Annotated in this window: 52 protein-coding genes (1 of these 52 cut by a window edge); 21 read left to right on the forward strand and 31 right to left on the reverse strand. The window is 68.7% G+C overall.

The genetic code is table 11. The features are described from left to right. Positions 1–578 precede the first annotated feature (578 nt). The gene (locus FGL98_RS18150; protein WP_146319092.1) at positions 579–965 is read right to left on the reverse strand and encodes an ankyrin repeat domain-containing protein; all 387 of its coding nucleotides are present in this window, start codon (positions 963–965) and stop codon (positions 579–581) included. Continuing rightward, the gene (locus tag FGL98_RS18155; protein WP_146319094.1) at positions 962–1,498 is read right to left on the reverse strand and encodes an Lrp/AsnC family transcriptional regulator; all 537 of its coding nucleotides are present in this window, start codon (positions 1,496–1,498) and stop codon (positions 962–964) included. The genes FGL98_RS18150 and FGL98_RS18155 overlap by 4 nt, the downstream gene beginning before the upstream one ends. A gap of 78 nt (positions 1,499–1,576) precedes the next feature. Between FGL98_RS18155 and FGL98_RS18160 the strand changes: the two genes are divergently transcribed. The 5 genes from FGL98_RS18160 (at position 1,577) to FGL98_RS18180 (ending at position 7,488) form a co-directional block, all read left to right on the forward strand. Then, positions 1,577–2,710, forward strand: coding sequence for a thiamine pyrophosphate-dependent dehydrogenase E1 component subunit alpha (locus FGL98_RS18160; RefSeq protein ID WP_246136629.1), 1,134 nt, complete (start codon positions 1,577–1,579; stop codon positions 2,708–2,710). After that, on the forward strand, positions 2,707–3,723 hold the full coding sequence (locus tag FGL98_RS18165) for an alpha-ketoacid dehydrogenase subunit beta (protein WP_146319098.1): 1,017 nt from the start codon (positions 2,707–2,709) through the stop codon (positions 3,721–3,723). Before FGL98_RS18160 ends, FGL98_RS18165 begins: the two co-directional genes overlap by 4 nt. After that, positions 3,720–5,054 (forward strand): dihydrolipoamide acetyltransferase family protein, encoded by a 1,335-nt coding sequence (locus FGL98_RS18170; protein WP_146319100.1) that lies wholly within the window; start codon positions 3,720–3,722, stop codon positions 5,052–5,054. The genes FGL98_RS18165 and FGL98_RS18170 overlap by 4 nt, the downstream gene beginning before the upstream one ends. Positions 5,055–5,303: 249 nt before the next feature. Continuing rightward, complete coding sequence (locus tag FGL98_RS18175) at positions 5,304–5,747, forward strand: OsmC family peroxiredoxin (RefSeq protein ID WP_146319101.1); 444 nt, start codon at positions 5,304–5,306, stop codon at positions 5,745–5,747. A 190-nt stretch (positions 5,748–5,937) separates the two neighbouring features. After that, the gene (locus FGL98_RS18180; protein WP_146319103.1) at positions 5,938–7,488 is read left to right on the forward strand and encodes a class I adenylate-forming enzyme family protein; all 1,551 of its coding nucleotides are present in this window, start codon (positions 5,938–5,940) and stop codon (positions 7,486–7,488) included. 13 nt (positions 7,489–7,501) lie between these two features. Here FGL98_RS18180 and FGL98_RS18185 read toward each other — a convergent pair whose 3' ends face one another. Next, a complete protein-coding gene (locus tag FGL98_RS18185; RefSeq protein WP_186526243.1) occupies positions 7,502–8,668 on the reverse strand; it encodes an SIS domain-containing protein in 1,167 nt (388 codons plus the stop codon). Positions 8,669–8,775: 107 nt separating this feature from the next. Between FGL98_RS18185 and FGL98_RS18190 the strand changes: the two genes are divergently transcribed. Together FGL98_RS18190 and FGL98_RS18195 are read left to right on the forward strand one after the other, a co-directional pair. Continuing rightward, positions 8,776–10,218, forward strand: a complete 1,443-nt coding sequence (locus FGL98_RS18190) for an APC family permease (RefSeq protein WP_146319107.1) — start codon at positions 8,776–8,778, stop codon at positions 10,216–10,218. Between the two features lie 628 nt (positions 10,219–10,846). After that, positions 10,847–11,155, forward strand: coding sequence for a DUF4333 domain-containing protein (locus FGL98_RS18195; protein ID WP_186526244.1), 309 nt, complete (start codon positions 10,847–10,849; stop codon positions 11,153–11,155). Here FGL98_RS18195 and FGL98_RS18200 read toward each other — a convergent pair. The 7 genes from FGL98_RS18200 to hutH are packed head-to-tail and all read right to left on the reverse strand — an operon-like array spanning position 11,136 to position 19,899. Then, the gene (locus FGL98_RS18200; RefSeq protein WP_222432247.1) at positions 11,136–11,996 is read right to left on the reverse strand and encodes a hypothetical protein; all 861 of its coding nucleotides are present in this window, start codon (positions 11,994–11,996) and stop codon (positions 11,136–11,138) included. The genes FGL98_RS18195 and FGL98_RS18200 overlap by 20 nt on opposite strands. A gap of 5 nt (positions 11,997–12,001) precedes the next feature. Beyond that, positions 12,002–12,916: a hypothetical protein gene (locus tag FGL98_RS18205; protein WP_146319113.1), complete on the reverse strand. Its 915-nt coding sequence runs from the start codon at positions 12,914–12,916 to the stop codon at positions 12,002–12,004. Positions 12,917–12,923: 7 nt separating this feature from the next. Next, positions 12,924–14,108 carry an imidazolonepropionase gene (hutI, locus tag FGL98_RS18210; RefSeq protein ID WP_146319115.1) on the reverse strand — a complete coding sequence of 395 codons (1,185 nt, stop codon included), beginning with the start codon at positions 14,106–14,108 and terminating at the stop codon, positions 12,924–12,926. Continuing rightward, positions 14,105–15,424, reverse strand: coding sequence for a formimidoylglutamate deiminase (locus FGL98_RS18215; protein WP_146319117.1), 1,320 nt, complete (start codon positions 15,422–15,424; stop codon positions 14,105–14,107). Before FGL98_RS18215 ends, hutI begins: the two co-directional genes overlap by 4 nt. Then, a complete protein-coding gene (locus FGL98_RS18220; RefSeq protein WP_246136630.1) occupies positions 15,421–16,647 on the reverse strand; it encodes an allantoate amidohydrolase in 1,227 nt (408 codons plus the stop codon). The genes FGL98_RS18215 and FGL98_RS18220 overlap by 4 nt, the downstream gene beginning before the upstream one ends. A gap of 5 nt (positions 16,648–16,652) precedes the next feature. Next, the gene (gene hutU / locus FGL98_RS18225; protein WP_146319119.1) at positions 16,653–18,308 is read right to left on the reverse strand and encodes a urocanate hydratase; all 1,656 of its coding nucleotides are present in this window, start codon (positions 18,306–18,308) and stop codon (positions 16,653–16,655) included. A gap of 37 nt (positions 18,309–18,345) precedes the next feature. Next, positions 18,346–19,899, reverse strand: a complete 1,554-nt coding sequence (gene hutH / locus FGL98_RS18230; RefSeq protein ID WP_146319121.1) for a histidine ammonia-lyase — start codon at positions 19,897–19,899, stop codon at positions 18,346–18,348. A 110-nt stretch (positions 19,900–20,009) separates the two neighbouring features. Here hutH and FGL98_RS18235 point away from each other — a divergent pair, with 110 nt between their 5' ends. The 4 genes from FGL98_RS18235 (at position 20,010) to FGL98_RS18250 (ending at position 23,004) form a co-directional block, all read left to right on the forward strand. Further along, on the forward strand, positions 20,010–20,771 hold the full coding sequence (locus tag FGL98_RS18235) for an IclR family transcriptional regulator (RefSeq protein ID WP_146319123.1): 762 nt from the start codon (positions 20,010–20,012) through the stop codon (positions 20,769–20,771). Positions 20,772–20,795: 24 nt separating this feature from the next. Then, on the forward strand, positions 20,796–21,368 hold the full coding sequence (gene mobA / locus FGL98_RS18240) for a molybdenum cofactor guanylyltransferase (protein WP_146319125.1): 573 nt from the start codon (positions 20,796–20,798) through the stop codon (positions 21,366–21,368). Next, positions 21,365–22,342 carry an NAD(P)H-quinone oxidoreductase gene (locus FGL98_RS18245; protein ID WP_146319127.1) on the forward strand — a complete coding sequence of 326 codons (978 nt, stop codon included), beginning with the start codon at positions 21,365–21,367 and terminating at the stop codon, positions 22,340–22,342. Before mobA ends, FGL98_RS18245 begins: the two co-directional genes overlap by 4 nt. Positions 22,343–22,446: 104 nt before the next feature. Beyond that, positions 22,447–23,004 (forward strand): bacterial proteasome activator family protein, encoded by a 558-nt coding sequence (locus FGL98_RS18250; protein WP_146319129.1) that lies wholly within the window; start codon positions 22,447–22,449, stop codon positions 23,002–23,004. Here the strand turns inward: FGL98_RS18250 and FGL98_RS18255 are convergent, their stop codons facing one another. From FGL98_RS18255 to FGL98_RS18270, 4 genes are all read right to left on the reverse strand, one after another. Further along, the gene (locus FGL98_RS18255) at positions 23,005–23,979 is read right to left on the reverse strand and encodes an oxidoreductase (protein WP_146319131.1); all 975 of its coding nucleotides are present in this window, start codon (positions 23,977–23,979) and stop codon (positions 23,005–23,007) included. A gap of 54 nt (positions 23,980–24,033) precedes the next feature. Next, entirely contained in the window at positions 24,034–24,702 is a 669-nt protein-coding gene (locus tag FGL98_RS18260) for a hypothetical protein (protein ID WP_222432248.1), read from the reverse strand. 268 nt (positions 24,703–24,970) lie between these two features. Further along, the gene (locus tag FGL98_RS18265) at positions 24,971–25,669 is read right to left on the reverse strand and encodes an ABC transporter ATP-binding protein (protein ID WP_146319135.1); all 699 of its coding nucleotides are present in this window, start codon (positions 25,667–25,669) and stop codon (positions 24,971–24,973) included. Continuing rightward, entirely contained in the window at positions 25,666–26,730 is a 1,065-nt protein-coding gene (locus FGL98_RS18270) for an ABC transporter permease (protein ID WP_146319137.1), read from the reverse strand. The genes FGL98_RS18265 and FGL98_RS18270 overlap by 4 nt, the downstream gene beginning before the upstream one ends. Positions 26,731–26,909: 179 nt before the next feature. On the opposite strand from FGL98_RS18270, the gene FGL98_RS18275 reads away from it, so the two are divergent. Further along, positions 26,910–28,124 carry a sensor histidine kinase gene (locus FGL98_RS18275; protein ID WP_146319139.1) on the forward strand — a complete coding sequence of 405 codons (1,215 nt, stop codon included), beginning with the start codon at positions 26,910–26,912 and terminating at the stop codon, positions 28,122–28,124. After that, positions 28,121–28,738 carry a response regulator gene (locus FGL98_RS18280; RefSeq protein ID WP_146319141.1) on the forward strand — a complete coding sequence of 206 codons (618 nt, stop codon included), beginning with the start codon at positions 28,121–28,123 and terminating at the stop codon, positions 28,736–28,738. Before FGL98_RS18275 ends, FGL98_RS18280 begins: the two co-directional genes overlap by 4 nt. Positions 28,739–28,837: 99 nt before the next feature. Here FGL98_RS18280 and FGL98_RS18285 read toward each other — a convergent pair whose 3' ends face one another. From FGL98_RS18285 to FGL98_RS18305, 5 genes are all read right to left on the reverse strand, one after another. Further along, the gene (locus tag FGL98_RS18285) at positions 28,838–29,530 is read right to left on the reverse strand and encodes a type 1 glutamine amidotransferase (RefSeq protein WP_146319143.1); all 693 of its coding nucleotides are present in this window, start codon (positions 29,528–29,530) and stop codon (positions 28,838–28,840) included. A gap of 85 nt (positions 29,531–29,615) precedes the next feature. Continuing rightward, a complete protein-coding gene (locus FGL98_RS18290; RefSeq protein WP_146319144.1) occupies positions 29,616–30,116 on the reverse strand; it encodes an NUDIX hydrolase in 501 nt (166 codons plus the stop codon). Then, positions 30,116–31,249: an AI-2E family transporter gene (locus FGL98_RS18295; protein ID WP_146319146.1), complete on the reverse strand. Its 1,134-nt coding sequence runs from the start codon at positions 31,247–31,249 to the stop codon at positions 30,116–30,118. Before FGL98_RS18295 ends, FGL98_RS18290 begins: the two co-directional genes overlap by 1 nt. A gap of 96 nt (positions 31,250–31,345) precedes the next feature. Further along, the gene (locus FGL98_RS18300; RefSeq protein WP_146319148.1) at positions 31,346–33,013 is read right to left on the reverse strand and encodes an FAD-binding dehydrogenase; all 1,668 of its coding nucleotides are present in this window, start codon (positions 33,011–33,013) and stop codon (positions 31,346–31,348) included. Positions 33,014–33,144: 131 nt separating this feature from the next. Continuing rightward, entirely contained in the window at positions 33,145–33,723 is a 579-nt protein-coding gene (locus FGL98_RS18305; protein WP_146319150.1) for a TetR/AcrR family transcriptional regulator, read from the reverse strand. A 152-nt stretch (positions 33,724–33,875) separates the two neighbouring features. Here FGL98_RS18305 and FGL98_RS18310 point away from each other — a divergent pair, with 152 nt between their 5' ends. Beyond that, positions 33,876–35,738, forward strand: coding sequence for an MFS transporter (locus FGL98_RS18310; protein WP_186526245.1), 1,863 nt, complete (start codon positions 33,876–33,878; stop codon positions 35,736–35,738). Positions 35,739–35,790: 52 nt separating this feature from the next. Here the strand turns inward: FGL98_RS18310 and FGL98_RS18315 are convergent, their stop codons facing one another. From FGL98_RS18315 to mftA, 8 genes are all read right to left on the reverse strand, one after another. Beyond that, the gene (locus FGL98_RS18315; RefSeq protein ID WP_186526246.1) at positions 35,791–36,720 is read right to left on the reverse strand and encodes an alpha/beta fold hydrolase; all 930 of its coding nucleotides are present in this window, start codon (positions 36,718–36,720) and stop codon (positions 35,791–35,793) included. 124 nt (positions 36,721–36,844) lie between these two features. Next, positions 36,845–37,468 (reverse strand): histidine phosphatase family protein, encoded by a 624-nt coding sequence (locus tag FGL98_RS18320; RefSeq protein ID WP_146319154.1) that lies wholly within the window; start codon positions 37,466–37,468, stop codon positions 36,845–36,847. Between the two features lie 83 nt (positions 37,469–37,551). Further along, positions 37,552–38,934, reverse strand: a complete 1,383-nt coding sequence (gene mftF, locus FGL98_RS18325) for a mycofactocin biosynthesis glycosyltransferase MftF (RefSeq protein ID WP_146319156.1) — start codon at positions 38,932–38,934, stop codon at positions 37,552–37,554. Next, a complete protein-coding gene (locus FGL98_RS18330) occupies positions 38,931–39,734 on the reverse strand; it encodes a mycofactocin-coupled SDR family oxidoreductase (RefSeq protein WP_146319158.1) in 804 nt (267 codons plus the stop codon). The genes mftF and FGL98_RS18330 overlap by 4 nt, the downstream gene beginning before the upstream one ends. Then, positions 39,731–40,942 carry a pre-mycofactocin synthase MftD gene (gene mftD, locus FGL98_RS18335; RefSeq protein WP_222432249.1) on the reverse strand — a complete coding sequence of 404 codons (1,212 nt, stop codon included), beginning with the start codon at positions 40,940–40,942 and terminating at the stop codon, positions 39,731–39,733. The genes FGL98_RS18330 and mftD overlap by 4 nt, the downstream gene beginning before the upstream one ends. Further along, positions 40,939–42,180 carry a mycofactocin radical SAM maturase gene (gene mftC, locus FGL98_RS18340; protein WP_146319160.1) on the reverse strand — a complete coding sequence of 414 codons (1,242 nt, stop codon included), beginning with the start codon at positions 42,178–42,180 and terminating at the stop codon, positions 40,939–40,941. The genes mftD and mftC overlap by 4 nt, the downstream gene beginning before the upstream one ends. Continuing rightward, a complete protein-coding gene (gene mftB, locus FGL98_RS18345) occupies positions 42,177–42,467 on the reverse strand; it encodes a mycofactocin biosynthesis chaperone MftB (protein ID WP_146319162.1) in 291 nt (96 codons plus the stop codon). The genes mftC and mftB overlap by 4 nt, the downstream gene beginning before the upstream one ends. An 18-nt stretch (positions 42,468–42,485) precedes the next feature. Continuing rightward, positions 42,486–42,647 (reverse strand): mycofactocin precursor MftA, encoded by a 162-nt coding sequence (gene mftA, locus FGL98_RS18350; protein ID WP_146319164.1) that lies wholly within the window; start codon positions 42,645–42,647, stop codon positions 42,486–42,488. Between the two features lie 205 nt (positions 42,648–42,852). On the opposite strand from mftA, the gene FGL98_RS18355 reads away from it, so the two are divergent. Beyond that, positions 42,853–43,965: an NDMA-dependent alcohol dehydrogenase gene (locus FGL98_RS18355; protein WP_146319166.1), complete on the forward strand. Its 1,113-nt coding sequence runs from the start codon at positions 42,853–42,855 to the stop codon at positions 43,963–43,965. A 64-nt stretch (positions 43,966–44,029) separates the two neighbouring features. Next, a complete protein-coding gene (locus FGL98_RS18360; RefSeq protein WP_146319168.1) occupies positions 44,030–45,883 on the forward strand; it encodes an AAA family ATPase in 1,854 nt (617 codons plus the stop codon). A gap of 12 nt (positions 45,884–45,895) precedes the next feature. Here FGL98_RS18360 and FGL98_RS18365 read toward each other — a convergent pair whose 3' ends face one another. Next, a complete protein-coding gene (locus tag FGL98_RS18365) occupies positions 45,896–46,843 on the reverse strand; it encodes an SGNH/GDSL hydrolase family protein (protein WP_146319170.1) in 948 nt (315 codons plus the stop codon). 18 nt (positions 46,844–46,861) lie between these two features. Then, positions 46,862–48,091 (reverse strand): PucR family transcriptional regulator, encoded by a 1,230-nt coding sequence (locus FGL98_RS18370; protein WP_146319172.1) that lies wholly within the window; start codon positions 48,089–48,091, stop codon positions 46,862–46,864. 98 nt (positions 48,092–48,189) lie between these two features. Here FGL98_RS18370 and FGL98_RS18375 point away from each other — a divergent pair, with 98 nt between their 5' ends. Further along, a complete protein-coding gene (locus tag FGL98_RS18375) occupies positions 48,190–49,245 on the forward strand; it encodes a ferredoxin reductase (protein ID WP_146319174.1) in 1,056 nt (351 codons plus the stop codon). A gap of 31 nt (positions 49,246–49,276) precedes the next feature. After that, complete coding sequence (locus tag FGL98_RS18380; RefSeq protein WP_146319176.1) at positions 49,277–50,506, forward strand: fatty acid desaturase family protein; 1,230 nt, start codon at positions 49,277–49,279, stop codon at positions 50,504–50,506. A 30-nt stretch (positions 50,507–50,536) separates the two neighbouring features. Here FGL98_RS18380 and FGL98_RS18385 read toward each other — a convergent pair whose 3' ends face one another. Further along, positions 50,537–51,325, reverse strand: coding sequence for a DUF1206 domain-containing protein (locus tag FGL98_RS18385; protein ID WP_146319178.1), 789 nt, complete (start codon positions 51,323–51,325; stop codon positions 50,537–50,539). A 58-nt stretch (positions 51,326–51,383) separates the two neighbouring features. Here FGL98_RS18385 and FGL98_RS18390 point away from each other — a divergent pair, with 58 nt between their 5' ends. Both FGL98_RS18390 and FGL98_RS18395 read left to right on the forward strand, forming a co-directional pair. After that, complete coding sequence (locus FGL98_RS18390) at positions 51,384–52,331, forward strand: diacylglycerol/lipid kinase family protein (RefSeq protein ID WP_146319180.1); 948 nt, start codon at positions 51,384–51,386, stop codon at positions 52,329–52,331. A 214-nt stretch (positions 52,332–52,545) separates the two neighbouring features. Continuing rightward, the gene (locus tag FGL98_RS18395) at positions 52,546–53,559 is read left to right on the forward strand and encodes a glycosyltransferase (RefSeq protein WP_146319182.1); all 1,014 of its coding nucleotides are present in this window, start codon (positions 52,546–52,548) and stop codon (positions 53,557–53,559) included. Here the strand turns inward: FGL98_RS18395 and FGL98_RS18400 are convergent. Further along, positions 53,544–55,322 (reverse strand): long-chain-acyl-CoA synthetase, encoded by a 1,779-nt coding sequence (locus tag FGL98_RS18400; protein WP_146319184.1) that lies wholly within the window; start codon positions 55,320–55,322, stop codon positions 53,544–53,546. The two genes, FGL98_RS18395 and FGL98_RS18400, sit on opposite strands and share 16 nt — an antisense overlap. A 196-nt stretch (positions 55,323–55,518) precedes the next feature. Between FGL98_RS18400 and FGL98_RS18405 the strand changes: the two genes are divergently transcribed. Further along, positions 55,519–56,371, forward strand: the 5' portion of a protein-coding gene (locus tag FGL98_RS18405; RefSeq protein WP_146319186.1) for a cation diffusion facilitator family transporter. Its footprint extends 56 nt past the window's final position; only the first 853 of its 909 coding nucleotides appear in the window; its start codon is at positions 55,519–55,521; the stop codon falls past the right edge of the window.

Consider the following 56,371-nt stretch of genomic DNA (forward strand, 5'->3'; position numbering starts at 1 on the left):
CATGCCGATCGCCTTGTGGCATGCTCCGCATGCCGATCGCCTTGTGGCATGCTCCGCATGCCGATCGCCTTGTGGCATGCTCCGCATGCCGATCGCCTTGTGGCATGCTCCGCATGCCGATCGTGAAACGGGACCGCGGATGCACCTTCCCGGGAAATGGGGGTACCGCCCGCACGGAGCGAAGCGGCGGGGCGGGTTGTGACCGGCCCGCACCATGGCGCGAGGCCCACCACAGCATCCGGTGGTGAGTGGGCGGACACAGTGACCTCGCCAACGAGTCCCTGTTATGTAGTCGCCATCATGGCATCGTGCACTCCAAAGGGCTACCCCCTGGATCAGCGACACCGACGTGACTTAGGACCTGGTACCCGGACGGATGCCCACCCAGCCTCTACCTCCGAACGACCCGTTGACCCACGGACCCGGCGCACCACCCGAGCAGGCGCAAAGCGCCTGAACCTCCAGGGGAGAAGTCCGCCCGCAACCCGGCCATCGAGTCACGACCCGTTGCGTGTCATGGGATGTCGATCCGGTCCTCAGCTAGCACCTCGGATCTGGCGGCGCCATTGCACAGCGCTTCAGCTCAGCAGATCCTCGCGGCCGAACATGCTGGCGGTCGCACGGCCCGTGGGACTACCGGCCTCCAGGTCCGCACCCGCCGCGACAAGTGCACGCACCACGTCGTCCTCGCCCTTGAAGATCGCACCGGCAACCGGGGTCTGACCGCGGTCATTCGGGCGGTTCACCTCTGCGCCCCGTTCGATCAGACCGCACACGGTGTCGGTATGCCCGTGGTAGGCCGCGAGCATCAGCAGCGTGTTGCCCCGGGAGTCCGCGAGGTCGACTGGAACGCCGCGATCGGCATACGCACAGATGCGGGCAGTGTCACCGTCTCGGGCAAAGTCCAGGCACGCCTGGGCAACCTTGATCAGCTGTGCGTCGTGTGCGGAAGGCTCGTCGGTCATGGGGCTCCTTGTCGAGTAGCAGGGCCGTCCCACGGAGTGCCGGCACCGCGGATCTCCTCGAAGGCCAACCAGGTGCGCGTGCCCTTGACACCGGGGATCGCCTGGATGCGCTCCAGCACCAGCGTGCGCAGCGTCTGATTGTCCGGCGCATGCGCCTGCACCAGCACGTCGAAGTCGGAACCGAGCAGCGCGATGTTGTCGATGTAGTCCAACTGCGCCAGGGCGGCCGACACGTCGCGCCAGGTGTTCTGCTCGATGGTGATGGCGATGTATGCCGTCGTCGTCAGCCCCGCACGCTCCGGCACCACCCGCGCGGCGAACCCCGCGATCACCCCATCTCGGGTCAACCGGTCGATCCGCGCATACGCATTGGCCCGCGACAGGTGCAACCGCTCCGACAGGGCTCGCACGGACAGCCGCGCATCCCTCACCAGCTCGCCCAGGATGCGCCGGTCGACCGCGTCCAGTGGCCCGGCAACCTGTCCAGCGGGAACGGCATCTGACGAGGTGGAGTGAGACGACTGGCCGGTCATGAGCTCAGTATGACACCAACCGTCTCGCATACCTGCGCCAGATTGAGCCAACTGGCCTCTCCATCCGACAATGTTGTGATGCAGACCACAGCCGTGACTCCGGACCTTGCAGCCCACCTGCTGCCCTCCCCCAACCCGGTGCAACTGCTCGATCCGACCGGCACGGAGGTACCGCAAGAAGGCACCCGCCGGCCCTACCTCATGCCGCCCCCCGAGCGGCTCCGCGAGGTATGGCGCGCGATGGTGATCGGTCGCCGGTTCGACATCCAGGCCACTGCGCTCACCAAGCAGGGCCGCCTCGCGGTCTACCCAAGCTCACGCGGCCAGGAGGCGTGCCAGGTCGGGGCCACGCTTTCGGTGACGGGCAATGACTGGGTCTTCCCGACCTACCGCGAGTCGATGGCGCTGGTCACCCGCGGCATCGACCCGGTCGAGGTCCTCTCCCTGCTGCGCGGCGACCAGCACTGCGGCTACGACCCGAAGGCGCACAAGACCGCCCCGCAGTGCACGCCGCTGTCGACCCAGCTGATCCACGCCGCCGGAGCCGCCTACGGCGAGAAGCGCCGCGGCACCGACAACGTCGCGCTGGCCTTCATCGGCGACGGGGCCACCAGTGAGGGCGACTTCCACGAGGCCCTCAACTTCGCCGCAGTCTTCGAGGCACCGGCGATCTTCTTCGTGCAGAACAACAAGTACGCGATCAGCGTGCCGCTCTCGAAGCAGACGAAGGCACCGGCCCTGGCCTACAAAGGGATCGGGTATGGCGTGGCGAGCGAGCAGGTCGACGGCAACGACCCGGCCGCCGTGCTGGCCGTGATGGACGTGGCCCTCGAGCACTGCCGCGCGGGCCACGGACCGTTCCTCATCGAGGCGCACACCTACCGGCTCGACGCCCATACGAATGCGGACGATGCCTCTCGTTACCGCTCGTCCGACGAGGTGACGGCGTGGCTGGAGCGTGACCCGATCGCGCGGGTAGAGACCTGGCTGAAGGCCCACGGTGCGCTGAACGACGACCTGGTCTCGGCCACCCACGCCGAAGCCGAGACCCTCGCCAGCGACCTGCGCGACCGGATGAACGTCGACCCGCAGGCCGATCCGATGTCGTTGTTCGACAACGTCTTCGAGCAGCGCACCCCGCAACTCGAAGACGCCCGCCGCATGGTCGCAGCGGAGCTCGCTGCTGACGCCGAGATGGAGGATCAGTCATGAGTGTCACCATGAGCAAGGCCCTCAACCAGGCACTGCGCGACAGCATCCGAGCCGACGACGACGTGCTGGTCTTCGGCGAGGACGTCGGCACGCTGGGCGGGGTCTTCCGCATCACCGACGGCCTGACACAGGAGTTCGGTGAGCAGCGGTGCTTCGACACCCCACTCGCCGAGGCCGGCATCGTCGGGTTCGCGCTCGGCATGTGCCTGACCGGGTACAAGCCGGTCGTCGAGATGCAGTTCGACGCCTTCGCCTACCCGGCCTTCGAGCAGATCACCTCGCACGTCGCCAAGATGCGCAACCGCACCGGTGGCAAAGTCAATCTGCCCATGGTTATTCGCATCCCGTATGCCGGGGGCATTGGTGGTGTCGAGCACCACTGCGACTCGTCCGAGGGCTACTACGCGCACACTGCGGGCCTCAAGGTCGTCACGCCGTCCAACTCCGCAGATGCCTACAGTCTGCTGCGGGAGGCTATCGCCGACCCGGATCCGGTGATCTTCATGGAGCCCAAGGCGCTCTACTGGTCGAAGCAGGAGGTCGAGTTGCCCTGCAAGCAGGAGCCGTTCGGCAAGGCTGCCATCCGACGACCGGGTAAGGACGCCACGCTGGTGACCTACGGACCCTCGGTGCCCACCGCGCTCAAGGCCGCCGAAGCGGCGACCGAGGAGGGCTGGGACGTCGAGGTCGTCGACCTGCGCACGATCAGCCCGTTCGACGACGAAACGGTGGTCGAGTCCGTCCGCCGCACCGGACGCTGTGTCGTCGTGTCCGAGGCGCAGGGTTTCGCCGGCGTCTCGGGCGAGGTGGCCGCGCGTGTCACCGAACGCTGCTTCCACTCCCTCTCGGCACCCGTGCTGCGGGTCAGTGGCCTCGAAACTCCCTATCCCGCACCGATGCTGGAGCGCACCTACCTACCCGGGGTGGACCGCATCCTCGACGCGATCGCACGCCTGCAGTGGGACGACACCCCCGACCTGACGTTCGCCCCGAGTCACGGAGGCGCAGCATGAGCACCGCAGTGAAGGGCGAGCAGGTCTTCAAGCTGCCCGACCTCGGTGAGGGTCTGACCGAGGCCGAGATCACCGAGTGGCTCGTCGCCGACGGTGAGCACGTCGTCATCGACCAGCACGTCGTCGTCGTCGAGACCGCCAAGGCCAGCGTCGAGGTGCCCTGCCCGTATGCCGGGACGGTCGTGACGCGGCACGGCAAGGAGGGCGACGTGGTCGAGGTCGGTTCACCGCTGATCACGATCGGAGGCGAGCGCACCGGATCCGCAGCGGACTCACCGGAACCGGCTGCGGGAGGCACAGCAGATACATATCCCGGCGAAGGCTCCGGTGCTGTGCTCATCGGCTACGGCACGGGACGCGCCGGCGAAGGCGCTCGTCGCCGCAGGGTCCGCCCCACCGCATCCCTCAAGGAGCACCCGACCACGAACGGATCGGCTACCGGCGGCGACGCTGCGCCGCGCTCGGGAGGCACCCCCGGCCGACCGGTATACGCCCCGAGGGTGATCTCACCGATCGTGCGGCAGCTTGCACGGGAGCGCGGCGTCGACCTGCATGCAGTCACGGCAGGCGACGACGGCGTGATCCGTCGCGCACACATCGAGGCGGCCGCTGCGGCGCCCACGATCTCCGCGGCGCCTGCCGAGAGCGAGGAGCGGATCCCGATGACCGGCGTGCGCCGCATGGTCGCCGAAAAGCTCAGCACCTCACGCCGCGAGATCCCCGACGCGACCACCTGGGTCGACGTGGATGCCACCGGGCTGATGGCGGCTCGCGAGGCTCTGCGCGACGCTGCGCACGACGTGAGCCTGCTCGGGCTGCTGGCGCGCATCTGTGTCGCGGGCCTGCAGCGATTCCCCGAGCTCAACTCCTCGGTCGACACCACGCACAACGAGATCGTGCGGCATCGCGACATCAACCTCGGCTTTGCCGCACAGTCACCGCGTGGTCTGGTGGTGCCGGTGGTGCGGGATGGGGGCCGGATGCCGACCCGCGAGCTCTCGAGCGCGCTGCGTGAGCTGACCGCACGGGCACGCGAGGACGCCCTGTCTCCGGCGCAGCTGACCGGCGGCACGTTCACGCTCAACAACTACGGCGTATTCGGAGTCGATGGATCCACCCCGATCATCAACCACCCCGAGGCCGCGATGCTCGGCGTCGGCCGCATCATCGACAAGCCGTGGGTCGTCGACGGCGGGTTGGCGGTGCGCAAGGTCACCCAACTGTCCTTCACGTTCGACCACCGCGTCTGTGACGGCGGCGTGGCAGGTGGCTTCCTACGCTTCGTCGCCGACTGCGTCGAGCAGCCCGTGCGAATGCTGGGCAACCTCTGATGCAGCAGCCGTGCACCCCCGCGCGGCGTGACCCGTGTCGAGTGGTTATAGACACCCGCCCCGACCATCGGCAGACCCTGCATCTGTGACCACTCGCGGCGCTTGCTCGCGCACTGAACCCCATGGACTGAACTGCTCCTGGCCGAACACCGCCCGCGCATGCTGCGCGATCTGTGCAAGTCCCTGTTTTTAACGAGGCGTGCCAGATAAATTAGGACACGAAACACGCCGACAACGAGGAGCACCACCATGAGCATCGCAGACCGCAACGCGCAGACCATCTGGGACGGACCGCTCGCCTCCGGCCACGGATCGGTGACCTCCGGCAGCGGTGCCCTCGGCACGCTCGACGTGACCTGGGCGGCCCGGACCGAGGCGCCGGGTGGCAAGACCAGCCCGGAGGAACTGCTCGCGGCCGCGCATTCCTCCTGCTTCGCCATGGCGCTCGGGGCGACCCTGGCCGAGCACAAGAAGGAGGCACAGCGCCTGGCCGTCTCGGCCACCGTCACCCTCGACGAGGTGGACGGCAAGCCGACGATCACGACGTCGCACATCGTGGCCAAGGCGCAGATCGGTGGACTGACCAGCGAGGAGTTCGCACCGATCGCCGAGCAGGCGGCGGCCCTCTGCCCGGTCTCGCGGCTGTTCGCGGGCGCCAAGATCACCGTCGACGCATCGCTCGAGACCAGCTGAATGTCAGCTGATCCGAATAGCGCAGCCGACGCAACCGAGCTGCTCACCACCTCCTGACACCCCCGGCAGGGGAGAGCAGGGGACGGGGCTGTTCGATTGTTCGTCGTTCTCGCCATCCGGGCCGGTCTTCTCTGGTACGACGGGTGGTAACGCACCGCCGCGACGTCCAGGCATACCCGATCGGAGACTCATGAGCGTTCCACCGCTAGCGGGAGCCGGCATTACGCCGATTCCCCCGCTCGACGATCCTCGCTACACCGCTGATGACGTAGTCCGCCGCGAGGACGGACTGCTGCACTACACCGGGCTCCCGCAGTCGCTGGTGCAGATGTTGCGCGACCGCGCCACCGGTGACAGCGCCGAGGACGAGGCAGTCGTCGAGCTGGGCGGCGAGCGGGTGACCTACGCCCAGCTGTGGGACCGGGCAACCCGAGTCGCCGGAGGTATGCGGGACCAGGGCATCCGTCCCGGCGACCGGGTCGCGATCCTGAGCGCCGCTGGCGTCGACTGGGTGCTCGCGTTCCTCGGGGCGATCGCCGCGGGAGCCATCGCCGTGCCGGTGAACACCCGCTTCGCGCCACCCGAGGTGGAATACGTGCTGGCCGACTGCGGCGCGGCCTATGTCCAACGAGCGGGTCAGTCACTGCCCGAAGGCGATCCGTTCTGCGTCGAGCCGGCGTCGAGCGACGTTGCCGCGATCTTCTACACCTCGGGCACCACCGGCCGGCCGAAGGGCGCGCTGACCACCCACGAGGCGTTCCTCAGCAACTGCGAGAGCTCGACGCGCGATCGGACCGTGCTCGGGCCCGACCTCCGCACGCTCATCTCCGTGCCGCTCTTCCACGTGACCGGCTGCAACAGCCAGCTGCTCACGGCGCTGTACTGCGGCGGCTGCAGTGTCATCATGCCGCAGCTCGACATTGCCCTGCTGATCAAAACAATTGAGACTGAGCAGATCTCGGTCCTGGTCACCGTTCCTGCCATCTACGCGATGATGCTGAACCATCCGAGCTTTCCCGACGCAGACGTCTCCAGTGTCCAGGGCTGCGGCTACGGTGGCGCGCCGATCTCGCCAGATCTGGTCCACCGCATCAAGGCGGCCTTTTCCCAGTCCACAGTCACCAACGGGTTCGGCATGACCGAGACGGCCTCACTGCTGACCGCCCTGCCGGACGAGTATGCCGCCGAGCACGCCGACTCCGTCGGCTTCCAGGTGCCGGTGATCGACCTGGCGCTCTACCTGATGGATCCGGCCACCGGGGTGGGAGAACTGCTGGTGCGCGGGCCCAACATCACCACCGGATACTGGAACAAGCCGGAGCGGACCAGAGACGCGTTCGTCGATGGCTGGCTGCGCACCGGTGACGTTGCTCGGGTGTCGAGTGAAGGTCTGGTCTACATCGTCGACCGAGCCAAGGATGTCATCAACCGTGGTGGCGAGAACGTCTACAGCGTCGAGGTGGAGAACGCCCTCGCCGGTGCCCCCGGAGTCTTCGAGGCCGCCGTTGTCGCCGTGCCGAACGAACGACTGGGCGAAGCGGTCGGGGCGGTGATCGTGTCCCCGCCGGGCCAGTCCGCCGATCCCGCCGCGATCACGGCCTACCTCGACGGCAGGATCGCGGACTTCAAGATCCCGCAGTACATCATCGTGAGCAGCGACCCGCTGCCTCGCAATCCCGGCGGCAAGATCCTCAAGGGACCCCTGCGCACACTGACGGACTGGGGCGAGCGCCTACGCTGAACCCGCCTCGGTGTCAGCCCCGGGAAACCTTGGTGTCGCCGAGCGGGATTGCCTCGCGATAGGGCTGCTCCTCCCGACGAATCAGGTCCGGGTTGACCTGCCGCGCGCGCACCAGCCCGACAGTCACATATTGAAGTGCCAGCGCCGACCCGAGCAACGACGCCCAGCACTGAGGCAGGTCCGCACCGGGGAGAACCACCGACCCGGCGCTGACGGTGGACTGCTCGATCGCGCCGCTCAACCGCTCACTCACAATTGCGCCGGCCCGCAGCCCAATTCGCTGGGAGGCCCGCAGCAGGTTGCCGGCCGTGCGCACGCAGCTGTCATCGCCCGGCCCGCTGGTGGCGAACACCACCAGAGCAGAGTCATCGTCGTGTCCCGCCAGATAGCCATGCAACACGTCCTCGACACCGAGCGCACAGGTAGGAAGGCGGGCGCCCTCCGAGATCTTGAGGGAGAGTTCCCTTGCGCTCACCGCATCATGCAGACTTCCGGCGGCGATCACCTGCCGAACGCCGTGCAGTGCTGCGCCCATCCTGGTTGCGGCAGAGGCTATTTCATCGAGCGACTTCAGATACGCAGCCACCCCGGCAACCGGGAAGGACTCACCGCGATAGGAGGACGCAATGCACATCGCCCCGAGCATCGGCGACAGGTAGCCCACCGTGTGACAATACGATGCGTCCTGGATCGGAGTGCACAGCACCGTCTGAGCTGCTCGCGCCGCCGGCGTGCCAGGGCTCGCAGTGATCACCGCAGTGCGAGCTCCCGATGCGTCCGCTGCCCGCAGTGCGGCAACGGTCGATTTGGACATCCCGCCATGCGAGATCGCCAGGCACAGACCGCCACGGCGCGGCAGCGCGGACTGTTCCGACGCATCTCGGAACTCGACTATCCCTGCCGTGTCGGTCGATTCACTGATGGCGTCATTCAGTATCTGGGCGGTAGCACGCGCTGCATGCCCCGCAGTTCCCATACCCGTGACGACCACGGGCACTCCTCGCTCCACCGCGTCCCGGAGCGCTTCCGCCACCTGCGGCGCCGCCTGCTCGACCTCGGCGAGTCGGCCAGGCAGGGTGGTCTGCGCAGCGATCATCTCCTCCATCACCCACGGTGGCTGCGCGCGCAGCTCGGGATAGGCTCCCGCGACGTACCATTCGCCGTGCTCGGTCGATGACATCTGTGTGGCCCCTTTCAGACACCCATCCGTCGCGGGGCACCGCGGCGCTTCTCTGACCATGGTAGATCTCGCCCCTCAGCGGTAGGATTCCGCTGGAGGCGACAACCATGGCTTTTCCCAGGCATGCGAATCACTCCGGCGCGGCGCAGAACCCCGCTGGACTGGCAACGGGCACACTGTCCATTCCGGAACTGGTCGCGAACAATATCGCCGAGGTCGCGCCGGCGATCGCCTCGGTCTTCGTCTTCGCGGCCATCGTCGGGGCCGCCGGTGTCGGCACCCCCTTCGTCATCCTGATCGCGACGATTGGCTTTGCCTGCCACGTCAACTCGACCGCCGAGTTCTCCCGCGTATCCCCGAGCGCCGGTTTCTACGCGACCTACTGCGCACGGGCGTTCGGTCCGCGTACCGGCGCGACGATAGCCGGTGGATACCTACTGGCGATGTTCGTCTTCTACACCGCGGTGTTCTTTCAGATCGGGGTGTGGGTCAACACGGTTGTGCAGCGCTCGTTCAGTTTCGACCTGCCCTGGTGGGTCGCCGCGCTCGTGCTCGAGGCCATCGTCATGGCGCTCCTGCTGCGGGGCGTGAAGATCTCCGTGCTGGCCGCGGTCTCCTTGTTCGCGATCGAGGCAACGCTGCTCTTCGTCTGCGCCATCGCGATGCTGGTCACGTCGTGGGGCCACATCAACGGCGCCGGCTTCAACCCGGCAAATATCAAGAACGGAGCGTCCGGCTTCGGCCTGGGATTCGTGCTTGCCATCTTCCTCTTCCTCGGGGCGAGCGGTTCGTCGCCACTGGCCGAAGAGGCCCGCAATCCCCGCCGGGCGCTGCCCCGCGCAATCTGGGCGGCCACCGGTGCGGCATTCTTCATCTACCTGTTCATGGCCTGGGCGATGGTGGTCGGTCTGCACGGAAGTCCCAGTAGGCTCGCCGGCGCGGAGTTCCCGTTCCTCGGCGCGACCATTGCCGCCGCGAGTCCGTTGCAGTACCTGCTCTACTTCGCGGCGTTCACCAGCGCGGTAGGCGTGCTCTTCGGGACCGGCAACGCCGGCTCCCGAGTGCTGTTCAACAGCGCCCGTGACGGGCTCTTTCCCGAGCTGATGACCAGGGTGCTGCCGGTTCGCCGCACCCCATGGGCGGCGATCAGCATCCCTATCGTCCTGGCCATGATCGCGACCCTGATCGTCGGCGGCCTCGTCGGTGCAGGCAACGCCTTCAACTACACCGCCACGCTTGCTACCGACCTGTTCATGGTGGTCTTCATCGTCACCAACATCGCCACGATCCCCTACTTCTGGCGCCAGCATCGCGACGAGTTCAGCTGGATCCGCCACTTCGCCGTGCCGATCCTGGGCGTGATCGCGTTCGGCTATCCGCTCTATGAATCCGTGCTACCCAGTCAGGCGCCGCCCTACAACTGGTTCGGCATCGCCGTCATCGCGGCATACGCGATCGCGTTCTTTTGGGCGCTGGCGCGCGGCCATCAGATCGGCGACATGGGCACCCGGCTTGCCGATGACGCCCCCGTCCCGGTGGCCGCCCGATAGGAGCCATGTGGGGCCGAGGTCAGCGAGCAGCCGAATGGTCGCTTCGGACAGCGACCTGCCTGCCACCTGCGAGGTCCGTAGCACCTGGACCGCGCCCACCAGCCCCAGGAGCAGGAATACCACCGATCCGAACAGGGCAACCCGAGTGCCGTCGGCGAACTGTCCGCTGAGCTCGGCAACCAGGGCATCGTGTCCACCCCCTGCACGCAGGACCTGCAGGGTGCTGCCGGCCGACTGGTCGTAGGGCGTGCCGGTGGCCAGGTAGATGCCCAGGCCGACCGACAAGAGCGCGCCGGAGAGCGCCGAGCCCATCGCCGACCCCACCTGACGCACGGTGCTCTGGGTCGCCGATCCCTGGCCCGACTGCTCGACCGGGACGTCCGCCCGGACCATCGAGGTCAGCTGCGCCAGCGGCCGCCTCCCCTTTCGCGGAACTCATCGGGCCCGGCCAACGGCGGCCGGACTGCCGTGGTGACTTAGCCATCATGAGCATCCAGTGGTCGCAGATGCACGGCCTGACCATCGATAGACCGGGCATCTGTGACCACTCATGGTGAGTGGCACGACTTCGCGCCCAGGAGCGTCGCCGCGTACCATCTGCGAGAGCAGAAAGAAGTGGAGACCATCAATGAACCACCCCGCTCGCCGCGCTGCGACCTGTCTGACGGCCGCGGCCGTGCTTGCCCTCGGCGTCTCCGGGTGCTCCTCCTCGGTCCAGAAGAACGACATCGAGAAGGCAATCAAGAGCAAGCTCGGCTCCACGTTGTCCGGGCACAAGATCGGCGCCGTGAAGTGTGCCGGCGACCTGAAGGCCAAGAAGGGTGCGAGCACCAGCTGCACGACCACGATCGACGGCACCAAGCGGACCTTCAGTGCCGTGGTCACCAAGGTCGACGGCTCGAAGGTGCTCTACACCATCAAGGCGTCGGTCGGCTGAACGGCGCCTTGAGGATCAGCATCTGCAGCTGACCGCTTCCGTCTCCCGCAGTCTCCGCGAACGTGAGGATCTTGGACGCCGGTGGGGCGTCGGTCAAAGACCAGGCGGCGCCCGGCCCCGACCGCTCCCGCAGGCTCACGACGACCGCGCCGTTCGGCGCGTGTGCCACCCGCCGGAACTCGTCGTACTCGGGATATGGCCACACCACGTCGTAATAGACGTGCCTTCCGCGCGCGATGAGCGCGGACTCCAACGCCGGTCCGACGCTCGCCCAGGACTGGACACCGGACCACTTCACGACCACCGGCCGGCCCTGCAAGCCGGGCCTGTCGAGCGCCGTGACCATGCTCGGCACCATCGACCGCGCCTGCGCGACCGGCCCGCGGCCGTCGGGGTCGTCCCCGGAGGGTGCGGTATGCCAGATGGTGACGCCCGCGAACAGCGCTGCCACCACCGCGGGTGGCACGACCCACCAGCACAGGGACAGTCGCCGCCGCAGTCCCTGCAGCCCGCGGCTCAGGGCCTGTGGGCTGAGTGTCCGCACCGTCGCGCACACCCACCACCACGTGGTGCCGAGCAGCAGCATCGGGGCTGCCCACATCAGGCTCAGATAGAGCATCCGCAGACCGTCATCGATGTGCGAGCCCATCCAGATCACCGGGACGCAAGTCAGGACGCACACCGCATACAGCTGGAGGATCGGCGAGCCCGTGCGGTCCTCGTTGTGCCGATGCCGGACGCGGCACGCGATCAGCTGAACCACGGCCGCCACGGCCACCAACACCGTCACGGCACCGACGAGCAGCCCGGCAACCGTCACCTGCCCACCCACCGGTGTCACGAGGGTCAGGAAGTGCAGCCACGAAACCCCAGACCGACGCTCTTGGGCGACGGGGTGGTCGCCATCCGAAGCAGCTCCGTGGCGTTCGACGGACTGTCCTTGACCAGATCGACCAGCACCGGGAACCAGCAGACAAGCACCAGGGCGCTCGTGACCCACCCGTGCCGACGCCACCTCGGGGCCTCGCTCTGCCGCCGGAACCCCGGCAGCGGCCAGAACGCGCCACGACGTCGGCGCCACCGCACCAGGCCGGTCAGCAGCAGGGCGACCGTCAGCAGCCCGACCACAGGAGCAAACTCGATGTGGACCTGGGCGACGTAGCTCGCACAGACCGCATACCAGGGCAGGGCGGACAACTGCCCGAGGAACAGCCGCCAGCCGAGCATCTGCACCGCCACCAGGCCGATGATCGGCGGCCACATGTTCAGGGGCAGCACCAACTCCTCACCGAACTGGAGCTCCAGGACCGCGATGACACCCGTCGCAACCAGGAGCCCCGGCAGCGCGGCGGCACGGTGGGCGGAGTGCAGGGCCAGGGCGACGAAGGCCAAGGTGGTGGCCAGACAGCCGAGCAGGATCCCGAACGGGTGATAGGCCGTGAGCAGATAGGGCAACGCCAGCACGTAGAACTGCAGCGGCCCGGGGTGGTGGGCGTAGACACCCGGTGCCGTGAGAGAGCTGGTCGACCGCATGCCGAGCAACGGCGGGTGCGTGCTGAACACGTCGTGCGAGCCGATCGCGATCAGCGCCTGGTCGCCCTGGGGGATCCAGCCTCTGGCGATCAGGCTCGCCGTCCACCAGAACAGCGGCAGCACGAGCATCACCGTGACGATCCACGCCACGCTCGCGCGCACCGACCGGCCGGCCATGCTGCTCGGTAGCCTGATGCGGCTCTCAGAGCGCACGCCGACATCAGTCATAGTCGGATCAGTGTGCCAGTCGCAACCCCGCCAGATCGAACCGCTGCGCGATCGGCATGCCGGCGCGGTAGGCCAGGTGCCGGTAGGACGGCGCGGACAAGACCGCCAGATGCTGGACGGACGTGCCAGGGCGAATGCCGCCGATGTCCTCGCGACGCAAGGAGCGTGCCGACCCGGCGGTTGCGGCATACACTGCCTCCTCCGGCGACATCCCCATCTCGCGGACCGCGAGCGCCACCATCAGCGGCATCGAGCTGGAGTAGCAGGTACCGGGGTTGCAGTCGCTGGCCAGCGCGACGTCGACGCCGGCGTCGACCAGCCGGCGGGCGTCGGGGTAGGGCGAGCGGGTCGAGAACTCCACGCCCGGCAGCAGCGTCGCCACAGTGTCCGAACCGGCGAGGGCATCCACGTCCGCATCCGACAGGTAGGTGCAGTGGTCGACGCTCGCCGCGCCCAGCTCGACGGCCAGCTGCACACCGGGACCGTGCCCGAGCTGGTTGCCGTGCAGCCGCAGCAGCAGATCACGCTCCCGGCCGGCTGTCAGGATCTGCCGGGCCTCGTCCTTGGTGAATGCGAACTCGCTGTGCGGCTCGCAGAACACGTCGATCCAGCGTGCATGAGGAGCGCAGGCCTCAAGCATCGCACCGCTGCACAGGTCGACGTATGCCGCGCGGTCGCCCCGGTGCTCAGGCGGAACCACGTGCGCGCCCAGATAGGTCGTGTCTGCGGTGAACTCTCTGGCGATCCGCAGCGCACGCACCTCCTCGCCGATGCTCAGGCCGTAGCCGCTCTTGATCTCTATGGTGGTCGTACCCAGCGCGGCCATCTCCTGCACCCGGGCGGCCACCAGTGCCCGCAGCTCGTCGTCGGAGGCCGCGCGCGTCGCCTCGCGGGTCACGGCGATCCCGCCTCCGTCGTACGGGGTGCCGGTCATGCGGGCCGCGAACTCGGCGCTGCGGTCGCCGGCGAACACCAGATGCGAGTGGCTGTCGACGAATCCGGGCAGCACCGCACGGCCTGCGAGGTCGAGGTGGTCGTCGGCATCCGGGGCGTCGTGCGCCGATCCGATCCAGTTCACCCGGTCGTCGTCGAGCACGATGGCCGCATCTTCGACGATACCGAGCAGCCCCCGTTCGCGGGCCGGGTCGTTGGTTACGAGCTCGGCGATGCCGGTGACAAGTGTTGCACTCATGTGGCGTCCTCCCAAAGTGGTGCGATGGCCCGCGCGAGCAGCGCCCCGACATCACCGAGGCGGTGCCGGCCGTCCTGCACGACCACCTCACCGTCGCGGATGACCGTGTCGACGTCGGCGCCCGACGCGGCATACAGGATCTGCTCGGGTGCGGCACCTGCCGTGCGGGGAGAGTCGCTCCGGACGGTCACGAGGTCCGCTCGTGCGCCGACCTCCAGCGCACCGGCGTCCGACCAGCCGATGGACCGGTGGTCGGTGGCGGCCGTGAGCAGCGCGTCGTGGTCCAGCCGGCCACGGGTCAGGGTACTCAGTCGCTCGTGCATCTCGAGCGCTCGGGCCTCCTCGATCAGGTCGATCACCGCATGCTGGTCGGAGCCGAGGCTCAGCGGGCTGCCGGCGTCGAGCAGCGCCCGCGCCGGCCCGATTCCGTCGGCCAGGTCCCGTTCCGTGGTCGGGCAGAAGCAGCAGGTGGTGCGCGTGCCGCCGAGCAGCGCGATGTCGTCGTCGGTCAGGTGGGTCGCGTGCACTGCGGTGGTGTGCGCGCCGAGCGCGCCGACGTCGCGCAGCAGCTGGGTCGGGGTGCATCCGTAGTGCTGCCGGCAAGCCTGGTTCTCGGCCGGTTGCTCCGACAGGTGGAGATGCAGCGGCCCGCCCTCGGCCGCCGTCACGACCGTCCGCATCTGGTCCCGGGGCACGGCGCGCACCGAGTGGATGGCCGCGCCGATCGCGGTGTTCGCGTCCGGCTTCAGATCGTGCCAGCGACGGGCCCACCCATCGGCGTCGCCGTCGGAGAACCGCCGCTGCTCGTCCGCTATCTCGAGGTGACCGGCCTCATCGAGCCCGCCTGAGACGTAACAGGTGTCGAGCAGCGTGAGCCGCACGCCGGCTTCCGCCGCGGCCTGTCGCAGCGCTTCGCCCATGACGTTCGCGTCGGCGTAGGCCGTGCCGTCCACCTGGTGGTGCAGGTAGTGGAACTCCCCCACCGCGGTGATCCCGGCCAGTGCCATCTCCGCGTAGGTGGCCCGGGCGAGCGCGAGGTAACGGTCCGGGTCCAGCCGGCTCGCCACGGCATACATCCCCTTGCGCCAGGTCCAGAACGTGCCGCCCTCGTGGTGTGTGCGCCCGCGCAGCGCCCGGTGAAAAGCGTGGCTGTGGCAGTTGGCCAGCCCGGGAAGTGCGATCCCCGAAAGACGCTGCGCCGCTCCCGGATTCGTGTGGGTGTCGATCCGGGTGAAGCGACCGTCCATCACCTCCAAGGTCACGCCAGGGGCCACCCCACCACGCAGCGTTGCGTGCTGCGCCCAGTAGGTCGTCACGACAGCAGGCCTTCCACGACGTCGGTGAGAGCAGAGACGCCGCGATGGCAGTCATCCTGCTCAGCGAACTCCGCCGGGGAGTGCGACACACCGGTCGGGTTGCGCACGAAGAGCATGGCCGTGGGGATGCCGACATTCGACAGGATCCCCGCATCGTGACCGGCGCCGGTGCCGAGCAGCGGCACTTCGGCGCCGAGGATACCGCGCAGGCGACCGATCAGTCCCTCGTCGAACGGCGTTGTGCCCGTCCACGACTCCTCTGTCACCGTGCCGCCATGCTGTGCCGTCTCGTCGGAGAGCGCCGAGACGGTGGCGCGAACGTCCTCCTCGACAGGCCCGCGAGCGTCGAGCCACGCCGTGGCATGTGAGGCAATCGCGTTGACACCACCGGGTTCCAGCCGCAACTTGCCCACCGTCGCGACCGTCCGGTGTCGCATGGCCTCCGCCCGTGCCGCGAGCACGAGCTCGGCCGCGAGCAGGGTGGCGTCCGACCGATCCACCAGCCGCGTCGTGCCCGCGTGGTTGGCCACGCCGGGCAGATCGAGCCGCCAGCGCCCGTGCGGCCAGATGTCGGTGCCGATCGCGACGGCCGAGGTGTCCGGGTCCAGGTCCGCCATGGCGCGACCCTGCTCGACGTGCAGTTCGACATAACATCCGATGCGCCGCAGCGTCTCGTCGTCCCTGCCCAAGTCTTCTGCCGAGCGACCGGCGGCGGCCAACGCCTCGGCCATCGTCAATCCCTCGCTGTCGACCAGCCCGCGTGCCCGATCCGCGTCGAGAGCTCCGGTGATCACGCGCGACCCGGCGCAGGCGACCCCGAAACGGGCACCTTCCTCGTCGACGAAGTTGACGACGGCGAGCGGCCGGGACGGTGTGATCCCCTTCTCTCGCAGCGCGTCGACCACGGCGAACGCCGAGAGCACCCCCAGCGGACCGTCATAGGCGCCACCGTCGGGCACCGAGTCCAGGTGTGACCCGATGACCAGGCCCTGTCCGGGCACCGCATCCGGATCACCCCACCACGCCCACTGGTTGCCCATGCGGTCGGTGGTCAGGTCCAGGCCACGGCACGTGCACTCACCCGCGAACCACTCGCGCAGCGTGTGGTCATCGCGGGTCCAGGCGAACCGGCGATAACCGCCGGACGGCGCCTTGCCGACTGGCACGAGCTCGTCCCACATCCGGTCGAACTCGCGGGTGACGAGCGCCGAGGGAAGAGGCATCCGCCTCACTCCTCGCGCATCGGGACGCGCACGCCGCGCTCGTCGGCGACCTCGTCGGCGCGGTCATATCCGGCGTCGACATGCCGAATGACTCCCATACCCGGGTCGTTGCTGAGCACCCGGGCAAGTTTCTGGGCGGCCAGGTCCGTGCCGTCGGCGAGCGAGACCTGCCCGGCGTGGATGGACCGGCCGATCCCGACGCCGCCACCGTGGTGGATCGAGACCCAGCTGGCGCCACTGGAGGTGTTGACGAGCGCGTTCAGCAGCGGCCAGTCGGCGATGGCATCGGATCCGTCTGCCATTGCCTCGGTCTCGCGGTAGGGCGAGGCGACCGAGCCGCAGTCCAGGTGATCCCGACCGATGACGATCGGTGCGGAGACCTCACCGCTTCTGACCAGGTCGTTGATCGCGAGCCCGGCCTTGTCACGCTCTCCGTAGCCCAGCCAGCAGATGCGGGCGGGCAGCCCCTGGAACGCGATCTTCTCGCGGGCACCGCGCATCCACTTCTGCAGCCGGTCGTTGTCCGGGAAGAGGTCCATCACGGCCTTGTCGGTCGCGTAGATGTCCTTGGGGTCACCCGACAGTGCGGCCCATCGGAACGGGCCCTTGCCCTCGCAGAAGAGCGGTCGGATGTAGGCAGGGACGAACCCCGGGAACTCGAACGCTCTCTCATACCCGCCGTGGCGGGCCTCGTCGCGGATGGAGTTGCCGTAGTCGAAGACCTCCGCGCCGCCGTCCTGGAACTCGACCATGGCCTGCACGTGCTTGGCCATCGACTCGCGCGCGCGGTCGGTGAACTCCTCGGGCTTGCGCTCGGAGTAGTCGTGCCAGTCGCCCAGGTCGATGCCCTCGGGCAAATAGGACAGCGGGTCGTGAGCGCTGGTCTGGTCGGTGACGATGTCGATCGGCACACCGCGACGCAGCAGCTCGGGGAAGACCTGCGCCGCGTTGCCGACGACGCCCACGGACCAGGCACGCTTGTCATTCTTGGCCTGCACGGCCTTGTCGATGGCCTCGTCGAGCGAGTCGGCGACCTCGTCGAGATAGCGGTTGTCGACCCGACGCTGCAGACGATCGCGATCGACGTCCACGATCAGGCAGGCACCGTCGTTCAAGGTTACGGCCAAGGGCTGGGCCCCGCCCATACCGCCACAGCCGGCCGTCAGCGTGAGAGTGCCGGCGAGGGTGCCACCGAAGCGCTTCTCCGCGATCGCGGCGAAGGTCTCGTAGGTGCCCTGGACGATGCCCTGGGTGCCGATATAGATCCAGGAACCGGCGGTCATCTGGCCATACATGGTCAGGCCCAGGTGCTCCAGGCGGCGGAATTCGGGCCAGTTGGCCCAGTCCGGCACAAGGTTGGAGTTGGCGATGAGCACTCGTGGCGCCCACTCATGGGTCTGCATGACGCCGACGGGGCGACCGGACTGCACCAGCATCGTCTCGTCGCCCTTGAGGGTGCGCAGGGTCCGCACCATGGCGTCGAAGGACTTCCAGTCGCGCGCAGCGCGACCGGTGCCGCCGTAGACGACCAGATCGTCGGGACGCTCGGCCACCTCCGGGTCGAGGTTGTTCATCAGCATCCGCATGGGTGCCTCGGTGGCCCAGGAGCGAGCAGTCAGCTCGGTGCCACGCGGTGCACGGACGGGGCGAGCGCCTTCCATGTCAATCTCCTTCAGCAGGTTCGGAATTCGGTGAGTTTCAGTTGAGTGGTCCGGTGACCCTTTCGACGGCGGCCAGGGCCTCGCCGGTGGCGACGAGCTGGACCGCCGACTCGATCTCGGGTGCCAGGTGCCGGTCGGTGCCGGGACCCGCGGTGGTCTTGCGGAGCTCAGCGACCACGGCCGCGGTCGCCGGTGCCGGGGCGAGCGGCGCACGCAGGTCCAGTCCGCGTGCAGCAGTGAGTAGCTCGATGCCGAGCACGCGGGTCAGCCCGTCGATGGAGCGGCGCAGCTTGCGGGCGGCCGACCAGCCCATGGACACGTGGTCCTCCTGCATCGCGCTGGACGGGATCGAGTCCACGCTGGCCGGGCTCGCCAGCCGCTTCAGCTCTGAGACGATCGCCGCCTGCGTGTACTGCGCGATCATGTGACCGGAGTCGACTCCCGGGTCGTCCGCGAGGAACGGGTTCAGTCCCGCGTTGCGAGCCTTGTCCAAGAAGCGATCGGTGCGCCGCTCGCTGATGCTCGCCACGTCGGCGGTGACGATCGCCAGGAAGTCCAGCACGTAGGCGATCGGCGCCCCGTGGAAGTTTCCATTGGACTCAACTCGGCCGCCGCGGGTGACGACGGGGTTGTCGATCGCCGAGGCGAGCTCGATGGTCGCGACGGATGCGGCGTGCGCGACAGTGTCACGGGCACCGCCGGCGACCTGCGGTGAGCAGCGCAGCGAGTAGGCGTCCTGCACCCGGGTGCAGGCCTGCGGGTCGCGGTGGCTTTCCCGGATCGGACTGCCCGCCATGATCTTCCGGATGTTCTCTGCGCTGGCTGCCTGGCCGGGGTGCGGGCGGATCGCCTGCAGGTCGGCTGCGAAGACATCGTCGGTGCCGAGCAGGCCCTCGACGCTCATCGCGGCCGTGATGTCGGCGGTGGTCAGCAGCCGGCGCAGGTCGGTGATCGCGAGTACGAGCTGACCCAGCATTCCGTCGGTGCCGTTGATGAGGGCAAGACCCTCCTTCTCGCGGAGCTCGACCGGCGTGATCCCGTGTGCCGTCAGCGCATCCGCGGTGACGTGCAGCTCGCCGTCGCGGTCGCGCACCTTGCCCTCGCCCATGACCGCGAGAGCGCAGTGTGCCAGCGGCGCAAGGTCGCCGGAGCAGCCCAGAGAGCCGTACTCGTGAACAATCGGCGTCAGGCCGGCGTTCAACAGCTCGGCATACGCCTGCGCGGTGTCGAGTCGCACGCCCGTGTGCCCGGTGGCGAGAGTGGACAGCCGCAGCAGCATCGTGGCGCGCACGACCTCCCGCTCGACCTCGGGGCCGGAGCCGGCCGCGTGCGAGCGGACCAGGCTGCGCTGCAGCTGCGCGCGCAGCTCCAGCGGGATGTGCCTGGTCGCCAGGGCACCGAACCCGGTCGAGACGCCGTAGTGCGGGATGGTGTCGTCGGCCAGCGCCTCGATGACCTCTCGGCTGCGGCGGATGCCGTCCGCGGCCTCGTCGCCGATGGTGACCGTCGCGTCGTGCCGCGCGACCGCGACGACGTCCGCGAAGCTGAGGGGCCCTACGCCCACGATGACTGATGTGCTCATGTGTTCCATTGCACTCCCTCCACCGTGGTCGGACAGCCCCTCCGAGGTCACTCTTGTCTCGGATCTGAGACATGAGTAAAGATGGGCCTGACCCGACATCTTCCCTGTCTGGAGTGACGATGAGCAACGCACCGGCCGCAACCCACGCGCTGGCGCTGCTGCAGCTGCTCGCTCGGCATGCCGAGCCGCTGCCTGCCGCGTCCATCGCCCGCGCCCTCGGGCTGCCTCGCTCATCGACGTACCACCTGCTCACGGTGCTGCGGGATGCCGGCTTCGTCAGCCACCTGGCGGACGACCGGCGTTGGGGTCTGGGCGTCGCGGCATTCGAGCTCGGCTCGGCCTACGCCCGGCAGGCTCCCCTTGCTCGCATCTCCAGACCTGCGCTGACACGGCTGGTGGACGCGACCACGCACAACGCACACCTAGTGGTGCTGCACGGACGCGACGTGCTCTACGTGATCGAGGAACGAGCGGCGGGCCGACCATCCCTGGTCACCGATGTCGGGGTGCGGATGCCGGCCCAGCTGACCGCCTCCGGCCTGGCCGTCCTCGCGGCGCTGCCGCCGCAGCAGGTGCGAGCGCTCTATCCCGCACGCGACGACTTCGTGCAGCGCGGCGGGCACGGGCCAAGTTCGCTCAGCGCGCTGCGGTCCGAGCTCGCTCAGGTCCGGCGGCGCGGGTATGCCGTGGAGCGCGACTCGGTGACCGAGGGTTTCGCCTCGGTGGCTGCCGCGGTCCTGGACCACAACGGTCACCCGTCGGCCGGGGTCGCCGTCACGTATCCGCACGAGCAGGTGGACCCCAACATCTTCGACCTGCTGGTCGAAGAAGTGCAGCGCGCGGCGACCACGCTCAGCCGCCGCCTTGGCTACCGCGACTGATCCCCGGGCTGCCACACTGGTCACATGAGCGCGGGCCTCGACGGCATGACGTGCGTCGTGCTGTGCGGAGGGACCTCCCGGCGGTTCGGGGGCGGGGACAAGACCGCCGCCGCCTTCGGGCCAACGACCGTGCTCGGTCACCTGCTGAGCGAGCTGCCCTCGGACCTGGCGGTCATCTGTGTGGGCGACGAGCGCCCGACACCGCGGCCGGTCACCTGGATGCGCGAGGATCCCCCGCACGGCGGCCCCGTTGCGGCGATCGCGGCCGCGCTCGAGCGGATCGACTCGGCGCTGGTCGCCGTCATCGCCGGTGACATGCCGTATGCCGCTCGCGGCCTGGCCGCCCTGCGCGCCGCCCTGGCCGACGCACCGGCGCCCGCATCCGCCGTCGCCGTCGACTCCCACGGGCATCGGCAACCACTGCTGGCTCTGCACCACACCGCCGTTCTGCGCGCGGCCCTGCCCGAGACCGCGGACGGAGCGGCGGTACGGCGCGTGCTCGAGGCGCTCACGGTCGTCTCCGTGCCGGTCGACGACCGGGCGGCGGCAGATGTCGATACGCCTACGGATCTGACCCGGCTAGTGTCGGACGCATGAAGGCCATCACCCTGCCGTCCTTCGGCGACGAGTCCGCTCTCACGCTCGCCGACGTGCCCGCCCCGACGCCTCGGCGGGGGCAGGTCGTGGTCGAGGTTGCGGCAACCGGAGTCAATCGTGCAGACCTGATGCAGCGGCAGGGCCTCTACCCACCGCCTCCGGGTGAGTCGGAGATCCCCGGGCTGGAGGTCAGCGGCACGATCAGCGCGGTCGGCAACGACGTCCGCGACTGGCACGTCGGCGATCAGGTCTGCGCTCTGCTGGCCGGCGGCGGGTATGCCGAGCAGGTGGCCGTGCCTGCCGGGCAGGTTCTTCCGGTCCCCGACGGCGTGAGTCTGGTCGATGCTGCGGCGCTGCCCGAGGTGGTGTGCACCGTGTGGTCCAACGTCTTCCTGGGTGCAAAGCTGCAACCGGACGAGACGCTGCTCGTGCACGGCGGGTCGAGCGGCATCGGCACGATGGCCATTCAGCTCGCCAAGGCCGTGGCCGCGCGCGTAGCCGTCACCGCGGGTTCGGCCGAGAAGCTCGAGGCGTGCATGAGTCTCGGCGCCGACATCCTGATCAACTACAGAGAGCAGGACTTCGTCGAGGAGCTGGCCGCGGCGACGCACGACGATGGCGCGGACGTGATCCTGGACGTGATCGGCGCGAAGTACCTGGATCGCAACCTGGACGCTCTGGCCACCGACGGCCGGCTGGTCATCATCGGTATGCAGGGTGGGGCCAAGGGCGAGCTCAACATCGCCAAGCTGCTCGGCAAGCGCGCCGCGGTGATGGCGGCCGGGCTGCGATCCCGGCCGCTCCCGGAGAAGGCCGCCATCGTCGAGGCCGTGCGCGAACATGTCTGGCCGATGATCGAGGCGGGCACCGTGCACCCGGTGATCGACACCCGCATACCGATGGAAGATGTCGCCGACGCCCACCGCGCCCTGAAGGACTCGAAGCACATCGGCAAGGTGCTGCTGACGCTCTGAGCGCTTGGATCACACTCCCCGCACGTTCTTGCTGAATGGTGGGGCCCTCGTCGCACCCGCCGGTTCCTACTGACCGATGGCGGGCGATTTGGCAGGATGGGGTCATGCCCACCAATGACTCGACCAGCAACCAGTCCGACGACGAGCAGCGCTTCGTCGTCGTGAGCCAGGACGGTATGGGGGTCGCGACCTCGTCCGACGCCGAGGACGACGAGGAGAGCAGCGACAACCCCGCAGATCTCGTCGAGCACCCCGCCAAGGTGATGCGGATCGGCTCGATGATCAAGCAGCTGCTCGAGGAGGTGCGCAACGCCCCGCTCGATGACGCCGGCCGCAAGCGGCTGGCCGACATCCACCACCGCTCGATCGAGGAGCTCAAGGACGGTCTGGCACCGGAGCTGGTCGACGAGCTCGACCGGATTGCGTTGCCGTTCAAGGACGACGCGCCCAGTGACGCCGAGCTGCGCATCGCGCAGGCGCAGCTCGTCGGCTGGCTCGAGGGACTCTTTCACGGCATCCAGACGGCCATCATGGCCCAGCAGATGGCGGCGCAGGCCCAGCTGCAGGCGATGCGCCGCGGACTTCCTGTCGGCCAGAGCGGGGCGCATCCGCAGCCGCACCCGGGTGGGTCCGACGACTCCCACACCGGGCAGTACCTCTAGCTAACCTCCGAACCCGAACTCGACGCCGGTGGCCTCCTGTGAGTAGTCCCAGAGCCGGCGTGCTGCGTCCAGGTCCCGTGATGCCGGGCTGGACCTGGCGACCCCGGGCGCACCGCGCAGACCGCCCCATCGGCTGGGCCCGACATACGTCCCGTTCGGCAGTCCGGGCACCGTCGCCGCACACACGATCGGGGTCGCACCCTGCTGGGCGGACGTCGCGAACAGCACGTTGCCCAGCGTCATCACCCCGGTCATCACGCTGCCTCGGCCGCGCGTCTGCAGATCGGTCGCGGCATACCCGGGGTGCGCCGCGTAGCTGCTCAGGGCGATGCCCGCCCGCTGGGATCGGCGGGCCAGCTCGCGTGCGAAGACCAGCATCGCCAGCTTCGAACGACTGTAGGCGGCGTACTGGCTGTATCGGCGGGTGAAGTTCATGTCGTCGAAGTCGAATCGACCACTGGTGTGCAGTGCACTCGTTACGCTGACCACGCGGGATGCCGGTGCTTCCAGAAGTCGCGGAAGCAACAGGCCGGTCAGCGCAAAGTGGCCGAGATAGTTGGTGGCGAGCTGCCCCTCGAAACCGTCCACCGTTGTTCTGCGCGGCCCCCACATCAGCCCGGCATTGTTGACGAGCAGGTCGATCGGCCCGTTCATGCGCGCAGCGAACTCGCGCACAGTCGCCAGGTCCGCAAGGTCAAGTCGCGCCACCTCGACATCGACCGAATAGTCGTCTCGCAGACGACCGGCAACCTCGGCGCCGTGCACCTCGTCGCGAACCGCCAGGATCAGAGAAGCGCCCATGGTGGCCAGCTCGGTTGCGCTTGCCAGCCCGAGTCCACGGGTCGCGCCGGTGATGACGACTCGCCGTCCGAGCAGGCTCGTCGCCGACGCCGGGGTCCAGCTGTGGCCGATAGCCCGGCGGGCAGCGTGGTTCGACTCGTGCGAACCCACGGCGTAGGCAGCGTGCCCGTCCATCTGGACCTCCTCGCGGCATCGCGACGACCGTCGCGGCATGCACCGTCTGCGACGTTACTCGTAGACCACGTAGTCCGGTCGCGGGACCAGGGCGAGCACCTGCGACGGTGTCATCAACGGACCCTGCGCGGCGTCCTCCTGGAAGAACAGCTTGAACCCAGCATGCGCCGTGGCCGGGGTGCCGCGCATGACCTCCCGGTAGGTCTGCTCCTTGTCGGCGGCACCGCCGATGCCGTCCACCGACTTCACGAGGGCGATGCCCGGGTGCGAGGTGAGGGCTGCCTCATCGGAGATGATCGAGGGTCGCAGGATGTGATAGATCAGCGGCTTCTGCGGCAGGTCGTGCTGCCTCACCACCCTGGACAGCCACTGTGCGACCTCGTTGATCTCGTCGCCGGTGGTGTGTCCGAAGACCTTGCCGGGCACCTGCTCGGGGCCGACGGCCCACTCGGGGTCGAGCGCCAGCCCTACGTCGGGCTCGCGCAGCCAGCGCTCGTAATGCGTGACCTCATCGAGGAAAGTGGCCCTCCCGGGCTGGAGGTTCAGCACCAGCATGGTGCGGTGCGCGCGGGCGCACTTCAACCAGGTCTCGATGGCGGACTCGGCAATCCGACCCCGATATCTCCCGTCGGCGCCGGGTGCGGCCAGCGCGATCGTGGCGATCAGCTCCATCATCGGGAGCACCTTCTCACCAGCCGCCCAGTCCGGCATGCGCTGCAGCATCGTAGTGACCTCCTGGTCGAGGTCTCCGATGCCCAGCTGCCCCAACGCCTTCCCCGCGGGTGACCCGCAGTAGCCGAAGAGTCGGTGGCCTGGGAAGATCGTCCGCCCTCCGCGGGGCAGCTCGGGTGGAGGGGGCGGCGGGCTGGTCGGCGTTCGCGGCCGCGAAACACGCGGACCGCCGCCTCCGAAAGCGGTGCGGACATCACACCCGGTCAGACCCACTGCGGCCGCCGCCAGCATCACGGCGCGGCGACTTAACCCTTTCCGCTCATCCCCCATGCCCCCCAGCGTACGAGTGGGACAGCTGCCCGTCCTCCAGGGTCAGTAGGCGTTTTGCGTGCTCCAGAACACCCATGTCGTGTGTCACGACCACCGTGCCGATCCCCCGATCGTCGGTCACCCGCGTGATGAGGCGGATGATGTCCTGGCCTCGCTCATGGTCCAGCGCAGAGGTCGGTTCGTCGACCAACAGCAGGGTCGGGTCGTTCATCAGCGCCCGGGCGATGCCCACCCGCTGCCGCTGGCCGCCGGACAGCTGGTGCGGCCGGCGGCCGGCCGCGTCGGCCAGGCCCACCGCGTCCAACAGCTCGTCGGCCCGCTGCCGGACCGCGCGACCCTTCTCGCCGCGCAGCCTGGCCGCCATCTCAAGCTGTTCCCGTGCCGTCAGCGACGAGATCAGGTTGGACTGCTGGAAGACCAGTCCGAGCTGGGCCAGCCGCACCTGCGAAGCGGCGCTGCGGGACAGCTGAGTGACGTCCTCTCCCGCGATCTCGATGCGGCCGCTGTTCGGTGTCAGCAGCAGGCCGGCCACGGCGAGGAGGGAGGACTTGCCGGACCCGGACGGGCCGACCACCGCAATGGTCTCGCCGGGCTGCACCTCCAGGCTGATGTTGTCCAGGGCGGTCAGGGTGCGTCCGCCGTCGGGGTAGGTGACCGTGATGTCGGTCAGGGTGAGTGCAGCAGTCATCGCGCGGCTCCTAGTGCAGTGATGGGGTCGACGGTGCTGATCCGGCGGATGGCGGCGGCTGCGCCGACCATGCCGATCAGAACCAGGAGGATCAGGGGTACTGCGGTGGTCGAGAGGTCCACGACGAACGGAACGCTGTCACCGACCAGGGTGCCGATGGTGGCGGCCAGTGCCGTGCCGAGGGCACCGCCGGCAACCAGCAGGATCAGTGCCTCGCCCAGGGCGTCCCGCACGAGATACCAGGTGCGAGCGCCCATCGCCTTGAGGACGGCCAGGTCCGGGGTGCGACCGATCGTCCAGACCGTGAAGAACGCACCGATCACCAGGGCGCTGATGCCCATGAGCATGGCCTGCATCATCGTCAGCGACCCGTGCTCCGCGCTGTAGGAGCCGATGGCCGACAGGGAGTCCCCGGTTGCCATGCTGTCCACTCCGACCGCGTGGTCGAAGGCGCCGGAGTTGAAGCCGGATCCGGTGCTCAGCACCAGGACCGAGCTGTCGGCGCCGTTGCCGACCAGTCTCCCCCAGTCGGCACCGGGCACCCACACGACGGGCATGTGGCTGAAGGACGAGTCCCCGCGGATGGCAGCCACGGTGAACTTCATCCCATTGATGCCGACCTCGTCGCCCGCGCTGAGGTGCTGATTCTTTGCCAGCTCGTCACTGATCACCACGGAGTTGGCCGTCAGCCCGTGCGGCGCCACGAAGGATGCCGGGTCGGCACCGAAGAGGGTCGCCGCGACATCGTGGCCACCCACTTGCACACCGGCCTGCGCGATCTGCAACTCGGCGGCGGCCTTGACGCCGTGCTGGCGCTTTGCGGCGGCCACGGCCCCGTCCGACAGGTGGCTGGAGGTATACGACAGGCTTTGGCCGGCCGGGGGCTGGGACATCGCGACCCGGTCGCCGGGCAGCGAGGTGATGGCCGAGGTGCTCTGGGCGCCCAGGCCCGCGGTGAGGCCGGTGAGCATGACCACCAGCAGGCTGATCAGCACGATGACCGCACCCATCAACGCGAAGCGCCCCTTGGCGAAGCGCAGGTCACGTAGTGCGAGGAACACGTCCGAACTTCCTTTCGTCGAAGTCGTTTTTGAAGACACCTCCATTACGCCCTGTTTCGGCGCCGATGCCATCGCGCGCACGGTTGAACCCGGCGGAGTCCAGTGATGGATGCCCGCCTACAACTTTTGATGGATGCGGGTGCAGGACGTGCGCGGTGCGGCTGGCTAGTGTCGGGGCAATGGATCCCACGAACCGGTCACGGCACGGCGCCGACAGCACGACCGTCATGCGCACCATGCAGTTCGCGCTGCACGGTCTGTTCGTGCTGCTTCTCGTCGTCGGGGCGGTGCGGGCCGCCCAAGACCCGTCCCATCCGATCGCGAGCGTGATCGGCGCCGTGGTCCTGATCGCCTGGTATGCCGTGGGGATCCGGGCCGCGCGAAGCGACGACCCGCGCGCCGGGACCGGGTGGTTCCTGATCCTGGTGCTCGGCTGGGTCGCGCTGATCTGCCTGTCCCCGGAGTTCAGCTGGGTCGCGTTCGCGCTGTTCTTCCTCTCGCTGCACCTGCTCCCGCGGGTGCCCGCGCTGGGCACGGTGGCGCTGATCACCATCGCCGTGGTGGTCGCCCAGATCGTCGACGGCACCTCCAACCCCGCGGCGAGCGTCATCGGCCCGTGCATGGGCGCGCTGGTCGCCGTCGGGATCTCCTGGATCTATGCGGGGCTGCATGCGGAGACCGCGGCCCGCCAGCAGCTGGTCGACGAGCTGATCGCCACGCAGGACGCCGTCGCCGACGCGCAGCGCCAGACCGGGGTGCTCACCGAGCGGTCCCGACTGGCCCGCGACATCCATGACACGCTGGCCCAGAGCTTTTCGTCGATCGTGCTGCTGTCCCGGGCGGGTCTCGCCGGCGAACCGGACGGCGACCGGCTGCACGACCTGATGTCGCAGATCGATCAGGTCGCGTCCAGCGGCCTCAAGGACGCACGCATCGTGGTCCGCGCGCTCGCCCCGGACGAGCTGGAGCAGGCTCCGCTGCCCGCCGCACTGGGCCGGTTGCTCGAGCGGCTGGGAAGGCAGAGCGGCATCCACACCGACCTTGTCGTTGACGGGGAACCGCGACCGCTGCCCACCACCATCGAGGTCGCCCTGCTGCGGCTCGCGCAAGGCGCCCTGGCCAACGTGCAGCAACACGCGCAGGCGCCACAGGTCACCCTGACCATCACCTATCAGGACGATGCGGTGGCGCTGGACGTGGTCGACAACGGTGTGGGATTCGACCCGCGGGTGCGGGTGCCGGCCACCGGCGGCGGGTTCGGCCTACGGGCGATGCGCGAACGACTGGCGGATCTGCAGGGCACCCTCGCCGTCGAGTCCGCCCCCGGCGACGGCACCGCCGTGAGCGCCGGAATCCCGCTGCACTCCGTTGATGTTCAGGAGGAATCGACATGACCCGTGTCATGGTTACCGACGATCACCCCGTCGTGCGCGCCGGACTTCGCGCGCTGCTCGAGGCCTCCGGTCTCGAGGTGGTGGCCGAGGCATCATCGGGCGCTGAGGCGGTCGCCCTGATCTCGCGTATGCCGGTCGACGTCGTCCTCATGGACCTCCAGATGGGCGAGGGCATCGACGGGGTGGAAGCCACCCGACTGGTGCTGGATCGGCCGAGTCCGCCCGCCGTCCTGATCCTCACGACCTACGACACGGATGCCGACATCCTGCGCGCCGTCGAGGCCGGCGCGGCCGGCTATCTCCTCAAGGACGCGCCGCCCGAGTCGCTGGTCGACGCGGTGCACCGTGCGGCACGCGGTGAGACCGTGCTGGCACCGCTGGTGGCGCAGCGACTGGTCACGCGGATGCGGTCTCCGGCGCCGTCGCTGAGCGGTCGTGAGCTCGAGGTGCTCTCGCAGGTCGCCGAAGGCGCCTCCAACCGGCAGATCGCGAAACGGCTGGTCGTCAGCGAGGCGACAGTGAAGTCACATCTGGTGCATGTCTTCACCAAGCTCGGAGTAGACTCGCGCACCGCGGCCGTCGCGGCGGCCAGAGAGTCCGGCCTTCTGCGCTGACACACCGCGGCCCCTCCGCCGAGTGGAGCACTTGACCGTCGAGTGGAGCACGTATTCCTACTCCACTCGGACACTATGTGCTCCATTCGGAGGGAGAGATCAGCGGTCGAACAGCCAGGCCACCGCAGAGTCGGTCAGCGCAAACGTCGCCTCGCGCAGCCGCGGCTCGTGCGATGGTGCCTCGGCGATCAACGCGTCCGGATCGATTCCGCGCGTTGTGCAGTAGTCGCGCATCGTATCGGCCCACGAGCTGAACCTTGCCGCGGTGACCTCCGGATGAAACTGCCACCCGAGCGCACGTGCACGGTGCGAGTCATCGCTGAACGCCTGGCATCCCGCGCCGTTCGAACCCAGCACCCTCGCTGTGGGCGGGGGCGTGAATGCGTCCGAGTGAAACTGCGCCCACGGGCCGGGCGGACACAGGTCCGGGTCGCCCGACTCCACGGAATACCAGCCGATCTCCGGATATTTTGCCTGATGCGCCGAGCCGCCGAGGGCGCGCGCAAGCAGCTGGCTGCCATAACAGATGGCGAGCACCGGCACGCCGGAGTCCAGGACGCCACGCACCACCTGAGACTCGGCCTCCACCACGTCGCGCTGCGCCGGGTCATGCGCACTGCGCGCCGAACCGAGGAGCAGGAGCAGCTGGGTCTGGGCAAAGTCGGCGGTGCCACCAAGCGCATCACGATCGTGCAGGACGAGCTCGCCGCCGTGCTGCTCGACAAGCCGCTGCCCGACGAAGCCGGCGTCCTCGTCCGACCTGTCGGCAACCACGTCGACGCGCACACCCATGGCTTCTCCTTCGACATCTCGAACAACGCCCACAATCGTAGGACGTCACAACCGCCGTGGATCTACCGGCTCAGCGACGCTCGGGTCAGTCGAGCAGCCGACCGATCTGCTTGACGCGATGCACGGCCTCCGCCGCCTCGAGGATGCGCACGGTGGCCGTGTCCGGGTCGTCCCAGTCGTGTGGCTCCAGCCAGTCGTATGCCGTGGCCTCACTCGCCGGCGCAACCGTCGGCTCCGCCTCACAGTGCACCCGGAAGATCACGTCGATGTGCCGCGCCCGCGTGTCAAACACGGTCGCGCAGACATCGCCCGGGTCGATGCGCAGGCCGGTCTCCTCTCGCACCTCGCGCGTCACCGCCTGCGCCGGCTGCTCACCGCGATTCACCAGCCCGCCGGGCAACGACATCCCGGTGCGGTGAGACTGGCGCAGCGCCAGCACTCGGCCGTCCCACTCGATCAGCGCTATGGCACCGACGCTGAAGGTGGGTGCGGTCATCCGGATGATGGCGTGGCTCGGTCCGGGCGGGATCCGGCGAAAGATCCGGTAGGCCGCGCGGCGCAGTGAGCCGGGATGCTTCGCCGACATCAGGTCGCCTCCTCTGTCACGAGTTCTTCGGCCGGTTCATGGACCCTCATGACCTTGATCGCGTTGTTGATCACGGCGACCAGCGGCACCGCGACGAACGCGCCGAAGGCGCCTGCCACCAGGGTGCCCGCGGTCACCGTCACCAGGATCGCCAGTGGATGGACCGCGACGAACTTGCCCAGAATGACCGGATTCAGCAGGTTGCCGAAGAGCTGCACGACCACGACCAGGATGATCGTCACCACGATGGCGGTCGTCACTCCCTGCGTGACCAGGGCAATCAGGGCCACGATCACGCCCGCAACGATCACCCCGATCAGCGGGACCAGTGATCCGAGGAAGAGCAGCACGGCCAACGGGATCACCAGCGGTATCCCCGCAATCAGCATCACCGGCACCATCGCGAGGGCATTCACTGCGGCCAGCAGGACGAGACTGCGCATGTATATGGTCAGTGTGCGCCACGCCGCGTTGCCGGCCTCGCGCACGTGGCTGCGGATGTGCACGGGAAACAGCCCGACGACCCAGCCCCAGATGCGGCCGTCGTCGAGCATCAGGAAGAGCGTCGCGAAGATGCACAGCACGGCGCCGGAGACCAACCCCAGCGCACTGGTGGCCGTGGAGGCGAGACGGTTCGTGATCACGTCGGCGTTTTCGCTGATCGTGCCTTCGAGGTTGATCGTGTACCGGTTCGCGTTCCGCGGCGACATGTGCAGCGGTCCGCTCACCAGCCACTGGTCGATGGTCTTGGCGGCGCCGGTCAGCTGGTCCGTCAAGGTGGCGTGCGCGTTCGCGATCTGCGAGACCACGAACCAGATCAGCACGCCGAAGACGACGATCCCGACGATGAAGACCACGACCGCCGCAAGCACGCGCGGCACGCCGACCCGCTGCAGATACGTGACAAACGGCTGCAGCAGCGCGCACAGCATGATCGACACGCCGACCGTCGTGGTCACCAGACCGACCTTCGACAGCATCCATGCGAGCACGACGATTCCGGCTACTACCGCAATGAAGCAGACCGACCACAGCGCCGCGACACGGATGCCATAGCTCACGTCATCGGTCGCGCGTCGCTGATCGACGGCGGGAGCCTCGTCCCGCCGTCCAGGTCGCTGTCGGGTGCTCATGACGCCTTTCTCACATCGCGCTGGGTTGCGCTGCCCGAAGCCTGCCACGCCTGAGGCCTGCGCGTGCCAGCGCGTCCCTCGGTCAATGCCGGCGGGTCAGCCGACCTGCCGGGCGGCGGCCCGGCCGGCGGCGCGGCCGGAGAAGATGCAGCCGCCCAGGAAGGTGCCCTCCAGCGAGTTGTAGCCATGCACCCCACCGCCGCCGAATCCGGCCGCCTCGCCAGCGGCATACAGCCCGTCGATGGGCCTGCCGTCGACCGCGAGCGCCCGCGAGTCGAGGTCGGTCTGGATGCCGCCGAGAGTCTTGCGGGTCAGGACGTGCAGTTTGACCCCGATCAGCGGCCCGGCCTTGGGGTCGAGGACCTTGTGCGGCGTGCTCACTCGCATCAGCTTGTCGCCGAGGAAACGGCGTGCGCCACGGATCGCCGTGACCTGCACGTCCTTGGAGAAGGGGTGGTCGATCTCGCGGTCGCGTGCAGTGATCTGACGGGCGATGTCGCGGTGGTCCAGCAGCGGCTCGTCGGTCAGCCCGTTCATCTTGTCGACGAGGGTGGGCAGCTCGTCGGCGACCACGAAGTCGGCGCCACGGCTTTTGAATGCCTCGACGGGCCCCGGCGCCCCGGGGCGCACCCGCGAGGACAGCAGCCGGTAGTCGCGGTTGGTCAGGTCGGGATTCTGCTCCGACCCGGACAGGGCGAACTCCTTCTCGATCATCTTCTGCGTGAGGATGAACCAGGAGTGGTCGTAGGCCTGCAGGTCCGGCGTCGTGCGCAGATGCCGCAGCGTCGACAGCGTGTCGAACCCGGGCAGGCAGGGGTGCGGGAGCCTACGACCGAGCGCGTCGAACCACATCGGCGATGGACCGGGCAGGATCCGGATCGCGTGGTTCGGCCAGACCGGGTCCCAGTTTCGGATGCCCTCGACGTAGTGCCACATCCGGTCGCGGTTGACCGTGCGCACTCCGGCGCCTTCAGCAATGTCGATGAGTTTGCCGTCGACGTAGGCGGGGACGCCGGTGATCATTTGCGCCGGCGGCGTGCCCATGCGCTGCGGCCACCACTTGCGCACCGTTTCGTGGTTGCCGCCGATGCCACCGGAGGTGATGATGACCGCCGGTGCGGTGAGGGTGAAGTCACCTGTGACGTCTCGGTTGCTGGCGACACCACGCGGGGAGCCGTCATCGGCGAGCACGGATCCGCTTACCCCGGTGACCGTGCCGGCCTCGATGTGCAGCTCCTCGACGCGGTGCCGGTGGTAGAACCGGACCCGGCCACCCTCGGCCGCCTCCAGTGCGCCGTCGACGAATGGCTTCACCACGCCGGTGCCGGTGCCCCACGTGATGTGGAAGCGCGGCACGGAGTTGCCGTGCCCATCGGCCCGACCGTCGCCGCGCTCGGCCCAACCGACCACCGGGGTCCAGGACATCCCGCGCTCCTTGAGCCAGGCCCGCTTCTCGCCTGCGGCGAACTCGACATACGCCCTTGCCCACTTCACCGCCCAGGTGTCCTCGTCGTCCAGCCGGTCGAACTGCGCACTGCCCTGCCAGTCCTGCCAGGCGAGATCCACGGAGTCCTTGACCCGCATGTGCCGCTGCTCGGGCGAGTCGACGAAGAACAGGCCACCGAACGACCACCAGGCCTGGCCGCCCAGGTTCGCGGCATTCTCCTGGTCGAGGATCGCGACCTGCTTTCCGGCGGCGACCAGCTCGCCGGCGGCCACCAGCCCGGCCAGGCCGGCACCGACCACGATGACATCCGCATCCATTGAAGAACCTCCGATAATCCGTGATCAGACAACGACCCACGCTCAGGGCACGCTCACTCCAACCTACTTGCAAGTACCCCATCGAGAAGTCACAAATAGCACTCGAGAAGTCACATGCAGCCCGCGAGAAGTCAGGACGTGACGCCGAGCATGCGCAGCGCGAGATCACGGTAGTGAGTGGCGATGTCCTCCGGCGACCATCGGCCGTCCTCGCGATACCAGCGCTCCACGTTCATGCTCAAGGTCATCAGTGCGGTGCACGTCATCGACGGGTCGGAGGTGTGGAAGTCCTGAGTGCGCAGCCCCGCCTCGATGACGGAGCGCACCACCTCCATCATCTGCCGACGCAACGCCTTGATCTGCCGCGCGTGCTCGGCGGTCAGGATCGCGATCTCGTTGTTGGCCACCCAGGCCCCGGCACGTCCTCGCGCGTGAAAGAGGGTGAACTCGTACATGATTGAGCTCATCCGCTCCGGCGGAGTCACTCCTTGGGCAGCGGCACGATGCAGAGCCGCAAGGACTTGTTCGTGACTGTCCAGGGAGATCCCGAACAGCAGGTCTTCCTTCGAGCGGAAGTGCGTGTAGACCGCAGCCGGGCTCATCCCGGCCCGGGCCGCGATCTCACGAGTGCTGGCGCCATGGAAGCCGAGCTCGGCAAACGCCGAGACCGCGGCACGCAGCACCCGCTCGGCGGCGGGCGAATCGCCCATGACACCACCTCATTCGTGATCATGCAGGTCTTGACGTGACTCGAAGTGCGTGTAAATCTGAACAAGCGCTCAGCGATGACCAAGCATACGCTCAGGGCGCGTCGGCGAAAGGACGTGATGGTCGTGCAGCATCATCCCTTTGGGCACAGGTCATGACCACGTTGGCGTCGGACGGTGCGCAGCGCGACGCATCGCCGCTGAGCAGGTTGTGGCACCGCGAGCTGTCGAAGTATCCCGGATCCGCAACCCGATATACCTCGTTGGCCATCGTCGTGCTGGCCACAATCGTGCTGTACTACCAGTTCTATCTCGCGGGTGCGGTCGCCACGCGGATCCTGGCCGACTACCACATGTCGTTCGTCTACTACGTCAACATCAGTGTTGTCGGCTATCTCTTCGGAGCGGTCGCCTCCTTCGCCACCGGCGTCGCCGACCGTTACGGGCGCGCCAACATCGTCACGGTGGGGCTGTTCGTGGTCGCGCTGCTGTGCCTCTTCGGCATACCGGCCGCCGGCAGCAGCCTGGCCTTCGGCGTGATCTTCGTGGTGATCGGCACGGTGGAAGGCGTCATTCTGGTGGCCACCCCGGCGCTGATCCGCGACTTCAGTCCGCAGCTCGGGAGGGCCTCGGCCATGGGCTTTTGGACCCTTGGACCGGTGGTGGGAAGCCTCGTCGTCAGCATCCAGGTGAGCAGCAGTAGCAACACCTACCCCTGGCAGGACCACTACCGGATCTCCGGAGTCGTCGGGCTGGTCGTGGCGATCCTTGCGCTGCTCCTGCTCCGCGAGCTGGCCCCTGCCTTGCGTGACCAGGTGATGGTCAGCGCGCAGGACCGCGCGCTGATCGAGGCCCGGGCCAAGGGAATCGACGTGGCGGCGTCGCTGAAACACCCGTTCCGTCAGATGCTCAAGCCGGACATCATCCTGTCATCGTTCGCGATCAGTGTCTTCCTGATCATCTACTACATCGCCGTCGGGTTCTTCCCGATCTTCTTCGAGACGGTCTTCGGCTTCACCCAGTCGCAGGCCAACACGTTGGGTGACTGGATGTGGGCCTTCGACGCCGGTGCGCTGCTGGTGGTCGGGGTCATCTCGGACAAGGTCGGTGTGCGCAAGCCGTTCATGCTGGTCGGAGCCATCTGCACCATCATCATGACGATCATCTTCCTCAGCAAGGCGACCCAGCCGGATACCAGCTTCACCGCCTTCGTGTGGATCCTGAGCCTGCTGGCGATCTCACTTGGTATTGCGTACGCACCGTGGATGGCGAGCTTCACCGAGACCGCAGAGCAGCGCAACCCGGCGCTGGCCGCGACCGGTCTGGCCGTATGGGGGCTGACCATCCGGATCGTGATTGCGCTGAGTGTGTTCTTCCTTCCGTTCGTGGTCAACTCGGTCACCCCGTTGGTCGAGAAGGGCCCAACGGTCCAGGCGATCGCCGCCGGCAAGGATCCCGGACTCAACGCTGCGCAGAACTCCACGGTCGCAGCGGTGGCGAAGGATCCCTCCATCGTCCCCAAGGTCCAGAGGCTGGCCGCGCAGGACGCGGCGCAGTTGAAGACCGCCGCCGCGATCCAGCCTGCCACGCTGGCGAAGCTGCAGGCCGACCCGACGAACCAGCAGGTCGCCGCACAGGCTGTCGGCCAGATCGCCGGCAAGTTCGGGATCGGCGCCGCAGCAGCCCAGGCACGACTGGTGGCGCTCAGCAAGATCCCGGCCGCCGACCTGAAGTTCCTGAGTACCTACGGCCCGCCGTTGCAGGACCCGAAGGTGCAAGGCGCCCTGAAGTACCTGCAGGCCAATGCACCCTCGGTGCAGAAGGCCGCAGCCGACGCACCGAAGCAGTGGCGCACCTACTTCTGGGTCGCCGTCGGTGGCGAGGTCGTCTTCATCCCGCTGATCTGGATGCTGACCGGTGGCTGGGACCCACGAGTTGCCAAACGCGAGGCAGCCGAGCACGAGGCCTGGGTCCGCGAGCAGCTGGACCAGTTGGGTGGGCCCGCCCCCGAGGCGTGACGTCCGTCCCCCGAGACGCGACCTCCGTCCCATCGAGAGGGCACAACCTACGTCAGGAACTCGCGACGGTGCGCTGCTCGATCTGCGGATTGTCGTCGAGCCACGCAAAGATCTCCCGCGCGGTCCACTCCGGGAAGTCCAGGAACGGCGTATGCCCGCGATCCTTGCCCTCGACGTATCGCCAGGACGGGTGCCGGGCGGCAAGCGCGCGCGCCGACTTCACATTGATCAGCAGGTCGCGGTCCCCATGCATCAGCAGCACCGGCGACAGGATCTGGTGCAGCTGCTGCGAGTACTGCCCGCGGCGCGCAAACTGCAGCAGCAGGCTGCGTGCCGCCGCACTGAATGCCGCATCCCCGGAGGGGTACTCCTTCGCGCGATGTTCGGCGAGCTCGATGTGCTCGTCGATCACCGCCGGGTCCACCCGGTCGAAGTGGCTGGTCACCATCTTCATGGTCTCTTCGACCAACTGTCGGACGGTGCGCCGCTCCTCCCGCTTACGGGTGGCCCACACGTCCAGCCCGGGGACCAGATAGACACTGAAACCGAGCGTGATCAGCGGGTGGGGGCGGGAAACCGGGCTCGGCGGGATTGCCGGGTCGATGAGGACCGCCGCTGCCACCATCCGTGAGTTCCGTGCGGCCAGCTGCGCGGTGAGCATTCCGCCCATCGAGTTGCCGATGACGACGGCCGGCCGATCGCATACGGCAGTGACGAAGTGGTCCAGGAGGGTGAGGTTGGCCTTGATCGAGGCCTGTCGAGGCGTGACCTCGGTCAGTCCGAATCCACCCAGATCCAGCGCGATCACCCGCCCGCGCTGCGCCAGCAGCGGTATGAGGGAGGACCAGTTGGCAACGGAACCGCCGAGTCCGTGCACCAACAGGAACGTCGGGCCGTCCTGCTGCCCCTGCTCGGTCACGCAGTGGACCCGGACGCCGTCCAGGTCCACGAAACGGTTGCGGAAGGTGGAGTTCGCAGTCACCAGGTCAACCTAGGCCATGGTGTCGGCGCGATGCAGGGCGACGCCCCGCTGAATACAACACCTGTAGTCACCGTTCGATGGAAACGACTGACCACTCGGGTGTTATGTGTGACCTCTCGGGGGATCAGGCATCGACGGGCTGGCCGTCGAAGCACCGCCCCATCCACGACCGCACCACCCAACCGCCTCCGGGATCACCATCCAGCGCAACGATGCCGGTGTTCTCCAGCACGTTGCGCGCGACGAAGTCCGCGGGAAGGTTGATCCCGCGCCGACCCGACCACACCCGGATCGCAGCGCCGTGGCTGAAGACGGCCGCGGTGCCGATGCCGGTGGCCGCCACCAGTCGCACGCCCGCGTCCAGCCGGTCGAGCGCCTCGCGGCCGCTCTCTCCACCGGGCACTCGGACGTCCAGCTCGCCGGCACTCCAGGACCGCATCGCCTCCACGTAGGTCGTGATGCTGGCCGGGTCGGTCTTCTTCTCCAGGGCCCCGGCCTGGATCTCATACATGCCGCGCAGCGTCTGCACCGGCAGGCTGCAGGCGGCGGCCAGTGGCCCCGCGGTGGCCTGGGCTCGCGCGGCCTCCGAGGCCCAGATGCCCTCGATCCGCTCACTCGCCAGGACGGCCGGCAACGCCGCGGCCTGCGCGTGACCCAGCTCGGTCAGGCCCGGGCCGGGCAGCGTGGTGTCCAGCGCGTGGATCACATTGGCGGGCGTCTCTCCGTGACGGATCAGCAACAGGCGCATACCCCCATCGTCCCACTCTCGGTGAAACAACCCGTGACGCGCCGGTGAAGCGCCCTCGCACCAAGGGTGAACCCGGTGCGAGGTCAGCGCAGCCGCGGCAGCAGCGCCCGAACCGACCTACCTCGGACGACGCCGACCCACAGACCCGCCCCATAGGCAAGGTCGTCCATCCGCCGCAGGATCGCGAAGGACAACGGGTCCAGTCCCGGCCTGGTGCGGGCGTACTCGACAACGGAGTCGGCTGCCGCCGCAAGCAGCAGGGCTCGCCGTGCCCGGTGCGACACGACTGCGGCCATGGCGGTCAGCGGCCACCAGTGGCGCAGCATCAGCGCCGTCACCTGCCCAAAGATCGACAGCGAGCCCAGCCAGGTCAACTCGGCGGCCAGCCGCGTCGGATGGGCGCTGTGCCGTAGTGAGCGCGAGAGCCGCCGCATCATGACGGCCGACAGCACGAGCACCGCAGGTGCCGACCACCGGCGCTGCGCGAGAGCCGCCAGACCGATCGCGACACCGAGCGGGGAGAGGGCAGCGGGCGCCACCGTCGAACCATGCCGCACCGCGAGCGGAGCGCCGCCGGTGCCGTAGAACGCCTTCCGCGCGAGCCACGCAGGCAGCGGCCGATGGTCCGCGTGCTGCGCGACCACCGCAGGCTCATAGCGGACCCGCCACCCGCCGGCGATCAGCCGCCAGACCAGGTCGACGTCCTCCCCGACCCGCATCTTCGCGTCGAATCCCTCTCCCAGCGCGCTGGTGCGGGCCAGTAGACACGCCGATGGGAGCCAGCCGATCCGCGACTGCGGGTGCACCAGTCCACCGTCACACCCGAGGTCGAGCGAGGAGCGCACCGACTCATAGGCGGCGAGCCGACGCGAGCAGCCGGCGCCACCGACGACTCGTGGCGCGACCACTGCCAGCCCGGGGTCCTGCAGATGACGTCCGAGTCGCAGGATGGCGCGCGCGTCGACCGTGACGTCGGAGTCGACGAACAGCACGTATGCCGTGTCGACCAGCCCCAGCCCGACGTTGCGGGCGCCGGCCGGGCCGAGGTTTGTGTCGAGCCGGACCAGTTGCGCCCGGTGGCGTGCGGCGACTGCGGCGATCGGCGCCGGGCCTACGGACGCGTCGTCGACCACGATCACCCGAAACACGTCATGCAGGCCGGCCAGCAGCCGCGCCAGCCCCGCCGGCTGATCCCGGACGGGCACGACGCAGGTCACCTCGGCGGGAGCCAGGTCTGCCAGCCCCGCCGTCTCCGGTCCGGCCAGACCGGCCGCGAGCAGGTGGTCTGCCAGGCGAGCCGACGCACCTTCGGTGACGGTCAGCCGGCCGCCGTCGATCAGCGCGCGGGCGGCGGCGCTCAGGTGAACCGCACGCAGCGGCGCCCCGCCGACCAGTGTCGCGCCGCCATCTCGGACCCGGACCTTCCGGCCCACGGTGAGCACCAGTCCGTGTGGCAGCGCGGTCACGCGCCGAAACCTCCGTCGGCCTGCACCAGCGAGCCGTTGACGACGCCGCCTTCGAGCGAGCAGCAGAACGCGATGGTCGCGGCGATCTCATCCGGTTCGATGAGCCGGTGGATCCGCTGTGACCGGCCGAAGTCCTCGACGTCCGCCTGCCCGTAGAGCGCGGCGGTGGCGGTGAGCATGTCGGTGCGAGTGGAGCCGGGTGACACGGCCGCCGCCGTCGTGCCCGTGCCGACCAGGTCGGCCGACAGCCCCTTCACGATGCCGACCACGGCGTGCTTGGCGGCGTTGTAGGCCGCGAGGTGGAACAAGCCGTGGGTCGCGGCGGCGGATGCCACTGCGACGAAACGGCATCCAGAGGGATCAGGCCCGGCGAGCATCGCGGGGACCGCGCTGGCCGCGGTGTTCCAGACGCCGTCGACGTCGATCTGCCACAGCAGCTCGACGGCGGCCGGGTCGGTCTCCCAGGCAGCTTGTCCACCCAGGATGACGGCGGCGGCGGCAACCGCAACGTCCAGCCGGCCCCAGCGCCGGCCAGCCACCTCGACCGCCTGCTGCAGCGCCGCACGGTCCCGCACGTCGCCAACGACCGCGACGACGCGATCGTTCGCGCCGCGGGCCACCTGCTCGAGGTCTGCTTGCGTCGCCTGAGCGTAGGGCAGGCGAGGCTCGCCGTCCGCGACACACCAGTCGAAGGCGACCACGTGGTAGCCCTGTTCGACGAGACGTGCTGTGGTGGCCGCACCGATGCCGCGTGCCGCGCCGGTCACCAGCGCGACCCGCCGCACGGCCGGCGCGCTCATGACTCTCGCGCGGGTGGGGCGCCGAGCGTCCGAGCAAATCCGTCGGGAATCACCAGGTGCTCCGGACGCAGCTCATGAATCGAGGACAGCCCCATCCCCAGCAGGGCGGAGCCGATGCCGCTGCTCATGATGTCCAGCACGTTTTCGACACCGGCCTGCCCGTTCGCCGCGAGACCCCACAGATAGGCCCGCCCGATCAGCACGGCACGGGCGCCGAGGGCGAGAGCCTTCACCACGTCGGACCCGCGCCGGACGCCACCGTCCAGCAGCACCTCGACCTGGTCGCCGGCAGCCTGCGCGATGCTCGCCAGCACCCGGATGGTGGCGGGAGTCCCGTCCAGATTGTTGCCACCGTGGTTGGACACCGACAGCGCGGTGACCCCGGCATCGACGGCCCGCAGGGCGTCGTCCACCCGGCAGACGCCCTTCAGCATGAACGGACCGTCCCACTGATCACGCATCCACGCCACATCGTCCCAGGTAGGCGGTGCGGTGTTCATCCACTCCGCATAGGCACCGAAGAAGGTTGGGCCCTTGGCCGCGCCGGGGGCCGCCAGGTTGGGGGCGGTCAGGTCGGGCAGGTCCCCGCTTCGGGCGAACCCGTAGAGCCAGCGCGGGCGGGCCAGCACCTCCGGCGCGAATCGCAGCGCAGACCGCAGATCGATGCGTTCGGGGATCTCCGGGCTCCCCCAGTCCCGGCCCATCGAGAACGACCAGTCGAGCGTGGCGATCAGGCCCACGGCACCGGCGTCACGAGCGCGGGCCATCCGCTGGACCATCACGTCCCGGTCGCCGGTCCAGTACATCTGGAAGAAGGTGCGCGGGTTGGCCGCGACGACCTCCTCGATCGAGCGACTGGCGAAGTTGCTCAGCGCCATCACGGTGCCGCGCGCGGCGGCCGCGCGGGCGACGGCCACCTCACCGTCGGGGTGCACTGCCTGCACACCGGTCGGCGAGATGATGACCGGCAGCGAGATGTCCTGTCCCATCACCGTCGTCGCCATCTCGCGCTCTGCGCGATGACCGGCGACGTGTGGGGCGAGGCCGAGCTCGGCGAAGGCGCCCTGGTTGTCCGCGACCGTCTGGCCGCGCTCCGAACCGGCGACCAGTGCGCCGTAGACGGACTTCGGCAGGCGCCTTCTCGCGCGGCGCTGGGCCACCGCGACGGACTCGAACCACGGGTTGCGCTTCCACGGGTTCTGCATCATCGCTGGTGAGCTCGGCTCGCATTCGGGTCGAATCCCGCCAACGGATCCTCGGCGCACGCGGTCACCGGTGGGCCGGACAGATCCTCCCGACGTTGCAGGGTGAGCATCACCGGCTCGTTGCGGGTCGCGGCCGCCTTCGAGTGGTTCTGTCCCGCACCGGGAATCACCCGATCTGCGGTCAGCGCCGACTCTCCGTAGCCTTGGACGCACTCCGGGTCCGGACCGTCCAGCGGCATGCCGGTGAAGAACTTGGCGGCCATGCAACCACCCCGGCACGAGTCGAAGAACGCGCACTGCGAGCATGCGCCGCCCGCCTGCGGCGACCGCAGCTTCGCGAACAGCGGCGCGGTCTGCCAGATCCGCTGGAACCCGTCGTCGGACAGCACGTTTCCGGCGAGGAACTCGTCATGGATCGCGAACGGGCAGGCGTACACGTCCCCGATCGGGTCGATCAGACACACCACCCGACCGGCACCGCACAGGTTCAGGCCGGGCAGGCTCTGGCCGAACGCGGCCAGGTGAAAGAACGAGTCCCCGGTCAGCACGTCGTCCCCGTGCACCATCAGCCAGTCGAAAAGGACGCGCTGCTGCTCCGATCTCGGATGCAGCTCGTCCCACACCTGCGCCCCCCGACCGGACGGACGCAGCCGGGTCAGCCGCAAGGTTGCGCCGAATCGGTCTGCCAACGCCTTGAACTCGTCCAGCTGCTCGACGTTGTGACGGGTGACGACGACGGAGATCTTCGCGTCCTGGAACCCCGCATCCGCCAGATTGCCCAGCGCCCGCAGCGCGGTGTCGTACGACCCGGGTCCTCGCACGTAGTCGTTGACCTCCGCGGTCGCACCGTCGAGGGAGACCTGCACGTCGACGTAGTCGGTGGAGGCCAGGAACCGGGCCCGCTCCGGGGTGATCCGCACCCCGTTGGTGGAGAACTTCACGCCGACCTGGTGCGCGACCGCATACTCCAGCAGATGCCAGAAGTCCGGGCGGATGGTCGGCTCACCGCCGCCGATGTTGACGTAGAACACCTGCATCCGCTGCAACTCGTCGATGAGGGCCTCGCACTGCTTCGTGGTCAGCTCGCGGGGGTCGCGCCGGCCCGAGGACGACAGACAGTGCGCGCACTCCAGGTTGCACGCGTAGGTCAGCTCCCAGGTCAGGCAGATCGGGGCATCCAGACCGTACTCGAACTGCTCGATCAGGGACCCACTCCGTGGACGGCTATCCAGTGCGGTCATACAGAAGCCCCTTCATGAGCGTCGGCGCGCCGGATCATGTCGCCCTGCGCCAGTCTGATCAGTGCTTCGAGGTAGGCCGGCCACTCCGCTGCGGGGACACCCGCCGCCGCGAGCGCGGATCGCACGTCCGGCTGCTCGGCCAGTGCACGGACCACCACCACCAGCTGCGGTCGTTTGAGGAAGGTGAGCCTCCGGTTGCCGAAGTGATACGCCAGCGCGCCGAAGGGTTCCGGGCGCAGCGCCACTGACGGCGACAGCTCCCACCGCTGGTGCAGCATCGCTGACATGGCCTCGCCCTCCACGGCTCAGTAGACGCCGCACATGCCGTCGATCGAGACATCCTCGATCAGCTCGTCCACGGTCAGCTCTCGCACCGTAGGGTCCGGCCCGTTCGCGACTCCGTCGGCGATTGCTCCGTCGACCCCCGCGCGGTCGGTCGTCTCCTGCTCCAGCTGTGCCTGCGACATGATCGCTCCCTCAATTGGACGTGACCCGGGTCACGCTAACGGCATTCGCGGTCCTAATGGAAGAGGCGGCGTTGACAGACGTTGCGGCGGCGGATCGATTGGACCCCACACGGGAACAAGCATTTTCGAGAACTCCTCACCATTCGCGGGCAGAAAGGAGCATGGTTGACGAGTGGGCCTACCCCACCGCCTTCGAAGGAGAGTCATGAAGACCAGAGCCGCCGTAGTCATCGAGCCGGGCAAGCGCATCGAGATCGAGGAGCTGGACCTCGGTGATCCACGCGACGGAGAGGTGCTCATCAAGTTCCTCTACGGCGGGCTGTGTCACTCCGACCTGCACATCGTGAAGGGGGACCTCGCGGCGCGTCTGCCGATGGTCCTCGGCCACGAAGGCGCCGGCATCATCGAGAAGGTCGGCCCGGGAGTCACCCGGGTCAAGGAGGGCGACCACGTCGTCTGCTCGTTCATCCCGGCGTGCGGCAAGTGCCGCTACTGCTCCACCGGTCGGCAGTCGATCTGTGACATGGGCGCAACGATCCTCGAGGGTTACCTGCCCGGTGAGCACTTCCCTTTCACCGGGTCGCGTGGCGACTACGGCGCGATGTGCCTGCTCGGAACGTTCAGCCAGTACAGCGTCGTCCATGAGAACTCCTGCGTCCCGGTCGACGACGACCTGCCGCTCGACAAGGCCGTGCTGGTCGGCTGCGGGGTGCCCACCGGTTGGGGTTCCGCCGTGAACACCGCCGAGGTCCGGCCGGGCGACACGACGGTCATCATCGGCGTCGGCGGCATCGGGATCAACGCCGTGCAGGGTGCGCGCTATGCCGGTGCGAAGAATGTCATCGCGGTCGACCCCTTGGAGAACAAGCGGGAGAAGGCCCTCGAGCTCGGCGCGACGCACGCGTTTGCCACCGCGGAGGAGGCCACCACCGCCGTCACCGAGCTGACCCGCGGGCAGATGGCCGACTCGGCCGTGCTGACGGTCGGGCTGATGACCTCGGAGGTCGTCCAGCAGGGCTTCGACATCGTCGGCAAGGACGGCAACGTCGTGCTCACCGGCCTGAACAAGCTGGAGCTGCCGACGATCCAGCTGTCCGGCTCGGTCCTGACACTGTTCCGCAAGAAGATCAAGGGCAGCCTCTTCGGCGACTGCAACCCGCTGACCGACATCCCCAAGATCCTCGGCCTCTACCAGTCCGGCGACCTCAAGCTGGACGAGCTGATCACCAAGACCTACACCCTCGACCAGGTCAACGAGGGCTATGACGACCTGCTCGGCGGCAAGAACGTGCGCGGCATCCTGGTCCACGAGCACTGAGGCCGATCGCCCGGTGGTCACTGACGGGCACTCCGTTCCGGGGCAGGCACATAGCGCCCACCTCATGACCGATCACGCCGTGATCGGTCGAGCGCCGGAGGCCGAGCTGCTCGAGGCGGCCCTCGACGCCGGTGCGCACGTGGTGCTCGAGGGTCCACCGGGCACCGGCAAGTCGACGTTGCTGCGCGCCGTCGCATACATGCGAGATGTCGGCTTCGCCTTCGTCGAGGGCAATACGGAGCTGACCCCGGCCCGGATGCTGGGCCACTTCGACCCCGCGCTCGTCCTCGCCCGTGGCTACAGCCCGGACGTCTTTGTCGACGGTCCGCTGCTGGAGGCGATGCGCGCGGGAACCTTGCTCTACGTCGAGGAGCTGAACCGAGTCCCCGAAGAGACGCTCAATGTCCTGCTGACGGCGATGTCGGAGCGTGAGGTCACCGTTCCCCGCCTCGGCCGGGTCGCCGCCGCCGCCGGCTTTCGCCTCGTCGCCGCGATGAACCCCTACGACCCGGTGGGCACCGCTCGCATCTCCGGCGCCCTCGCCGATCGCACCTGCCGGATCTCAATGGGCTACCAGAGCGCCGCCAGCGAGGTCGAGATCGTCCTGCATGCCACCGAGGACGCTCCCGCTCCGGACTGGATCGGCCGGGTCGTCGCGCTGGTGCGCGCGACGCGGGAGCACCCCGAGCTGCGCGTCGGGTCCTCGGTCCGTGGCGCCATCGATATCGCACGAGTTGCCGGCGCCCTCGCTCGCCGCCGACACTGCGACCTCGCGGCGGCCGGGCTCGACGCGGCCCTGGTCTCGCTGACCGGTCGGATCCAGGTCGCGACGACGTCGCACCGGACCGCGACGGAGATCATCACCGACCTCTACGAGCAGCACTTCGCCCCGGCCGCGGGCGACTCCTCCCCGGGGGACGATCCGCCGGGGAAGGACGCGGCCTGTCCGCCGAGCTCGAAGGGCTCGAGCCGGCAGGCCGACAACGCTCGGCGACCACGACCGCGCAGCCGCCCCGAGGATCGGATGGTGAGCCGGAGCGAGCTGTCCTTGTCACCGGCCTTCGACAAGGTCTCCCCCGAGGTCGGTCAGGTGGATGAAGACGCGCTTCGGGAGGCACTCTCCGACGATGTCCAGGGCACCGTGACCCTGATGGCCCGGATGCTGCGAGCCACCGACCCCGCGTTGCGGAAGGCCGCCGAACGACTCTCGGCCGGCCTGCTCTTCGATCGGGTGATGCGCGCGGCACCGGACCGAGGCGGTGTCCATCGACGCACCCGGTCGCAGGGGCGGACCGACGGCGACCTCGACCTGGACGCCTCGCTCGACCAGATCGTCGCGGCCGGGGTGGAGGGACGGCCCGCGTCCCTGGACGAGCTGGTCGTCAGCCACTGGGCGCGCAGCACCCTTGCACTGGTCCTGGTCATCGACCGGTCCGGATCGATGACCGGCCCAAGCCTGGCCAACGCGTCCGTCCTCGCGGCCGCCTGCGCGCTGCGGATGCCCGATGAGTTCGCGGTCCTGGCATTCGCCCGGGACGTCACGGTGCTGCGGGACCTGCGGGACGTCGCACCCGGCGCGGTGGTCGTGGACCGGGTGCTTCGCCTCGTCGGGCATGGCGAGACCGGCCTGCGCCACGCCCTCACGCGCGCAGCGGCCGCGCTCACCACCGCGACGTCGTCGCGCCGGGTCGTCGTCCTGCTGTCGGACTGCCGGGCCGGCGGCCACGACGAGGATGGTGTCGACTCCGTGGCGCGTGCCGCGTCGGCGTTGGACGAGCTGCTCATCCTCGCGCCCGCCGGTGACTGCGAGCAGGCGCATGCCCTGGCCCGGCGGGCGGGCGCCCGGTGCTCCGAGCTGTCCACCGTGCAGGACGGGCCGGCCGCCCTCGGCGACCTCCTCACAGCGCCGACCTGGTGACCGGCGTTTGAATCAGGTGCCGCCGAGCACCTGGCGGTCGAGCTCGTGGAGGCGCGCGAGGGCCGCCGGGTCACCACCGGGGTCCTTGATCCGAATGCCGAGGTGCGCCACCTCATTCGGGTCCAGGCCACACCGCCTCGCCCCTTGCAGGCTGCGTTGCGACGTGATGTCGGGCAGCCGGAATCGCGGCGCCGGCGTCGTCCGGCACGGGCCACACTCGACCGGCAACCCGGCCGAGCCCGCCGCACCCTTCACGGGGGCGCCGGTTCGGAACGCTGCCGTCACCAGCCGGCCGTAGGCCGCCGCCCCGGACTCGTTCGGGTGGAACGACACCTCGAGCGGCCACGACGCCCCACGGATCCACTCCGGGTCGTCGCACACCGCGTGACCGACGAACTCATCTCGCACGTCGACGAATTGGAAGCCGGCTTTGTCGGTGGACTCTCGCATGACCTGCGCGACCTGGTCCGCCGCGTCGTTCAGCCGCGCCATCTCGCTGACGCTGAAGAAGGTCAAGGGGTTGCAGTCGACGCCGTCGAACAGCCGTGGATACCCGGCCACCACGACCCGCGCGTGCGGCGCCCGCGCCCGCACCTTCTCGAACAGGTCCGCATAACGCCCCGGCAGCTGCTCGTGCAGCGTGCGCAACGACGTGTCGAGCACAGAGTCGTCGGCCATCCACGCCGGCAGCGCGAACTCGGTCATGACCTTGGTGAAGTCAAGGTCGTCGCCGCCGACCGTGATCGAGACGTATGCCGTCTGATGACCCAGCCCGCCGACCTGGTCCTTCTCGACGTCGGCAACGGTCGCGCCGGTGCAAGCGCCGTAATAGACGCTGACCTCCAGCGCCTGCCCGACGAGCACGGGATACCCGGCTGTCGAGCGCCAGCAGCTGTCGGTGGACGGGCCGGCACCCACCCCCGCCGCGTACGAGTCGCCCAGCGCTGCATACACCGACATCGACAGTCCTTCCGAACGTTATGCAGGCCGATGACCGGCGCGCAGGACGAGCTCCAGGTCGAACCGCGTGTCCGCGTCGTCGAGGGCATCCCCGAAAACCTCCCGCAGCTGTGTCAACCGGTAGCCGACGGTCTGCGGGTGGACGTGCAGCTCTTCGGCGATCCTGGCACGTTCCCCGCGGTGTCGAAGCCAGGCGAGCAGAGTCTCCGCGAGCCGCTGCCGCTGACCGGGGCGCAGCTGCTGCAAGGGTTCGAGGCGGCGGCGGGCGAGGTCCGCGATCAGGTCCGGCTCGCTGGTGATCACGATGCCCGCGATGTGCTCATCGACCCACCGGGGCTTGCCCACCGTGTCGCCCCGCCCTTCGCTGAGTGACTGGGCGAGTGTCGCGGCCCGGTGCGACTCGCGCGTCAGCTCCCACGACCGGGCCGGGCCGAGCCAGGCCCGCCGGCCGACGAGCGCATGCTCCAGCTCCGCGCGTGCCCGGCTCGAATGCGGTGCCTCCAGCAGCGCCACGACCTGACCCGCATGGGTGCTCACCAGGGCCCGGTCACCGAGCGCGAGTCGAAGGCCCTCGGCGCGGTCCGGAGGCAGCACGATGGCGATCAGCTGGCCGGGAATCACCCACCCGGCGCGGGCCGCGAGCCGACGCGCCTCGACCTCGTCGACGCGGCCGGCCAGCAGCCGCGCGACCAGGGACTGCCGGCGGCGGTCTCGCTCACCGAGCTGCCGGCCCTGCTCGTCGGTGAACCCCTCGATGCTCGCGGCGGAGACCTGGTCGATGTAGACGAAGATCGACTCGCCCAGCGGCATCATCAGGGCCGGGTCGACCCCGGCGCTCGTGGCGGCGGTGGCCACCGCCCGGAAGGTGATGCGGGCACCCACCCGATAGGCCGAGAGCAGGGCCTCCAGGGATCGGCCGGCGCGAGCCTCGCCGACACCCAGCTGCCGGTAGACCGTGCGGGTCTGGGCGGTCAGCCCGGGCTGGTCGGTGCCCGGCAGGTCCACGAACAGGCGCCGCAATGCCGTCTCGACGCCGCGGCGCACCCCGGCTCCGAACTCCCCCTCCAAGGGCCGGGAGTATTCGGGCACCTCCTGCGGGATGCACCGGATGATCTCCTCGACCAGCTGCGGCAGCACCGCACCGAGCGCGGTGCTGACGTCGGCCGGAAGGGCCGCCCACGGGGCATCGCGGTGCAGCAGACCCTCCGGAACCGCGTCCGCGGGCGCCGAGGTGGCATGGCCAGGCATACCTACCCCTTTATTTGTTGTGTCCCGATAGATTCAATACACCAATTGTAGGTCTCATGGTGGAGATTTTGCACGGGAAGCCAATCACACTGAGTTGTATGGGTGTGAAATCGGCGGCGCTGCGCGCGATGTCCGTCTTCACCACGCCGATTCCTCCGGAGGAGTACCTGCGACTGGTCAATCCACTCGCGTCATCCCGGCAGCTACGCGGCGTGGTCACCAGCGTGACCCCGGAAACTCCCACCTCCGCAACGATCACCTTCCGGCCCGGCTCCCGGTGGCAACCGCACCAGGCCGGCCAGTGGGCCCGAGTCGGCGTCGAGATCGACGGCGTGCGCCAGTGGCGGTCGTACTCCCTGTCCGCGCCGGCCGGAGCCGATCCGGCGGTCACGGTCACCGCGATCGGCCGGGTGTCCACCTACCTGGTGCGCAACACCAAGGTGGGCGACATCGTCTTTCTCGCGCCACCGCAGGGCGACTTCGTGCTGCCCGCGGGACCGCGCCCGCTGCTGATGCTCACCGCCGGCAGCGGCATCACCCCGGTGATGTCGATGATCCGCACCCTCGTGCCGAGGCGCAAGGACGCAGATGTCGTGCTGGTCCACTCCTCACGCGATCGCACCGCATCGCTCTTCACCGACGAGCTGCAGGAGCTCGCCGCCGAACACCCGGGGCTGCACCTCGTGCACCGCTACACCACCGACGAGGGTCGCATCAGCTTCGCCGACTCGGGAGACCTCGACCGGCTGTGCCCCGACTGGCGGTCTCGCAAGGCCTACGTCTGCGGGCCGACCGAGATGCTCGATGCCGCACACGCGCTCTGGGAACGCACCGGCCTGCCCGACACGTTGACCGTCGAGAGGTTCAACACCGCACTGGCACCCGAGGTGCCCGGCGGCGGCGGACAGATCACCTTCGAGAAGTCCGACAAGCAGGTCGAGGTCGATGGGTCCACCCCGTTGCTCCTGGCAGGTGAGGAGGCCGGAGTGATCATGCCCAGCGGCTGTCGCATGGGCATCTGTCGCACCTGCCTGACCCCGCTGCTGTCCGGCCGCATCCGCGACCTGCGCACCGGCGAGACTCACGACGACGAGGGTGAGCTCATCCAGACCTGCATCTCGGCCGCGGCCGGGCCCGTCCACCTCGACTGCTGACCAGATCGCATCCCAGAAGGAGATTTTTCGTATGACGATCACCGCCGACCAGACCGCCGCCAAGCCCGCTCCGGGTCCCCTCACTCCGGCACCGATCCCGCCGGCGGGCACCAAGCGAACCGGCGTGCTGCCCACTCAGGGGCGGCCCGTCGAGCGACCGGCGGCGGCGGCGCACCTGACCGACCAGCAGGTCGAGGAGCTGGGCGACGAGCTGGACGCGATCCGCGACGAGGTGCTCGCCCAGCGCGGGGCGCAGGACGCGGCATACGTGCGTCGGATGATCAAGATCTGCCGTGCGCTGGAGGTAGGCGGCCGCGCCACGCTGCTTTTCAGCCGCTTCAAGCCTGCCTTCGTGCTGGGCACCGGCGCACTCGCGGTCGGCAAAATTCTCGACAACATGGAGATCGGCCACAACGTCCTGCACGGTCAGTGGGACTGGATGCGCGACCCTGACATCCACTCCACGACCTATGAGTGGGACTTCGTCGCGCCGGCCCGCGGCTGGCAGCACACCCACAACGACCTGCACCACACCTGGACCAACGTCATCGGCAAGGACCGTGACGTCGGCTACAACATCCTGCGGGTCAGCGAGGACCAGCCGTGGAAGCTGCGCGACCTGGGCAACCCGTTCGTCAACCTCCTGTTGGCGCCGCTCTTCGAGTGGGGCATCGCCTCCTACGATCTCGAGTGGGACATGGTCGCTGCCGGGTTCAAGAGCAAGGAGGCGTTCAAGAAGGACCTGAACGCATTCAAGAAGAAGGCCATCACGCAGGTCCTCAAGGACTACATCGCGTTGCCCCTCGCGGGCGCTGTGCTGTCCGGGTCGGGCAGGCGGGCGCTGATTGGCACGTTGTCGGCCAACGCGATCCGCAATGTCTGGGCGCACTCGGTGATCTTCTGCGGTCACTTCCCCGACGGTGCGGAGTTCTTCAGCGAGGAGATGATCGACGGCGAGACGCGCGGTGACTGGTACATCCGCCAGATGCTCGGCTCGGCCAACCTGTCCGGCTCGCGGATCTTCCACACCATGACCGGGAACCTGTCCCACCAGATCGAGCACCACTGCTTCCCGGACCTGCCGTCCAACCGCTACATCGAGGTCGCACCGAAGGTGCGCGCGCTGTGCGACAAGTACGGCCTGAACTACAACACCGGCCCGCTGCCCAAGCAGCTCGCGTCGACGTGGAAGAAGATCTGCCGCCTGGCGCTGCCCAACGAGCTGCCCTGGCAGCGCGGGCGCGCGGCAGCCACCGCCTGACCCGGCCTCCGGCTTCCCGGCTCCCCCGAATCAGACTCGCGCGTAACGGGAGCGCGCGAACGAATAGATGCCATAGGCCGCGATGCCCAGCGCGACAAGGCTGAGCAGCACGGCGCCCGCCGGGGCCTCGCGCAGCGTCCGCAGCCCCCCGTCGAGCCCGGTGGCCTTCGACGGCGCCCTGCGGATCGCCGCGACGAGGAAGAGGAACCCCACGGCGACGAGGGCCACACCCTTGGCGACGTATCCGGTGCGGCCGGCCTGAATCACCGAGTTGCCGGGATGCTCCTGGAGGTCCTTGACGAACTTCTTCCGCCAGCCCTTATAGACGTGGTAGCCGCCGACGCCGACCACGGCCAGCCCGAGCACTGCGACGACGAGCCGACCGCCCGAGTGCCGCATGGCGATCGCCGTGAAGTCCTCCGTCCGACCGCTGCTCGACGTGGATCCGCCGGTGGCGAACTTCAGCGCCGTCCACGCGAGAACCCCGTAGACGACGAGCTTGCCGGCCGCCTTGACGCGGTCCGCACCGCTGCTCGCCCCGGAGATGGCCTCGGTGAGCTGCCAGACGGCGAGCAGGACGAAACCGGCGACCGTGACCCACAGGAGGAGCGGTCCGCCGGGGGTGTGCGCCAAGGTGGCGAGGGCGCCGGACTGGTTGGGGCTGCCGCCCCCACCGGAGGACCAGGCCACCTTGAGCGCGATCCAGGCGATGAGCAGGTGGAGCAGGCCATTGACGGCATAGCCGAGGCGCGCGCCCCACTCGATGGGCTTCGAGTCGCCGGCCTGACGGGCCATCGTCTTGACGTCGGGGGTGTCCACGCCCGTAGCGTCCCATAACCTCGCCGGTCGCGTGGTCGTTCGGGAGTACGGTCGGTGCATGCCCGGCGCCGTCGTCATCGTCAACCCCACCAAGTTTGATGACCTGGACGCAGTCCGCCAGGAGGTCGCGGCAGCGGCCCGGGGTGTTGGGCTCGAGCCGCCGGACGTCGTGGAGACGACCGAGGCCGACCCTGGATTCGGGCAGACTCGAGAGGCGCTGAGCAGGCGACCCCACGTCGTCTGCGCGCTCGGCGGCGATGGGACCGTCCGGGCGGTGGCCCAGGTGCTCGCGGGCACCGGCGTCCCGCTGGGTTTGCTGCCCGGCGGCACCGGCAATCTGCTCGCCCGGAATGTGGGGGCACCGGTGGACGATCTGACCGAGGCCGTCACTGTCGCCCTTCGCGGTCGGGACCGGACCATCGACGCGGGATGGGTGATCGTCGACCCGACGGCAGCACAGCTCGCGGCCGACGATCCGGCGGCGGGGCGGCCGGACAACGCTCACCTGTTCACCGTCATGGCCGGGCTGGGCTTCGATGCGGCGATGATGGACGACGCGCCAAAGAGCCTCAAGGACAAGGTCGGCTGGGCCGCCTATCTCGTCTCAGCCACGAAGAACCTCGGTGCCGACGGGTTTGCCGCGACCGTGTCGGTCGACGGGATGTCCGACCATCTCGAGACGGCGCGCACCATCGTCGTCGGCAACTGCGGCACGCTGACCGCGGGGCTTGCTCTGTTTCCCGATGCTGCCCTCGACGATGGCGTCCTCGACGTGGCGACGCTCACCCCGGACCGCCTCGCCGCCTGGATCGGACCCGCCGCAAAGGTGCTGAGCAAGGACCCCTCCGACAGCCCGTCGATCGAGCGGCAGCAGGGCCGCGACATCGTCGTGTCCGTCGACCCCGAGCAGCGGGTGGAGGCAGACGGCGACGTTCTCGAGTCGGCAACGAGACTGCGGCTGGTCATCGACCCGGGCGCGCTCGTCATCCGCGTCGCAGGAGGCTGAGCGACCCCCGCCTCGAGAGGCATACATACCCATCGAGCGGCACACAAAATAGCTACACCTGCCGGTGTGCATGTATGCCTCTCGGCGAGAAGGCGGCAGCAGCCGGCCCGCCCCTCGACCACAGGTCCACCCGGGCACGGCGCCGGGCACGCTTCATACGATCGTCACGGGTCGCTGCGAGCGATGCCACAAGCCGGCCGAGCACTGTGCAGCCATGGCTCACATCGCACCGGCCCTGCCCAGGTCACCCGAACGGCGGACCCCCCGTGCGACCTCGGTCGACATCGTGGTCCCGGTCTACAACGAGCAGGACGCCTTGGCCGACTGTGTTCTGGGGCTGCGCAACGAGATTGCGGAGCTGCCCTACCGGGTGCAGATCGTCGTGGTCGACAACGCCAGCACCGATTGCACCGGCGAGATCGGCCGGTCGCTGGCCGACGCCTACCCCGACGTGTCCTACCGCCGCCTGCAGAAGAAGGGGCGCGGGCACGCACTGGCCAGCGTCTGGCAGGACTCACCCGCCGATCTGTGCGCCTACATGGACGTCGACCTGTCGACCGACCTCGCCGCGCTCGCACCCGCCCTGGCGGTGCTAGCGACCGGGCACTCTGACCTCAGCGTCGGCAGCCGCCTGTCTCAGGGGTCTCGGGTGCAGCGCGGCATGAAGCGGGAGATGATCTCCCGCACCTACAATCTGACGCTCAAACTCACGCTGGGCACTCGCTACTCGGACGCACAGTGTGGCTTCAAGGCCATTCGGCGCGACGCCGCGCAGGCGCTGCTCCCGCACATCAGTGACACCGGCTGGTTCTTCGACACCGAGCTGCTCACCCTGGCCGAGTGGTCCGGTCTGCGGATCCACGAGATCCCGGTCGACTGGCGCGACGACCCGATCAGCTCGGTCGACATCCTCGCCACCGCGAGCGCGGACCTTCGGGGGATCGCGCGCATGCTGGGGGCACGGCTGCGTGGGAGGTACCCGCTCGCGCACATCGCGGCAGCGGCCGCCGGCCGACAGCCGTCTGGCACCGCTCGGCTCGGCCTGGCCGGCCAGCTCGTCAGCTTCTGCATGATCGGTGCCCTGAGCACGATGGCCTTCGCGCAGCTCGGGGCGCTCGTGGCGGCGAACCTGCTGGCCACCGTCGTGCGATTCGTCCTCTTCCGGCACTGGGTCTTTCGACGAGATCGCTCAGGTGAGGACCTCTCCCTCGCTCAGCAGCGTGGGTAGCGCGCGGTCGCCACGTCCTGCGGGTAGTCGTCGTAGAACGGGACGTAGCCGTTGTCCCGGTCCTGCAGCACATAGAGCGGGTCGTCTCCGGTCTCGGCGAAACCGGCGCTCCGCAGCTCAACCTTGCGGGACTTGAACGTCGAGGTGTGCTCCAGGGAGCCCACGACCCGGACGAACAACGGCACGGCATACGCCGGGAGCGAGTCGATGAGCGCACCGGCCACCCTGACGCCATCGAAGTCGTGGCCGTCCCTGAGCACCACGGCCGCCATGCCGGCCTTGCCGTCCGCGCCCGGCACGGCCACACCGAATACCGATGCGTCCTCGACGGATTCGATCTCGCTGACCGCCGCCTCGACCTCCGTGGTGGCGACGTTCTCGCCCTTCCAGCGGAAGGTGTCGCCGAGCCGGTCGACGAAGGCGACGTGGGTCAGACCTTGCTGGCGCACCAGGTCACCGGTGTCGAACCAGCAGTCGCCGTCCTTGAACGCGCCGCGCAGCAGCTTCGCCTCCGTCGCGTCCTCCTCGGTATAGCCGTCGAAGGGTGCGCGCGAGGTGACCTTGGCCAGCAGCAGGCCGGTCTCGCCCGTCTTTACTTTGATCAGCCGGCCGTTGTCGCCCCGCCGCGCCTTGCCGGTGTCCGGGTCGTAGGCCACCACCTTGTAGGGCAGCGGGCAGGTGCCGGCGGTCTGGTCGAGGTTGAACGCGTTGATGAAGGCGATGTTGCACTCGCTCGCACCGTAGAACTCGGCGATCCGCGCGATGCCGAACCGCTCCTGGAACTGCGTCCAGATGTCCGCGCGCAGGCCGTTGCCGACGATGACTCGAATGCTGTGCTGCCTGTCGACCGGTTTGGCGGGCTGGCCGAGCAGGTAACGGCACAGCTCACCGATGTAGACGAAGGCGGTGGCGTCGTAGCTGATGCACTCGTCCCAGAACTTCGACGCCGAGAACCTCGGCGCCACTGCCATCGAGGCGCCCCCGACGAGGACCGCTCCGAGCGCGACCGTGACGGCGTTGTTGTGGTAGAGCGGCAGCGGGCAGTAAAGCGTGTCGCTGGAAGACAGCCGCACACCCAGGGCGCCCAGACCGGAGTAGGACTTCAGCCACCGGAAGTGGCTCATCACCGACGCCTTGGGCAGACCGGTCGTGCCAGAGGTGAAGATGTAGAACGCCTTCTCGTGGGCCACAGTCCGCTCGCAGGCCTCCGGGTTGGCCGACGAGGCGCCCTTGGCCTTCTCCTGAAGCTGTTCAAAGGACAATGCGGTCTGGGCGGAGGCCGCGTCGCCGGCGGAGGCCAGGCCCTCCAGGCAGTCGTCCTCGACGATCAGCAGCCTGCTGTCCAGCAGGCCGAGGCTGTGCGCGAGCACGTCACCGCGCTGGTTGTAGTTGAGCAACCCGCTGATCGCGCCGAGCTTGACCGTCGCCAGCAGGACCAGGACGTTCTCGATGTCGTTGTGCCCCATCAGTGCGACCACGTCGCCGCGGCAGACTCCGTGGTCGAGGAAGACGCCGGCATACCGATTGACGGTCTCGTTCGCCTCGCCGTAGGTCAGCACTCGACCGGGTCCCTTGAGGAAGGGCCGCTCGGGATGGCGGGCCGCCGCACGCTGGAAGACCAGGCCGATCGAGTTGCGGGCCGTCGGCTTGCGGAACAGCAGCCCGGGGGTCTCCTTTGCCAGCAACGGCAGATCGGGCACCAGGCCGAGCACGCCCCTGCCGACGTCCAGCAGACCAACTCGCTGACGTGTCTTCGCGTTCATGCCGGGGCCCCCGTGAAGTATCGGAGCGAACGTGTGGGTGGAGAACTTTGTGGGGTGGCGTTCATTCGCGCTCCTTCGGGGTGTTTCCACCAGATTACCTACCTTGCAGTAACAACGGTAGGTCGGCGACCGGCGGCGCTGTTCGCCCCACGGCTCGGACGCTTCGCCCCAGGGCTCAGACAGTTAGGCTGACCTTATGGGCCACAACCACGGACACGCACCGGCCGTGCACGCCGGTGCGCGCCACCGATGGCGGCTCCTGGCGACCTGTGCGATGGTCATGGCGTTGTTCCTGCTCGAGCTGATCACCGCGCTCTCGGCTCATTCCCTGGCGCTGCTCTCGGACGCCGGACACATGGCGGCGGATGTGATCACGCTCGTCGCAGCGCTGATCGGCACGACCATTGCGGCCCGGCCGGACCGCAGCGGCCGACGCACCTACGGGTCTTACCGCGCCGAGGTCTTCGCGTCCGGCGTTGCGGTGCTCGTAATGGTGGCCGTCTCGTTGTATGTGGGGTACGAGGCCATCCACCGGATCGGCGGCCACCCGGCCACCCACAGCGAGCCGCTGATCGTGGTCGGCGCGATCGGCCTGGTCGTCAACGTGGTGTCGATGATGCTGCTGCGCGATGGTGCCCAGGAGAGTCTCAACGTCAAGGGTGCCTACCTCGAAGTGCTCGCCGACGCGGTCGGTTCGGTCGGCGTCATCGTTGCCGGCATCCTGATCGCCCTCACCGGCCTGGACTGGTGGGACAGCGTGATCGCCGTCGCCATCGCGATCTTCGTGCTCGTGCGGGCGGTGCTACTCGGGCGTGAGGTGGTGGCCGTGCTCGGCCAGCACGCGCCCGACGGGGTCGACCCGGAGCAGGTGCGATCCGCGCTCGGCGGCCTGCCCGGCATACGCCGGGTCCACGACCTGCACCTGTGGACCCTGACCTCTGGGATGAACGTGGCGACGGCACACCTGGTGATCGGTGAGCACACCAGCAGTCATGACGTGCTCGATCAGGCGCAGGCGATGCTGACCAGCCAGTTCGGGATCGAACACG

It is taken from the genome of Leekyejoonella antrihumi (assembly GCF_007845645.1).
Taxonomy (GTDB): domain Bacteria; phylum Actinomycetota; class Actinomycetes; order Actinomycetales; family Dermatophilaceae; genus Leekyejoonella; species Leekyejoonella antrihumi.

What these genes read in the sequence shown, in the direction of transcription:
- FGL98_RS18295 (WP_146319146.1), bottom strand. Translation starts at nt 31,249, where the DNA reads ATGAGCACCCGACAGCGACCTGGACGGCGGGACGAGGCTCCCGCCGTC.
- FGL98_RS18265 (WP_146319135.1), bottom strand. Translation starts at nt 25,669, where the DNA reads ATGACTGCTGCACTCACCCTGACCGACATCACGGTCACCTACCCCGAC.
- FGL98_RS18195 (WP_186526244.1), top strand. Translation starts at nt 10,847, where the DNA reads ATGAACCACCCCGCTCGCCGCGCTGCGACCTGTCTGACGGCCGCGGCC.
- FGL98_RS18255 (WP_146319131.1), bottom strand. Translation starts at nt 23,979, where the DNA reads ATGGACGGGCACGCTGCCTACGCCGTGGGTTCGCACGAGTCGAACCAC.
- FGL98_RS18165 (WP_146319098.1), top strand. Translation starts at nt 2,707, where the DNA reads ATGAGTGTCACCATGAGCAAGGCCCTCAACCAGGCACTGCGCGACAGC.
- mftB (WP_146319162.1), bottom strand. Translation starts at nt 42,467, where the DNA reads ATGTCAGCGATGCTGCACCAGCGGTGGGAGCTGTCGCCGTCAGTGGCG.
- FGL98_RS18150 (WP_146319092.1), bottom strand. Translation starts at nt 965, where the DNA reads ATGACCGACGAGCCTTCCGCACACGACGCACAGCTGATCAAGGTTGCC.
- FGL98_RS18285 (WP_146319143.1), bottom strand. Translation starts at nt 29,530, where the DNA reads ATGGGTGTGCGCGTCGACGTGGTTGCCGACAGGTCGGACGAGGACGCC.
- FGL98_RS18355 (WP_146319166.1), top strand. Translation starts at nt 42,853, where the DNA reads ATGAAGACCAGAGCCGCCGTAGTCATCGAGCCGGGCAAGCGCATCGAG.
- FGL98_RS18310 (WP_186526245.1), top strand. Translation starts at nt 33,876, where the DNA reads ATGACCACGTTGGCGTCGGACGGTGCGCAGCGCGACGCATCGCCGCTG.
- hutH (WP_146319121.1), bottom strand. Translation starts at nt 19,899, where the DNA reads ATGGAACACATGAGCACATCAGTCATCGTGGGCGTAGGGCCCCTCAGC.
- FGL98_RS18245 (WP_146319127.1), top strand. Translation starts at nt 21,365, where the DNA reads ATGAAGGCCATCACCCTGCCGTCCTTCGGCGACGAGTCCGCTCTCACG.
- mftA (WP_146319164.1), bottom strand. Translation starts at nt 42,647, where the DNA reads ATGTCGCAGGCACAGCTGGAGCAGGAGACGACCGACCGCGCGGGGGTC.
- mftD (WP_222432249.1), bottom strand. Translation starts at nt 40,942, where the DNA reads ATGATGCAGAACCCGTGGAAGCGCAACCCGTGGTTCGAGTCCGTCGCG.
- FGL98_RS18190 (WP_146319107.1), top strand. Translation starts at nt 8,776, where the DNA reads ATGGCTTTTCCCAGGCATGCGAATCACTCCGGCGCGGCGCAGAACCCC.
- FGL98_RS18330 (WP_146319158.1), bottom strand. Translation starts at nt 39,734, where the DNA reads ATGAGCGCGCCGGCCGTGCGGCGGGTCGCGCTGGTGACCGGCGCGGCA.
- FGL98_RS18365 (WP_146319170.1), bottom strand. Translation starts at nt 46,843, where the DNA reads ATGTCGGTGTATGCAGCGCTGGGCGACTCGTACGCGGCGGGGGTGGGT.
- FGL98_RS18160 (WP_246136629.1), top strand. Translation starts at nt 1,577, where the DNA reads ATGCAGACCACAGCCGTGACTCCGGACCTTGCAGCCCACCTGCTGCCC.
- FGL98_RS18290 (WP_146319144.1), bottom strand. Translation starts at nt 30,116, where the DNA reads ATGTCGGCGAAGCATCCCGGCTCACTGCGCCGCGCGGCCTACCGGATC.
- FGL98_RS18180 (WP_146319103.1), top strand. Translation starts at nt 5,938, where the DNA reads ATGAGCGTTCCACCGCTAGCGGGAGCCGGCATTACGCCGATTCCCCCG.
- FGL98_RS18360 (WP_146319168.1), top strand. Translation starts at nt 44,030, where the DNA reads ATGACCGATCACGCCGTGATCGGTCGAGCGCCGGAGGCCGAGCTGCTC.
- FGL98_RS18275 (WP_146319139.1), top strand. Translation starts at nt 26,910, where the DNA reads ATGGATCCCACGAACCGGTCACGGCACGGCGCCGACAGCACGACCGTC.
- FGL98_RS18400 (WP_146319184.1), bottom strand. Translation starts at nt 55,322, where the DNA reads ATGAACGCGAAGACACGTCAGCGAGTTGGTCTGCTGGACGTCGGCAGG.
- FGL98_RS18280 (WP_146319141.1), top strand. Translation starts at nt 28,121, where the DNA reads ATGACCCGTGTCATGGTTACCGACGATCACCCCGTCGTGCGCGCCGGA.
- FGL98_RS18185 (WP_186526243.1), bottom strand. Translation starts at nt 8,668, where the DNA reads ATGTCATCGACCGAGCACGGCGAATGGTACGTCGCGGGAGCCTATCCC.
- FGL98_RS18175 (WP_146319101.1), top strand. Translation starts at nt 5,304, where the DNA reads ATGAGCATCGCAGACCGCAACGCGCAGACCATCTGGGACGGACCGCTC.
- FGL98_RS18320 (WP_146319154.1), bottom strand. Translation starts at nt 37,468, where the DNA reads ATGCGCCTGTTGCTGATCCGTCACGGAGAGACGCCCGCCAATGTGATC.
- FGL98_RS18220 (WP_246136630.1), bottom strand. Translation starts at nt 16,647, where the DNA reads ATGCCTCTTCCCTCGGCGCTCGTCACCCGCGAGTTCGACCGGATGTGG.
- FGL98_RS18390 (WP_146319180.1), top strand. Translation starts at nt 51,384, where the DNA reads ATGCCCGGCGCCGTCGTCATCGTCAACCCCACCAAGTTTGATGACCTG.
- FGL98_RS18305 (WP_146319150.1), bottom strand. Translation starts at nt 33,723, where the DNA reads ATGGGCGATTCGCCCGCCGCCGAGCGGGTGCTGCGTGCCGCGGTCTCG.
- mobA (WP_146319125.1), top strand. Translation starts at nt 20,796, where the DNA reads ATGAGCGCGGGCCTCGACGGCATGACGTGCGTCGTGCTGTGCGGAGGG.
- FGL98_RS18235 (WP_146319123.1), top strand. Translation starts at nt 20,010, where the DNA reads ATGAGCAACGCACCGGCCGCAACCCACGCGCTGGCGCTGCTGCAGCTG.
- FGL98_RS18170 (WP_146319100.1), top strand. Translation starts at nt 3,720, where the DNA reads ATGAGCACCGCAGTGAAGGGCGAGCAGGTCTTCAAGCTGCCCGACCTC.
- FGL98_RS18370 (WP_146319172.1), bottom strand. Translation starts at nt 48,091, where the DNA reads ATGCCTGGCCATGCCACCTCGGCGCCCGCGGACGCGGTTCCGGAGGGT.
- mftC (WP_146319160.1), bottom strand. Translation starts at nt 42,180, where the DNA reads ATGACCGCACTGGATAGCCGTCCACGGAGTGGGTCCCTGATCGAGCAG.
- FGL98_RS18155 (WP_146319094.1), bottom strand. Translation starts at nt 1,498, where the DNA reads ATGACCGGCCAGTCGTCTCACTCCACCTCGTCAGATGCCGTTCCCGCT.
- FGL98_RS18260 (WP_222432248.1), bottom strand. Translation starts at nt 24,702, where the DNA reads ATGCTGCAGCGCATGCCGGACTGGGCGGCTGGTGAGAAGGTGCTCCCG.
- FGL98_RS18375 (WP_146319174.1), top strand. Translation starts at nt 48,190, where the DNA reads ATGGGTGTGAAATCGGCGGCGCTGCGCGCGATGTCCGTCTTCACCACG.
- FGL98_RS18205 (WP_146319113.1), bottom strand. Translation starts at nt 12,916, where the DNA reads ATGACTGATGTCGGCGTGCGCTCTGAGAGCCGCATCAGGCTACCGAGC.
- hutU (WP_146319119.1), bottom strand. Translation starts at nt 18,308, where the DNA reads ATGGAAGGCGCTCGCCCCGTCCGTGCACCGCGTGGCACCGAGCTGACT.
- FGL98_RS18300 (WP_146319148.1), bottom strand. Translation starts at nt 33,013, where the DNA reads ATGGATGCGGATGTCATCGTGGTCGGTGCCGGCCTGGCCGGGCTGGTG.
- hutI (WP_146319115.1), bottom strand. Translation starts at nt 14,108, where the DNA reads ATGAGTGCAACACTTGTCACCGGCATCGCCGAGCTCGTAACCAACGAC.
- FGL98_RS18380 (WP_146319176.1), top strand. Translation starts at nt 49,277, where the DNA reads ATGACGATCACCGCCGACCAGACCGCCGCCAAGCCCGCTCCGGGTCCC.
- FGL98_RS18395 (WP_146319182.1), top strand. Translation starts at nt 52,546, where the DNA reads ATGGCTCACATCGCACCGGCCCTGCCCAGGTCACCCGAACGGCGGACC.
- FGL98_RS18250 (WP_146319129.1), top strand. Translation starts at nt 22,447, where the DNA reads ATGCCCACCAATGACTCGACCAGCAACCAGTCCGACGACGAGCAGCGC.